At 43.4% G+C, this 57,671-nt stretch carries 36 protein-coding genes and 1 pseudogene (2 of these 37 running past the window's edge); 20 read left to right on the top strand and 17 right to left on the bottom strand.

The annotated features are described in order from the left end of the window. The 3 genes from MLE17_RS08105 to MLE17_RS08095 form a co-directional block, all read right to left on the bottom strand. Positions 1-1,181 carry the 5' portion of a substrate-binding domain-containing protein gene (locus MLE17_RS08105; RefSeq protein WP_243348252.1) on the bottom strand. It extends 1,576 nt beyond the left edge of the window, so the window shows 1,181 of its 2,757 coding nt (coding positions 1-1,181); the start codon lies at positions 1,179-1,181; the stop codon falls past the left edge of the window. 174 nt (positions 1,182-1,355) lie between these two features. Then, entirely contained in the window at positions 1,356-2,243 is an 888-nt protein-coding gene (locus MLE17_RS08100; RefSeq protein ID WP_243348251.1) for a carbohydrate kinase family protein, read from the bottom strand. A gap of 50 nt (positions 2,244-2,293) precedes the next feature. Then, a complete protein-coding gene (locus MLE17_RS08095; RefSeq protein ID WP_317236630.1) occupies positions 2,294-3,664 on the bottom strand; it encodes a sugar porter family MFS transporter in 1,371 nt (456 codons plus the stop codon). 257 nt (positions 3,665-3,921) lie between these two features. Between MLE17_RS08095 and MLE17_RS18945 the strand changes: the two are divergent. Beyond that, a pseudogene (locus MLE17_RS18945) lies at positions 3,922-5,024 on the top strand (ISAs1 family transposase). A 33-nt stretch (positions 5,025-5,057) separates the two neighbouring features. Here MLE17_RS18945 and MLE17_RS08080 read toward each other — a convergent pair. The 6 genes from MLE17_RS08080 to MLE17_RS08055 all read right to left on the bottom strand — a co-directional run bounded on the left by MLE17_RS08080 (position 5,058) and on the right by MLE17_RS08055 (position 18,444). Further along, positions 5,058-6,602 (bottom strand): glycoside hydrolase family 32 protein, encoded by a 1,545-nt coding sequence (locus MLE17_RS08080; protein ID WP_243348247.1) that lies wholly within the window; start codon positions 6,600-6,602, stop codon positions 5,058-5,060. A gap of 77 nt (positions 6,603-6,679) precedes the next feature. Further along, positions 6,680-9,166 (bottom strand): GH32 C-terminal domain-containing protein, encoded by a 2,487-nt coding sequence (locus tag MLE17_RS08075; RefSeq protein ID WP_243348246.1) that lies wholly within the window; start codon positions 9,164-9,166, stop codon positions 6,680-6,682. Positions 9,167-9,263: 97 nt separating this feature from the next. Next, a complete protein-coding gene (locus MLE17_RS08070) occupies positions 9,264-10,661 on the bottom strand; it encodes a DUF4960 domain-containing protein (RefSeq protein ID WP_243348245.1) in 1,398 nt (465 codons plus the stop codon). A gap of 80 nt (positions 10,662-10,741) precedes the next feature. Then, positions 10,742-12,379, bottom strand: coding sequence for a RagB/SusD family nutrient uptake outer membrane protein (locus MLE17_RS08065; protein WP_243348244.1), 1,638 nt, complete (start codon positions 12,377-12,379; stop codon positions 10,742-10,744). Between the two features lie 94 nt (positions 12,380-12,473). After that, positions 12,474-15,455 (bottom strand): SusC/RagA family TonB-linked outer membrane protein, encoded by a 2,982-nt coding sequence (locus MLE17_RS08060; RefSeq protein ID WP_243348243.1) that lies wholly within the window; start codon positions 15,453-15,455, stop codon positions 12,474-12,476. Positions 15,456-16,662: 1,207 nt separating this feature from the next. After that, entirely contained in the window at positions 16,663-18,444 is a 1,782-nt protein-coding gene (locus MLE17_RS08055; protein ID WP_243348242.1) for a glycoside hydrolase family 13 protein, read from the bottom strand. Between the two features lie 347 nt (positions 18,445-18,791). On the opposite strand from MLE17_RS08055, the gene MLE17_RS08050 reads away from it, so the two are divergent. Continuing rightward, on the top strand, positions 18,792-19,589 hold the full coding sequence (locus MLE17_RS08050; protein WP_243348241.1) for an inositol monophosphatase family protein: 798 nt from the start codon (positions 18,792-18,794) through the stop codon (positions 19,587-19,589). Between the two features lie 82 nt (positions 19,590-19,671). Here MLE17_RS08050 and MLE17_RS08045 read toward each other — a convergent pair whose 3' ends face one another. From MLE17_RS08045 to MLE17_RS08035, 3 genes are all read right to left on the bottom strand, one after another. Next, complete coding sequence (locus MLE17_RS08045; RefSeq protein ID WP_243348240.1) at positions 19,672-20,184, bottom strand: FMN-binding protein; 513 nt, start codon at positions 20,182-20,184, stop codon at positions 19,672-19,674. Between the two features lie 221 nt (positions 20,185-20,405). Then, the gene (locus MLE17_RS08040) at positions 20,406-21,380 is read right to left on the bottom strand and encodes a pectinesterase family protein (RefSeq protein ID WP_243348239.1); all 975 of its coding nucleotides are present in this window, start codon (positions 21,378-21,380) and stop codon (positions 20,406-20,408) included. Between the two features lie 117 nt (positions 21,381-21,497). Next, complete coding sequence (locus tag MLE17_RS08035) at positions 21,498-22,463, bottom strand: pectinesterase family protein (protein ID WP_243348238.1); 966 nt, start codon at positions 22,461-22,463, stop codon at positions 21,498-21,500. Positions 22,464-22,714: 251 nt separating this feature from the next. Between MLE17_RS08035 and radC the strand changes: the two genes are divergently transcribed. The 4 genes from radC (at position 22,715) to MLE17_RS08015 (ending at position 26,838) form a co-directional block, all read left to right on the top strand. Beyond that, complete coding sequence (gene radC, locus MLE17_RS08030; RefSeq protein ID WP_243348417.1) at positions 22,715-23,407, top strand: RadC family protein; 693 nt, start codon at positions 22,715-22,717, stop codon at positions 23,405-23,407. A 222-nt stretch (positions 23,408-23,629) separates the two neighbouring features. Next, on the top strand, positions 23,630-23,947 hold the full coding sequence (locus MLE17_RS08025; protein ID WP_243348416.1) for a metal-sulfur cluster assembly factor: 318 nt from the start codon (positions 23,630-23,632) through the stop codon (positions 23,945-23,947). 80 nt (positions 23,948-24,027) lie between these two features. After that, the gene (locus MLE17_RS08020) at positions 24,028-24,771 is read left to right on the top strand and encodes a UDP-2,3-diacylglucosamine diphosphatase (RefSeq protein WP_243348237.1); all 744 of its coding nucleotides are present in this window, start codon (positions 24,028-24,030) and stop codon (positions 24,769-24,771) included. Between the two features lie 216 nt (positions 24,772-24,987). After that, positions 24,988-26,838, top strand: a complete 1,851-nt coding sequence (locus MLE17_RS08015) for a carbon starvation protein A (RefSeq protein ID WP_243348236.1) — start codon at positions 24,988-24,990, stop codon at positions 26,836-26,838. Positions 26,839-27,098: 260 nt separating this feature from the next. Here the strand turns inward: MLE17_RS08015 and MLE17_RS08010 are convergent, their stop codons facing one another. Then, positions 27,099-28,217: a potassium channel family protein gene (locus MLE17_RS08010; protein ID WP_243348235.1), complete on the bottom strand. Its 1,119-nt coding sequence runs from the start codon at positions 28,215-28,217 to the stop codon at positions 27,099-27,101. 230 nt (positions 28,218-28,447) lie between these two features. Here MLE17_RS08010 and MLE17_RS08005 point away from each other — a divergent pair, with 230 nt between their 5' ends. Both MLE17_RS08005 and MLE17_RS08000 read left to right on the top strand, forming a co-directional pair. Beyond that, entirely contained in the window at positions 28,448-29,317 is an 870-nt protein-coding gene (locus MLE17_RS08005) for a hypothetical protein (protein ID WP_243348234.1), read from the top strand. Between the two features lie 156 nt (positions 29,318-29,473). Beyond that, on the top strand, positions 29,474-30,301 hold the full coding sequence (locus tag MLE17_RS08000; RefSeq protein ID WP_243348233.1) for a DUF4846 domain-containing protein: 828 nt from the start codon (positions 29,474-29,476) through the stop codon (positions 30,299-30,301). A 116-nt stretch (positions 30,302-30,417) separates the two neighbouring features. On the opposite strand, the gene MLE17_RS07995 is transcribed toward MLE17_RS08000, so the two are convergent. The 4 genes from MLE17_RS07995 to MLE17_RS07980 all read right to left on the bottom strand — a co-directional run bounded on the left by MLE17_RS07995 (position 30,418) and on the right by MLE17_RS07980 (position 32,889). Continuing rightward, complete coding sequence (locus MLE17_RS07995) at positions 30,418-30,900, bottom strand: superoxide dismutase, Ni (protein WP_243348232.1); 483 nt, start codon at positions 30,898-30,900, stop codon at positions 30,418-30,420. Positions 30,901-31,122: 222 nt separating this feature from the next. Beyond that, positions 31,123-32,259 carry a glutathionylspermidine synthase family protein gene (locus tag MLE17_RS07990; RefSeq protein ID WP_243348231.1) on the bottom strand — a complete coding sequence of 379 codons (1,137 nt, stop codon included), beginning with the start codon at positions 32,257-32,259 and terminating at the stop codon, positions 31,123-31,125. A 9-nt stretch (positions 32,260-32,268) separates the two neighbouring features. Then, positions 32,269-32,565 (bottom strand): hypothetical protein, encoded by a 297-nt coding sequence (locus MLE17_RS07985; protein ID WP_243348230.1) that lies wholly within the window; start codon positions 32,563-32,565, stop codon positions 32,269-32,271. A 6-nt stretch (positions 32,566-32,571) separates the two neighbouring features. After that, a complete protein-coding gene (locus MLE17_RS07980; protein WP_243348229.1) occupies positions 32,572-32,889 on the bottom strand; it encodes a hypothetical protein in 318 nt (105 codons plus the stop codon). Between the two features lie 399 nt (positions 32,890-33,288). On the opposite strand from MLE17_RS07980, the gene gpmI reads away from it, so the two are divergent. From gpmI to MLE17_RS07920, 12 genes are all read left to right on the top strand, one after another. After that, on the top strand, positions 33,289-34,809 hold the full coding sequence (gene gpmI / locus MLE17_RS07975) for a 2,3-bisphosphoglycerate-independent phosphoglycerate mutase (protein ID WP_243348228.1): 1,521 nt from the start codon (positions 33,289-33,291) through the stop codon (positions 34,807-34,809). Positions 34,810-34,892: 83 nt separating this feature from the next. Beyond that, positions 34,893-35,468, top strand: coding sequence for a DUF3109 family protein (locus tag MLE17_RS07970; RefSeq protein ID WP_243348227.1), 576 nt, complete (start codon positions 34,893-34,895; stop codon positions 35,466-35,468). 186 nt (positions 35,469-35,654) lie between these two features. Further along, a complete protein-coding gene (locus MLE17_RS07965; RefSeq protein ID WP_243348226.1) occupies positions 35,655-36,560 on the top strand; it encodes a helix-turn-helix domain-containing protein in 906 nt (301 codons plus the stop codon). A 382-nt stretch (positions 36,561-36,942) separates the two neighbouring features. Further along, a complete protein-coding gene (locus MLE17_RS07960) occupies positions 36,943-39,075 on the top strand; it encodes a hypothetical protein (protein ID WP_243348225.1) in 2,133 nt (710 codons plus the stop codon). A gap of 59 nt (positions 39,076-39,134) precedes the next feature. Further along, positions 39,135-41,306 carry a fasciclin domain-containing protein gene (locus MLE17_RS07955; protein WP_243348224.1) on the top strand — a complete coding sequence of 724 codons (2,172 nt, stop codon included), beginning with the start codon at positions 39,135-39,137 and terminating at the stop codon, positions 41,304-41,306. 14 nt (positions 41,307-41,320) lie between these two features. Then, positions 41,321-44,566: a SusC/RagA family TonB-linked outer membrane protein gene (locus MLE17_RS07950; RefSeq protein WP_243348223.1), complete on the top strand. Its 3,246-nt coding sequence runs from the start codon at positions 41,321-41,323 to the stop codon at positions 44,564-44,566. 12 nt (positions 44,567-44,578) lie between these two features. Further along, complete coding sequence (locus MLE17_RS07945) at positions 44,579-46,069, top strand: RagB/SusD family nutrient uptake outer membrane protein (RefSeq protein WP_243348222.1); 1,491 nt, start codon at positions 44,579-44,581, stop codon at positions 46,067-46,069. A 56-nt stretch (positions 46,070-46,125) separates the two neighbouring features. Next, on the top strand, positions 46,126-47,703 hold the full coding sequence (locus MLE17_RS07940) for a fasciclin domain-containing protein (protein ID WP_243348221.1): 1,578 nt from the start codon (positions 46,126-46,128) through the stop codon (positions 47,701-47,703). Positions 47,704-47,755: 52 nt separating this feature from the next. Further along, positions 47,756-49,372, top strand: a complete 1,617-nt coding sequence (locus tag MLE17_RS07935) for a fasciclin domain-containing protein (protein ID WP_243348220.1) — start codon at positions 47,756-47,758, stop codon at positions 49,370-49,372. Between the two features lie 20 nt (positions 49,373-49,392). Beyond that, a complete protein-coding gene (locus MLE17_RS07930) occupies positions 49,393-52,524 on the top strand; it encodes a SusC/RagA family TonB-linked outer membrane protein (protein ID WP_243348219.1) in 3,132 nt (1,043 codons plus the stop codon). Positions 52,525-52,532: 8 nt separating this feature from the next. After that, entirely contained in the window at positions 52,533-54,248 is a 1,716-nt protein-coding gene (locus tag MLE17_RS07925; protein WP_243348218.1) for a RagB/SusD family nutrient uptake outer membrane protein, read from the top strand. A gap of 122 nt (positions 54,249-54,370) precedes the next feature. Beyond that, positions 54,371-57,671, top strand: the 5' portion of a protein-coding gene (locus MLE17_RS07920) for a DUF4450 domain-containing protein (RefSeq protein ID WP_243348217.1). 419 nt of this gene lie beyond the right edge of the window; only the first 3,301 of its 3,720 coding nucleotides appear in the window; it begins with the start codon at positions 54,371-54,373; its stop codon lies off the right edge, out of view.

Below are 57,671 nucleotides of genomic sequence, written 5' to 3'. Positions count from 1 at the left end.
AGTTGCTCCCGTTGCAGAGCCAGCTCGTCCCGTTGGTTATTGATCTCCGTATTCTTTTGCTGCAACTCAAAATAGATCCGTTTCATGTGCAGATATGCAAAGTACAGCAGTATAGCAAGAAATAAAGCAATACACAGAAGAATAACGGTAATGTACAGCAAGGTACGTTGGTTGTTGTACTTATAGTCCAAAAACTGTAGTTTCAGCAGTTGGTTTTCAATTTTCCCCAGATAATCGTTGATTTGGGTAGATTGCAGTTTCAGAATCTCCGCATTCGTTTTATCAACAACCGCTGTATTCAACAGATATTCTTTCCGGCAAGGTTTATTTTGCAAAATATCCAGAGCTACCTGAATGGCTTTCCCTCCACCGGTAGGATACAGCAGCGAGGCGGTCAGTTTACCATCAATCACAGCCTGAATACCACCATGAGGTCCCTGCAATGCATCCACTCCCACAATGATCAGCTTATGAGGGTCGATTCCCCGTCTGACACAAGCTTCGTAGGCCCCCAAAGCCATTTCGTCATTGTGGGCAAAAATAGCTTGTATGTCCTTTAGGCCGGGATAGGCTTTCACTTTATCAAAGGCGACGCTCCTCAACCAGTTACCACCCAGCTTTGCTTTTACGGAGAGGTTGCTTTCATCCGAAATATTCTCAACAAATCCTTTGTGACGTTCCCGGGCTGGTGATGATCCCTCAAGGCCCCACACTTCAAGAACGTTTATTTTCCGATCAGCCAGGTTTTTCAAAAATAAAGCGGCTGATTTACCTATGGCATGATTATCCGAACCAATAAAAGTCGTATAGTCATCGCTATCGATTTTCCGGTCGATTAAGATTGTAGGGATTCCTTGTTTAAAAGCCTTTTGGGCAATGGGGGTAATCGGTTTTGATTCATTGGGAGAAATAATCAGCAGATCCACCTTTTTATTCAGAAGGCCCTGTATTTGTCGAGCCTGCAGGTCGCTGTTTCCCTGAGCATCTTCAATGATTAGCTTTATATTATCATGAAACGAAGCTTCGATTTTCATCTCATTGATCATCTGTTTTCGCCAATTATCATTGCCTACACATTGGGAAAATCCGATGGTATAAATGCGTTCTTTCTTATTGGTACAGGAAATACTGACCAGTAGTGTAATCCCGATCAGTATAGCATTTGTGATTTGTCTTCTCATAAGACTGGTTTTAGATCAAAGGTTATAAAGACAAAGAAAGAAAAAATCAGGTTTCAGTACAATACAATTGATAATTATAACTGCAAATGCCGGCTGCTCACTCAGGAACAACCGGCTTCATCACAGTTAACCACTAACTATCCATCAGTTAACACACACAATCTTTCAAAACCATCAAACCAAACCTATCAATTCTTCTATGATATTGCTGTATTCGGGGGTAGCTCCATGATTGGTACAAACAAAAGCAGAAATCTTAACCGCCATCTCGTGACATTCGCTCAAAGGTTTCCCTTTCAGCAATCCCATGGTCATGGCAGCCGTAAACGAGTCACCTGCTCCTACCGTATCTTTCACCTCAACGATTGGCGTCTCTTTAAAAGACTTTTCTTCCGGGGTAAAAAGGAAACTGCCTTTCGTACCACAGGTATAGGCCAATAGCTTCAAATCATAGGCTTTTATGATCTGGCGGCAAATGGCTTCATCATCACCTTCCCAGCCAAACATCTTAGCCACGACAATCAGTTCATCATCATTAATTTTCAGTACGTTGGCCAACTGCAGGGAGGCTTCCAGCAACTCTTTACTATAGAAACTCTGGCGCAAATTGATGTCAAAAATCTTCAACGCACTATCCGGAACCAATTTGACAAAACCGGTAATGGCTTTGCGGGAAACCTCGTTACGCTGCGCCAGACTTCCGAAACATACCGCATCTGTTCTTTTAGCCAAAGCTTCATGTTCGGCTGTCAGCGTTATAAAGTCCCATGCAACCGGTTGTAATATCTCATACTCTGGAATTCCATCATGCAAAGTAACATTTACTACTCCTGTAGCATAAGCTACTTTATCCAGTTTCAGATTCAAATCAAAGGTGGATAACTGACTAAGGATTTCATTGCCCAGTTCGTCATCACCGATAGCACTCACCACATAACTTTCCGCGCCCAACTGATTGGCATGGTAAGCAAAGTTTGCCGGCGCTCCACCCAACACTTTACCCTGTGGAAGCAAATCCCACAAAATCTCACCTAATCCTACGACTGTACTTTTTGTTTTCATGTATATTTTATTTTTTGAAGGGTAATCACGAGGATTACCCCGACAACGTTTTATTTTACCAATCCCAATTCTTTTTCAATTTGTTCCAATGATTTGCCTTTTGTTTCAGGGATATAAATCTTGATGAAGACAAAGGCAATCAAACTAAATACACCAAACATTCCGAATGTGATTCCACCCCCCAGATTGTTGAGCACCCAGGGAAAGAACTGCACCACCAATAAGGTACAGGCCCAGCTGATTGCCGTTGAAAATGACATGGCAACTCCACGGTAACGGGTCGGGTACATCTCGGAAGTTACCACCCACATCACAGGTGCCAGCGATGCGGCAAAGAAAGCGATGTAGGTCAGTAATGAAATCAGAATACCGAAACTATTCCCTGAATTAAAGGCAAACGAACCGGTCAGGTAAGCCAATGCCAGCGTCATCCCGGCTGCTCCCCATAGTAATAACGTTTTACGGCCTTTTTTGTCCACCAGGCGAACAGCTACAATGGTAAATACAAAGTTGACAAACCCAACCAGGATAGATTGCAATAAGGCCGTGTCTCCACCAACACCCGTTTGTTGGAAAATCGTTGGAGCATAATTCACCACGGCATTGATACCGGTGATTTGCTGAAGCACAGCCAGCGTTGTACCCAAAAGCATTACATAAGCCAGTTTACCCCGGAAAAGCTCTTTGAAGCGAACCGGCTTATCCGATTCATGTGCTTTGGAAGAGGTTTCGATGTTTGCCATCTGTTCTCCGGCATAAGCTACCCCTCCTACTTTTTCAAGGATTACTTTTGCCTCTTTGTTTCTCCCTACTTTAGCCAACCATCTTGGACTTTCAGGGAAAGCAAATACTAAAAGAATCAGGTAGATAAGGCCAAACACAAACGGAACCAGCAACATATAGCGCCAACCGTTGACTACACTTACCAATCCAAAGTCAATCACATAAGCCAACAAAATACCGATAACAATAGCCATCTGGTTGTTTGAGACCAATGCCCCCCGACGTTCAGCCGGAGCAATCTCCGATATATATGTCGGACAAAGAACCGATGCAGCACCCACGGCAATTCCGCTCACAATGCGGGAAGCTATAAAGAGCAAGAGAGAATCTGCCAATCCGCATCCCAATGATGATACCATAAACAGAACAGCAGTTATCATCATCAATTTTTTACGGCCATACTTGTCGCTTAACGATCCGACAAATAACGAACCGACCAGACAGCCAACCATAATGGAGCTAACAGCCAAACCTAAAGAAATGTCATCCAATACGAAGTATTCCTTTAAGAATGGAATCGCACCCGATATCCCGGCCATATTCAACCCAAACAATAATCCGCCGTTGACCGCGACAAATGTCACCCAATTTAAAAATCCTCTGTTCATTTTCGTATTTAATTTAAGGAGTTGTTTTATTTACAATTTGTTCATTTACAATTTTGTGTTCCAAAAGAGTTCCCTGGGATAAAGTTGTTAAATTCTCGGAAAGCGACCCCTCCCGACCTCCCCAAAATGGGGAGGAGTGGTGCTAACATTACGGAAGTCAGGTAAAAACCTGATTAAATGTGCAAACATTCATGTTTAGAACTGCGTTAAAGCCCCCATTTTGGCAGGGCTGTTAAGTTCTTTGGTTAGTTCTTTGAAATGATTATATTAGCATAAAAATTCAATCGATGCAATTAATAGAAGTGCTATCCACAATAGAAGATTATCGCTCACCATTTGGTCGTCGCCATTCTTTGCAGAATATCATTATTATGAGTATTCTTGGAGTAATGAGTGGCAAATCTGGCTTTAGAGAGCTTGCCAGGTTCATGAAAAACAATGAATCTGAGTTTAGACAACTACTAAAACTGCGACATAAGGTTCCATCTCATGTAACATTAACGGCTGTTTTTAAAGAGATGAATTTCAGTAAATTCAATGAGGCTTTTAATATCTGGGCAAATCAGTACGTAAGGCTGGAAGACCAAGAACTCCTTAGTATAGATGGTAAAGCAATAGCCTCGACAACGACTAACAGTCATAACAGTTATCAGAATTTTGTCAGTCTGATTTCCATCTTTGCTTCCAAACGGGGCTTAGTAGTTGGCTGTCAGAAGATCGAAAATGCAAAGGCAAGTGAGATTCCGACGGTTAAAGAATTGATCGAAAAACTGGATATTGAGAATTGCATATTTACTCTTGACGCTCTTCATTGTCAAAAAAAACAGTAGAGGTAATTATAAAGAGTCGCAATAATTATATTATTCGGGCAAAAGCTAACCAACCGAATTTATATAACCAAATTAAACTCAATACTTCAAATCAGGATACTGCAATTGATGGTTATGATCGGACAGACAAAACCCGAAACAGAACAGAGCATCGGAGAATTTCTATCTTTAGTAATATCAATGGTATATCTAAAGAATGGACTGGGTTGAAGCGAATCATTAAGGCCGAAAGGACAGTCCATTATTCAAATGGAAAAATCCATCAGGCTGTTGGTTACTACATCTCCAGTGTAAAGTCTGATAGCGCAGAGTTTTTTGCCAAAAACGTCCGTTCTCATTGGTGTATCGAAAACCGTTTGCATTGGGTTAAGGATGTCACAATGAATGAAGACAAGAGTTTTCCTGTTGGTGGATTTGCTCCTGAGAATATTTCTATTCTGAGAAACATTTCAATCAATATCTATCGTAATAATGGATTTGATTCAATCAAACATGCGATTGAAAGACATGCTAATAAAGTCAAAGAACTATTTGCTTTAGTCTCATCTAAAGCCGATTAATTAAGAATTTAACAGCCCTGCCAAAATGGGGATTTAGGGGGTTTTCAGTTCCCACATCTTACATTCACTCACTTTGGTTTTTCCCTTATCGGAGAATAGTAAAAGCTTAGAATAAGGCTGTGTCGGGAAAACGATGTTCGTCATCACCACTTTTCCTTGTTGAGCAAATACCTCTACGGAAGCTTCGTCAATTACAATGTTCAGCTCTACTTTCCCATTCTCTACCGGACAAGCTGCCGAAGTAATGGCTGGAAAGTCTTTGGAAAAATCCACTTTTCCCGATTTCATACGGTCCATGTAGAGTTGCTGCTTCACCTTATCATAACCGATTACCACTTCCTCATTCTGACCATTTGTCAGTTTTACACCGAATTGTTTGCCAGACTTCTGATTTACCGCGAAAGTCAGCTTCAATTGAACCGGTGAGACAGTGGTTGAAATCTCTTTCGAGCCATTAACTTGTTTAACTGCAGTTTTTATTTCATTCTTTCTAAATGCATCAAGCTCTTTCACCGGTTGTGACACCAATGAATATCCCTCTTTCGAAGGAACCAGAGACAACTCCCGGGGAAGTGTCATCGCGCTACGCCAGGCGTCTGTCGGCACTTTCTCTGCATATTGCCAGTTGCTCATCCATCCCAGGAAAAGGCGTCTGCCGTCTGCTTTGGGTATATTCGACCAGGTGACACCGGCATAGTTGTCTTTCCCGAAGTCAATCCAGCGGATTTCCGTATTATCCGGTTTGAATTTTTTCCCATCAAAATCGCCCACAAAGTACTGAGTTGCCGAGCCTCCGAAAGGTCCTCCGGGATTGATGCTGACCAACAACACCCATTTGGTTTTATCTGCATTACCTGCTTTCAGCGGGAATATATCGGGACATTCCCATACGCCACCGTGAGCCCCTATGTTTTGTCCGAACTCACTCTCAAAGGTCCAATCCAACAAATTGGGGGAAGAATAGAATCGCACTTTGTCTCCGGCAGCAAAAACCACTACCCATTTCTGCGTCTGCTCGTTCCAGCTCACTTTAGGATCTCTAAAATCACGCATTCCCGGATTTGGGATAACCGGGTTCTTTGCATATTTCGTCCAGGTGCGACCATTATCCAGGCTATAGGCCATTCCCTGATACTGATACACGTTGCTTCCGCTTCGTTCAAGTTTGGGATTGTGGTAAGTGAAGACCGCCACCATCGGAGGATTTTCTTTTGTTCCTAACCCCGAGGTATTGTTTATATCCACCACCGCACTTCCCGAAAAGATGTATCCGAGACTATCCGGATAAAGGGCTATCGGCAGATGCTCCCAGTTCATCATGTCTTTACTTACGGCATGCCCCCAGTGCATTGGCCCCCAGGTAGTTCCATCAGGGTAATATTGATAAAAGAGATGGTATTCCCCGTTATGGTACACCATGCCGTTGGGATCGTTCATCCAGTGGGCTTGCGGGGTAAAGTGAACGTGCGGACGGTAGGCTTCTTGCCCCAAAGCCCTTTGCGTAGCCGTTTCCGCCCCGAAACATACAGTAAACGCAGACAGCGCAAATGCCGCTATACTGAGAATTGTCTTTTTCATTAGGTATTGTGTTTTTTGTTATGAGTTACACGTAAGTATGTAAACTAATTTTGCAAATCCGAATTTATTATTTCTGGTTAAGCGCTAATAATCTTTTTGACTGCCGAAAAGTTGTGACCTGACACTTTTACAAGATAAACCTGTTTTTCAGGTAATCTTATTTCGCCCGAAGTTTCTTCCCCAATATCTTTGACAGCAACAATTCTTCCTAAAAGATCATTCACCGAGATGATGGAATGAGAAGGAATATTTCTGTAAATAAGCGTTTCCCTATTCACATAGATTATAAAATTGTCTTGCGAAACAGTTACCACTGCGTTTGGGTTACTCAGTGTCGGATTCAATTTCCAGGCTTCCACCAATACTGCTTTTGTTGAGCCACCGTCTGAAAAGACTTCAACTTGTTCGGCATTTGTGTCAGTAGGAAAAACTCTCAACGAAAAGGCATATTTCTTATTCACGAATATGTCCATAACAGAATGATCTACGAAAATCTGTAAAGTAAGCGTATCACCCTGTGCCATCTGCTGAGGTAAAGTACTCTCATAAAGTCCATTGAATACACCTGCATCATTTGACAAACGGGCAATCGACTGTGCATCTACAGTGATTTTATTGGTTGATGGAGTGTAATATATAGCTATGCCATTTGAGCCCGATTTCCTAACATTAAATCCAAAACGTGTTGCCGATGAAACAATGAATGTCGATTTAATTTCTAAGGATTTCCCTGCTACGCTTGGCATGGCAATGGTTCCGCTAACCTCTGTATCTGTCAATTGAAATGCAGATGTCATATCACGCATCTTCTCTAATCCGGAATACGGTTTTTGTATGAGAAAATTATCATTACTCAACGACCATTCGCGAGGTAAACTATAGAGATGAGCCCATCCAAGCTGCAAATTATTTTGTGAAGGCAATTTGTCGGGAACAATTCCGATTGCAATCATTTTTCCATCTTTATGCGTCACAGATGGTGATAACAGACCATAACCGTCCCGTCCCATTGTTCCTAATTCGACTTCCTTAGGCACATTCGAAATCGGATTAAAAGTCCCGTCACTATTGATTGTCCCTACCCAGTAAAGCGTCTCCACTCCATTTATACCTCCTAAAACAGTTGACATAAAAATCCACTTCCCATTTCCCATTGGTTCAATAAGAGGCATTTCCCAAAAAGTACCATAATCGGTACTGATGGATTGGTAAAAAATAGTCCCATCATTGCTCCAGCTTTTGGTCAACTGATTGTACTTTTGTAGCGTAGCAGCACCTTTTCCATTCTTCGATGTACCGACAATCATATAGAATTCATTATTCGATTTGAATACATACGGATCGCGGAAGTCATCACTCAATCCGGCGGGCTTATTAGGAACCAAAGGGTTTAGAACATCTTTTGTCCATGCAATCAAATCATTATCAGACGGAATAGCTCTATCAATACTTGCTTTCGCATAATCCACACCTGTATAGAAAATATTAGGTTTGCCATCGGTCAGCACATTATCAGTAAAGACACAACCTGACCACGTTCCTTTTTGGTCGTATGTTTCGGCAGGAGCTATCGCGATTTTTTCTTCTCTCCAGTTTATCAGGTCATCACTGCTAATGTGTCCCCAATGCAAACGCCCCATATATGGTCCATTGGCATTTTTCTGAAAAAAAAGATGGTACTTATTGTTGTAGAAAACCAATCCATGAGGTTCGTTTGTCCAGTTTGTGGCAGGCTGCCCATGAAACGAGGGTCTTTGGATATCATTTGAATGTCGTGACTTCGGAATTGAAAGATCAGCTGTATTTTCGGGAACGTGATAACCAATTTCCGTGGGGGCTAAAACACTCGAATATATTTTCATATTATCAACGATACCGTTAATGGTGTTGGTTCGAAAAATACCGGCTCTGTCGTCTGTAAAAGATTTTCCTATCATAAAAGTGTTTTCGCCCACATTGATTTGGCTGGCTGAGAAAGAGGTTCTGCCAACTAATTCTCCATTGTTGTATAAAAGAATCTGATGGTCAGCAATACTGACTGTCGCTGTTAAATGCCCCCATTGGTATTTGGGCAGTTTAAGGTAATTATCATAACAGGTATATTTCGTGCCGCTTAGGTAAACTTCAAAACCATAACGACCTGTATTATTCAACGTAAAAGCAAAACCGGTTTTAAGATCTTCTCTCATATTGCCGGCTATGTATGTTGCAGTACTGGTCTGCACATCGGTGTTCATCATCGGATAAGTTTCCATAGCACACCACAGTGAAAAAGAAAGTGATTGATTGTTTAATGCCGCAGCATTAATTTCGGCTGTTACAATAGTGGAGTACCCATCAAATCGAACAGCATTACCTTCTGCACCCAAAACAGATTCGGGAGCAAGATTTGAAGAAACGACAAACGTTTTATTGGCAATAATTTCCTGAATTGAATTTCCAGATAGTTCCATTGGGAAAAGAGCTACCGGAGTCGTTGCGTTTGCAGAAACAGTTACCATTGCGGCAATTAACTGCAAAAAAGCAAAAATGCATCCGTATTGAGTAAACTGTATCTTTTTCATTTTGTGTTTATAAGAAGGTTGGTATTTATTCTTTTTGTTTCAGGAAACAACTCTCTTTTTATTTGAGAGTTGTTTCCGAAAACAAGAAATAATCAGGTTACTTTAGAATATCAATCGCATTTTTAGTCAGCTTTTCGATATTCGACTGATATAGATTTACGTTGGTATTCTGATTCCATTCGTATGCAGCAACACCTATACAGATACATTTCCCTTTATATGAAACCGTAGGATGGAAATATACTATACCTGCGCAACAGAAGTCAGTAACATGTCCCCAGGTAGCCATTACAGTTGCATTGTTTTCTGTTTCAAATGCTTTAACTACGTTTGGTCCGGCAGCAGGAATACTATATCCATAAGAGTTCAAATCCCACATCGAGTTATGGTCCTCACGTTGGCCCGGACCTATTAATGGGAAAGTTGGTCCTGAATTCGGGAAGAAATCTGCTGATGAAGTCATGCCAGCAAAAAGAGGATCACTGTTATGATTATAGATACCACCAATGTTTGCATTAATAGTCCAGGTGTCCGTTCCTATACCACCGCCTCCGGCACCGATAATACCCGGTTTCCTACTACAACGTCCCAGATCACTGATGTACTGTGTCGCATGTGTAGTGAGTAATAAATTACCGCCAGTCACATAATAGTTCATGATTTTCGACAAAACAGTACTATTTTCAAAATCCTGAGGAACAGTTCCTGTACCTACTCTGTCAATGGCAATCCATACAACACTATAATCATTCAGATTTACGGATCCGTCTTTTATACTATTCAAAGAAACAACTTCTCCAGTTGAATAATTATTCAAGAACCAATTTGCAGCCGCAACTTCATCGTCATCGCCCTGAGATCTTAAAGAGGCAATATCATTATAAGTAGTTACAAATGCGAACTTCAAACTGTTTACTGTTGCATATTCATAATGTGAAGCTGCTGCCGCAGTTTTAGTTCTGAGGCCAAAGGTGAATTTCTTATCCCCGGCAGTGTTTAAAACCCGATAAGTTGTCGCTGTAGAAGCTAAAGGTACTACGACATCATTATAGGTGAGCTCTAAGCTTGTAGCTGTATTTATTTGAGGCAACGTCCAACTTAAAACAATATCATTGCCATCCCGCATCCCTGAGAAATTAGTTACAGGATTTGGTCCCTGAATAGTGATATGAGTTGTAACTCCTTCAGACACGCGACCATCTACCGTTTTAATCTTTACAGTAATTGCATGTTCAATATTTACTTTCGGATTTACAAAGGTGTACTCCGTTGGATTATTCAGGACTGTGTATTCCTGACCATCGTAGTTCAACACGACACTATAATCGCCCGCCTCTGCTGGCGCAGTCCAGGTCACTTTGATATTATTATTCTGATTGACAGTCTGTACATCTACAGGCAATGCCACAGGCATTGCTTTTTCTTCATATTGAACTTTCTCACAGGCGAATAGAGCGAGGAGAAAAAAGACGAATAGAAAATTAAGCTTTTTCATCGTATATAGTTTTTTAGATTTTCATCTAACCGGAAAACGACAACTAAATCGGTGTACGTTTTCCGGTTAGTTAGATATATTTACTGATATAAACCTCCTGAATTTTCAACCTCATCTTTTGGAACAGGCAGATAAATCTCATCTGATGTAAAATTACCAGTACTTAAATATGGACGTTTGGACTTTTCCTGTGAGATATAAGTATTCATCACTTCTGGAGCTACCCCCCAACGTACAAGATCAAACCAACGGTGTCCTTCCATAGCCAATTCCAATCGGCGTTCCATTCGCAAAGCTTTGCGGGCATAGGCCTGATCCCAGCCAGCAGCTGGATAATCCTCAACTTTGTAGTTTGCTTTTGTCACATCTATATCCCGTGGAGTGTAGAATTTATCAATGCTTCGTTTTGCTTTTTCACGAACCTGATTGATTAACCCGCGAGCTGTTTCAAGATTTCCTCCACTTTCAATTAAAGCTTCAGCTTTCCAAAGCAAAACTTCAGCATAACGGATCAAATTATAGTTTAATGCATTTGCCCCCCATGGAAATCCTTTTACCATATCAGAAGAAGTAGGATCAATCAGGCCTTTTTTACAAGAACCTGCACCATAGGTTTCCAGGTCACGACACCATTTTTCATTTACAATATTACCTCTGAATGGAAATCCGATTCGTTCCATTGTAAAATCAAGTCTTGGATCTACATTTCCTGTGTAACTTGCATTTACATCCACGGAGTTGAAATTATCCAAATATGGAAGGCCATTTGCATCTGTGCGGAATGCGTTTCTCAGGTTCTGGCTACCAATAAAGAAATCATCGCCATTGCCAAACAAATTCCCGTCGGAATAGGTCGTATTCAACAAATTACCCCAGTTGATATGTGCCGCATTATTGTCTGTAGAAAACTGAATAGCAAAAACAGACTCTTTCTTATTGTTATACGCAAGCTTCGACATATCTAAGTAATTATCGTACAAAGCATATTTATTGGAACCTATAACCACATCTGCCCATGTTATTGCTTCAGCATACTTCTTGCGCTCTATGGACAACTTACACAGGTAAGCGGCAGCAGCATACTTATTCAGGCGACCTGCCTGAGTTTGCGTTTCGGCAATATTGTCATACCCGAATTTCAGATCATCATAGATCTTATCGTAAATCTGCTCTCTGGTAAGTTCATCATATCGTGCATTGATCGCATTTGTATTCTCATCTATGTAAGGAATACGATCGAAAATACGAATCAAGTCAAAATAGAAGTGGCCACGTATCAGTCTGAGTTCCCCTAAAAGCTCCGCCTTATTTTCAGGATTGATAGAGTTAATGGTTCTAATCGTCTGGTTAACACGCGCTATTCCATAGAAATTATTTCTCCACTTATTCAGGCCAACTGGATTATCATTGGTTATATTAGATAATTCCAGCTGAGTAAGATAAGCCTCCATTGTAACGCCACCTCCACCTTTATAAGCATCATCGGAACGAACATCGAATACCCAGTTTGAAACCGGACCGGAAAATGATTCGTTATTGCCGAAAAAATGCCCTTCTAATCCGGCATACGCCGATGACATTAACCCTTCAATACTATTGGCATCCATTTGAGCAGTGGAGAATTGACCATAAGGTTCTTTGTCCAACATATCAGAACACGATGAGAATAACATCGCCCCGACAAACAAAGGATAGATGAATTTATGAATTGTTTTCATTTGTAATAAATTTAATTCGCAATAAATCAAAAGGATACACCTTCCAATATCGCTGATTATATTAAATATTCTTCAAAAGACTCGTTAGTTAGAATTAGAACTTCAGATTAACTCCTACAATGAATGTGCGGGGTATCGGATAAGGTGCTGAATCAATTCCAGAGCTAGGCAAAGATGGCTCAAGTCCTGAATAATTTGAAATAGTAAATACATTATCCACTTGACCATATAACTGAACTGATGCCAATCCTAGTTTACTAACCATTGCTTTCGATTTCAAATCATAAGCCAACCTAAGATTTCTCATTTTCAAATAAGATCCATCCTCTATGAAATAACTAGACATTCTGGTTTCATTATTATTATCCAACATAGTGAGTGCCGGAATTGAGGCATTAGCATTTTGTGGTGTCCATGCGTTGAGAATAGCTGTACCTCTATTGGTGTATTTATCACCATAAGTCATAAATTCCAACTGACGTTTGGTAGTGTTATAAATATCGAATCCCAAATCGCTATTAAAGAAGCAGCTTAATGTAAAGTTTTTGTACATGAAGTTCAGATTCAATCCCAGAGAAAGATCTGGATTAGGATCACCAATAACTGTTTGATCATTTGCATCAATCACTCCATTATGATCTAAATCTCTGTAAATCATACGACCGACACCTTTACCTTGTTGGGTGGCATGATTCAATACTTCATCCTGAGTTTTGAAAATACCATCAGCAACATAGCCATAGAAGACACCAAGAGGTTTTCCAACAATATTTCTCTTATCACCTCCGGTTTGGGTTACTAATGAATTCAATCGCACCAATTCGTTTTTGTATTTTGATACATTGAAAGTCCCATTCCACGAAAAATCACCGTATTTCTTACTGTTATATTCAGCCACGAACTCAAAACCACGGTTTTTCATATCACCGGTATTCATCCACATAGCTGCATTTTCACCCATTACAGACAATACTGGTGGTATGGTAAGCATATCCTTTGTATTCTTAGTGTAATAATCGAAGCTGATTGTCAGAGCATTATTCAAGAATGCTGCATCAAGTCCGACGTTGGTTTGGGTGGTTGTCTCCCATTTCAGGTTCGGATTGCCTGAAGTCAGAATTTTGATACCGGCTACACTATTTGTCCCAGTTCCATTCAAATCGTATGCAGCATTGCCTGTGTCGTATCCATAAGAACTGTAAGTTGCATAATTACCGATTTCAGAGTTTCCGGTTTGTCCCCAACCGGCACGAAGTTTCAGGTAACTCAAGCCATCCATTTTGGGAAAGAATGACTCCTCTGTCATACGCCAGGCCCCTGAAAATGCAGGAAAAATACCTGAGTTATTGGATTTATTCAATCGAGAGCTGGCATCACGGCGTAATGTTCCAGACAATAAATATTTATTGGCAAAATTGTAATCAGCTTTTCCAAACAATGAGAATAATGCCCATTCAGCCTTACTTCCACCATTGTTTTTATCACTACTTCCGGCATCTAACACCATATAATTAGCGTCTTCAAACGTAAAGTTGCGACGAAAAGCGCTCAGGTTTGAGTACATATACGAGATTGCTTCTGTTCCTGCTAATACATTCAAATCATGTTTGCCAGATTTGAGACTATAATTTGCAGTATTTGTCCAGGTGTAAGTATCTCCTTGTCCATAAGCAACTGAAAGGCTATTCACATCCGAAGATTCCATTTTACGGGAAAGTGTATTATTCAAATACTGAATATGCTCAACACCCAGATTTGATTTAAGTGTCAGGTTTTTCACCGGCTGCACTTCTAAATAAGCATTTCCAATAATTCTCCAACTGTCATTTTGATTATCACGACTGTTATAAAGTGCTTTTACCGGGTTACCGATATCAGAGCTTGCTAATTGCATCGAGCTGGTAAAATTGCCATCAATATCCCTCACAGGTATTGCTGGATTGGCACGCATTGCAGTATAAGGAATACCGCGGTCATCCTGAGTAGAAGCCCCCAGGTCTTTCCAATTGGCAACCATCAGGTTTTCTCCCACTTTCACATTTTTAGAAAGGATGTAGTTTGAGTTAAGACGGGCTGAATATCTTTTGAAGAATGTGTAATCCAGTAATCCTTTTTGATCAGTATAGTTCAGAGAAAACATCATATTACCTTTATCCGAACCGTTTGAGATGACAGCCGAATATTTATTGAACATCGCCGGACGATATACTTCATTTTGCCAGTTTGTATTACTGAAAGGCACTTTTTTATTGGCATCTAAAAATGCAACCGGTACCGGAGAGGCACCATTGCCATAAAATAAATTGCTTGGTGCTGTTCCGTCATTTTTATTTGCCTGCCAGAACACCTGACCCCACTGAGTGGAATTGAGTACATCAAATTGTTTAGCAACGGTTTGCACACCGGCATTTATATCAAGTTCTACTGAAATTTTCTTTCCTTTGCCTGATTTTGTAGTAACAATGATTACACCATTGGCTGCACGTGCTCCATAGATAGATGCTGATGATGCATCTTTCAAAACCTGGATGGACTCAATATCATTTGAGTTTATAGAATTCAGATTCTCAGTAGTTGGGACTCCGTCAATAATATACAATGGATTAGTATTGTTTACAGTACCCATACCCCGAATACGAATTGATGTGTTTCCTCCACCAGGTGCTCCATCGGTATTGATTTGAACACCGGCTACACGACCTTGTAAAGCCTGAGCCGCATTGGCAAATGGTGCATCTTTTACTTCATCAACTTTTACAACCGAAACAGCACCGGTCAAATCAGCTTTCTTCTGTGAGGTATAACCGGTTACAACTACTTGTTCAAGCAACTTAGTATCCGGTGCAAGCAATACATTTATAATTGACTTACCTGCAATTTTTACTTCCGTAGGTTTCATTCCTACCATTGAAAAAACCAAAGTTGCATCCTTGTCCTTGACCGAAATAGAATACTTTCCGTCAACATTGGTAATTGAACCATTGGTAGTTCCCTTTACCATTACCGTTACACCGATTAGCTTTTCACCGTCTTCAGACGAAGTTACTACACCGGTAACCGTTTTTGTTTGTGCCATTATCGCAACACTAAAGCTGCAAAAAAGGGCTAACAAACTCAACTTTCGCAATACACTGCGTTGAAATTTGTTTTTGACATTCATGATTTTGTAGATTTAAAATTTAGACTCTCAATTTTAGTTGCTTTCATTTTTGATTCTTTGATTTCAATTTCATGGTAACATTCATTTTAATAGAGATAGAATAGAATTAAGTAAGCATTTCTCATTTCGCATCAAATTATAGAGCATAGCTCCTGTTGGTTAGTATAATCTTTTTGTACCCGCTCCAGAAAGTCAGTAATGGGCTTGATGGAATAACTCTTTATATTTGAATTCTCCGAGTTACGGTTCAATTCGATGATTTGAATTCTGATTGCGATCCTTTCAGTCAGTGATTGGGATTTTTGCAATCTGGCTATGAGTTTATCAATCGTTTTCATAATTGTAATGGTATTAGGTTGTACTTTTCAGTTTATGTTTTTCTTCTTGGTATTATCCTGTTATCGTTTCTACAGAACAAAGCTACTATTGAACTGAATTTTGATAGATAACAGATGTTTCACAAGCATGTAATTATGTTACAACCCCTATGATTTAACAGTCAAATGAACAGAAAGGGAATATGGGAGTATTGAAAGAAGGGAATCTCATCATTAATAACAAATCTGATCGTATTTAAGACTCATTGCTTCCAGATTTCAACTCCACGAAAGGATCCTGGATTAGATGAGTCTGGAATAACAAACTTCCTTATATGCATTAATGATTAAACCCTTGGAAGGGAATGCCTCAATGAACATAGCCAATAAGAATCAATACTCGTTTCACCTTGAATAGTTATTTGATTAATAAATCGGGGGAATTCGATGAAACAAAAGTATATGCAATGTCTTTTTCGATATATAACAGATGTTTCATATGCGTGTAATAGGGTTACATCCGTGAATAAAAAACAACAATCAGCTTTAAATCAAGGGATTCATTGCAAAAACACGATATTATAAACTTAAAGAACAGTAACCGAAATGACAGGTGCATTTCTCGATTAGAATAATAAAATCCTTGTTTTTGCCTATAACAGATGTTTCAGGAAGCATCAATAATGTTACATACCAGAGTTATCACCAATAAAAAACACCCCAAAAGCTCTGTTAAACTTTTGGGGTGCAGTACAGAGAAATCAGGGTTCTCTCTGTTTTGACTTTATATGTTACTATAATATGATTTATTTCATCCGCACAACCACCGCCTGATAAGGCGCCAGTTTTACCTGTTTGCCATTTGTTTCGATGTTTGGGTAATTATTGATCAACACAGAAGCCGGATTCAGTTTTTTGCCCAAAGCAAAATCTGCTTTTTTAGCAGAGAAATTCAAAAGGATCAGAAACTGTTCATTATCCAGCGTACGAGTGTAAGCATATATCTGAGGATTCTCAGGGATTAATAGTTTGTAAGCACCATAGACCAGTACCGGATTATCCTTCCTCAGCCGGACCATTTTCCTGAAATAATTCAAAACCGAATTTGCATCCTTTTCCTCTGCCGCAACATTCACCGTATGATAATTCGTATTTACCTTAATCCAGGGAGTACCCGATGTGAAACCGGCATTCTGAGAAGCATCCCATTGGAAAGGAGTACGGCTATTGTCCCGTGCCGATATTTTCTGAGCATCAAGAAACTCTTTCAGATCGCCCCCGTTATTCTTAATCTGTTGGTACATACTGATGGATTCGATATCGCGGTAATCCTCAATCTGATCAAATTTGATATTATTCATTCCCAGTTCATCCCCGAAGTAATAATAAGGAGTGGCACGCATCGTCATCAGGAAGGTGGTCAGCATTTTGGAAGATAACTCCCGGTATTGGGGCGAATCATTCCCCCAACGGGTAACCATACGTGGTTGATCATGATTTCCCAGATAAATAGTCCCCCACCCTTTGTGGGAAAATACGCTGTCCCATTTGGAGTAGATCTTTTTGAATTCCGTCAGCTTATATCCGTTGGGATCCATCACTTTGAATTTGTCCGGTAAATACCCCAGGCTAACCCCTTCGAAATGATAGAGCATATTCAGCTCATTGCGCTCTTCATCCACAAAGTCATGAGCCGTTTTGACCGTAACACCGGCACCCTCGGCTACCGTCATGCAATTGTATTTACTCAACACCTCCCGGTTCATCTCTTTCAGGTAATCGTGAAGCCCGGGGCCGGAACCCATATATTGGCTCCAGTCGCCGTTGTATTTTTCCTGCAACTCTTTTTGTGTAATAACCGGAAAGGCAGTATCCTTCGCTATAAAAGGAATAACGTCCATGCGGAAACCATCCACACCTTTGTCAAACCAGAATTTCATCATATCGAAAATCTCTTTCCTCAGTTTGGGATTTTCCCAGTTCAGATCTGGCTGTTTATAGCTGAAATAGTGCAGGTAATAAGCATTGGTCAATGAATCGTAACGCCATCCGCTACCATCTACCTCAAAGGCACCGGGACGAAATGCAGGTTTGCCTTTCTCTGCCGGCCACCAGTGATAATAATCCCGGTACGGATTGGTACGCGAACTCCGGCTTTGCTTAAACCACTCGTGTTCGTCACTGCTGTGATTGACCACCAGATCCAGTACAAGTTTGATTCCCCGCTCATGCATCCCCCGTAGCAACTGATCGAAATCAGCCATTGTTCCGAACTCACGCATAATATCCCGGTAGTTGCTGATGTCGTAACCGTTATCGGCATTCGGTGAGGCAAAAACCGGATTCAACCAAACGACATCAATCCCCAGGCTTTTGATATAATCCAGCTTTTCTACGATTCCCCGTAAATCGCCAACTCCGTCCCCGTTACTGTCTTTAAAACTGCGGGGATAAACCTGGTAAACGACTGCCTCTTTCCACCATTTGCGGTCGGGGGGTGATGAGGGATTTGGTTTATTGGCTGAGAAAGCCTGCTCTCCGGATAAAGTCAGGATGGACAGCAAAATCAAAAGGAGTGAGTTCTTCATGTGTAATTGTGTAAAATGGTATGATACATAGAAAACACTGCAAGAACGAATATTCCTCTGTACTGTGAAATTTTATTCTGACGAGATTTAAGATTGGAGGGATAAAATAAAGATGGCATAGACCGCAAGCCTCACCTCCGACAAAGATCTTCATACTTTATCAACAACTGAGATAATTATCTTTGCATTCGCAATTCAAAAACGGATTTTCTGTGATACAATGTCGAAAGGAGTGATGCTAATAGTCTCTCAATTGGATATAAACGACAGAAGAGCTATCTTTGATTAAACGTTTTACAAACTAGAAATTCAAAGAAAACAAAGCAAATAAACTCAAGAAATACACAATGACCAATTTAAAAGAAATAACCCTGGAAGTCTGCAAGATAGCGAGACAGGCCGGAGAATATCAGAAAAAGGAAAGATTAGACTTTTCGTTTGACAGCGTAGAGCAAAAGAACAGTCACGATTATGTCTCCTATGTGGATAAGAGTTCGGAAAAGCTCATCGTAGCAGCGCTGAAGGATTTAGTGCCTGAAGCAGGATTTGTAACCGAAGAGGAGACCGTCACCTACAACGATGAAGAGTATTGCTGGGTCATTGACCCGCTAGACGGTACGACCAACTATATCCATGACAATGCACCTTATTGCGTATCAATTGCTCTGCGCAGAAGAGATGAGGTGATGATCGGTGTGGTCTATGAGGTTTGCCGGGACGAATGCTTCTATGCCTGGAAAGAGGGGGGCGCCTATCTCGATGGTAAACCCATCTCTGTGGCCAAAACGAACCAAATCGACCATGCCATGATTTGCATTGAGCTCCCCTACGACTTTAATAAATACAGCGCGACCGCCCTTCATCTGATCAGCCACTTTTACGGTTACGCCGGTGCGATCCGGATGAACGGTTCGGCGGCTACGGCACTCTGCTATGTCGCGGCAGGACGCTTTGACGGTTGGCTCGAGATGTATATCGGGAAATGGGATTTTATGGCGGGTGTACTAATTATTACGGAAGCGGGAGGTACTGTGACCGATTTCCACGGCAGTGCGCATTATCTGGACGGAAACAACATTGTGGCATCCAATGGAACGATTCATGAGGAACTGCTGCGGGCTATCGGGGAGAAGATGCCAGAGTAAGACTCTGTTTACAAAATGATAAGCTAGCTTAAAAGACGATACAGTCATCCCGTAATTTGAAGTGGGATGACTGTATGTAGTTTTACTTCGGCAACACCTTAACGGCATTTTTCAACAGGAAATCGACATTCTTCGCCACGGCGGTCGCGGTAAAAGTAGCGCCGGTATGTGCATCCACCTGTACTTTTGAAGCCTCTTTCAGTTTCTTGCCCACCCACAGATTGAAAAATCCCAGATTCTCAAGCTTTGTTACAAATCGTGGAGTTTCCCAATTGGAAAGAATGGCTGTTTTCTTAATCATCCATTTCTTATCGGTGATTACCATGACAGGCGTTACATCATTATACCCCTTTATATCCTGACAAAAAGAGCTGCTGGTCATCGCAAATCCCAATGTCTTGTCTTTGGCATCCACAATTTTAAACCAGAAGTCGTTTACCTTATCCACCTTTGCAGCATCGGGATAAATACTCTGCACAATGTCTTTGTTTGACACCTGGTGCAACACCGGATTTTTATCTTTCCCCCTGTGGGGTGCTTCCTGTGCCACCGCAACCTGAACGATGAACAACAAGGCTAATACTTTCTTATACATAAAATGGATTTTGTAACAGACCATTTTGATTGGAGAAAGGAGGTTGGGTTTAATTCGCTTAGTTATTTTAAGAAATACGTTCTTTCTTCAAAAGGAAACAAAAAACCGATTCACGCCCCAACCTGGCAAATGAATCGGTTTCCTCTTTTACTTGCTTAATCAAATCCAGCAAGCGGCATGAAGCCGCTGCCCGGTGTGCGTTGCATGCATTCAGCAGGTTATTACTTCGTCCACTCCCCTACCTTCGGTTCCACTGGTAAAATGGGGGCCAGTATATTCTCCATTGTATATTTTGATGCCTCTTTTTTTGAGAGCTGGTGAGTCCAGGGCAAACGTTGTGCTGCATTTGTACCGGGACCTTTGCTTTCAAATTCGGCAAAGTAAGCGGTCTTATCGCGGTTTGTTTTGTCCCAGTTAACCCAACCTGCCGGAGCGATGTGGGAGCCGAGTTCGCAACGGATATAGACCACTTTGGCATAATCGCGCCAGGGACGTCCCAGAAAAGCTTTCTTCACGCCCTCTTTGGCGATGATTTTACAGTCACGGAAAACAAATCCGAACGGTTTGCCTTGCGTGGTGCTGGCAGCCGTCACATAAGAGTCCGATTTATTGCAGAGCGTACAACGGTCAAACAATGCAGTAGCTGCACCGAAGATAAAATCGGTAGTCCCCTCGATGTAGCAGTCCGCATAATACTGGCGGCTGTATTGTCCCGCCGCATAAAGTGTATCCTGATTACCGAGGATGCGGCAATTGCGGAAGACGCAACGGTCTCCTTCAACGTGCAGGGCAACGGCTTGTCCAACCGGACCGGAAGAATTCTCAATAGTCAGGTTCTCGGCATGAAAATCATCAGCCTCCACCATCAGCGTGAAGGTATAGAAGGTGCTGTTGCGACCGCGTTTGATTTTATCGAAATGATCATCGTAAGTAATGATGGTTTTTTCGGCGCTTTCTCCAATCAGGGAGAGGTGATTGTTGCAATCGGCCACTCTCACTTTCTCTTTATAGGTACCGTTTTTGATGAAAATGGTGATTGGCTTGTCGGGAAAGGCTTTGGCGGCATCAATAGCGTCCTGCACTTTGGTAAAATTACCACTACCGTCCTGTGCGACTACGAAATCGTATTTTTGTTCTGCTTTGGCTGTAAATAAGAGGGTTAATAGCAGACTGAGGAATAATGTTATTCTCTTCATTTTGGGGGTATTTTTTATTTGGCACACGGATGACACGGATGCTATGCAACACGGATTTTCACAGATTATCCTTTTCCGTGATCATCCTTCAAATCCGCGTCATCCGTGTGCATATAATTACTGATTTTCGGGATTCCAGTCACCAAACATGTTCGCTTTAGTAAATTTCTCCGCCTCTTTGTAGGTTAATTGTTTTGACCAGGATACACGATTCTTTAAATTGGCTCCTTCTCCGGTATTTTTGTACTCGGCGAAGAAGGTAGTCTGTTCATTTTCCACTTTCCCCCAGTTATCCCAGCCCTTCGGATTAATCACTTTACCGATGAAACATTCGCGGAAGAGTACCTGCGCATAAGGTCGCCACGGTCTGCCCAGACAGAAGGAGCCATCGGGCGCATCGCCTTCGATGGAGCAATTCTGGAAAACGAATCCATAAGCATATCCCTGTGGTGTGGAAGCGGCAGTGACGTAACCGGAGGTTTTACAGATGATACTGCACTCTTCAAAGAAACAGGAGGAAAAGCCGAAGATGAAATCGACTGTTCCCTCTATGTAGCAGTTTTTGTAATACTGACGGCTCTTCTCTCCGTGCGGGTAAAGGGTATCCTGAAAACCGAGGAAGCGGCAGTTGCGGAAAGTCACCTTATCGCCATCAATGCGAACTGCTACAGCCTGTCCGACCGGACCGGAAGAGTTCTCGAATGTGATGTTCTCCGCACTGAATCCGTCGCCATAGACAAAGAACGATGACGAACCGGAAGTCCCGATGTTTTCACCAAAACGGTTTTTCTTCGAAGCATAGTCGTCGTAAGTGATTTTGGTGGTCAATGCACAATCCCCAATAAAGGAGACATTGGTTTTATTGGCCGGCAAGGTGAGTTTTTCCTTGTAAGTACCCGGTTTGATGTGGATACGGGTGCGGTTAGTGCGCATATCAGGCACAGCATTGATGGCTGCCTGAATGGTGGTAAAGTCGCCGCTTCCATCCTGAGCAACAACGAAATCATATTTTTCTTCGGCATGGGCTGCAACAAGAATACTCATCCATGCGAACAGAATCACAAGTAAACGGTGTCGTTTCATCGTGTTTAGTTTTGTGGTTAATCGGTTTAATACTGAATATATAATGCAAAACAATCACTTTTTCCTTTTATATTCATCCAAATATTGACATTTATGGTGGAAATTCTGACAAACAGGGCTTTTACCACATTTTGGGAAAGAATGCACACACTCTTTTCTCCATTTTCCTCATTACGACGACCGGATATTAAAACATTTCCCTATTTTTGTTAACCAGATATTTCCATCCGTCTTTAACCATTAACCGGACAATGATTATGGAAAAGCTTTCGATTAAAGAGTGGGCGCTCGAAGACCGTCCCCGCGAAAAGATGATGCAAAAAGGAATCGGTGCACTGACTGATGCCGAGTTACTGGCCATCCTGATAGGATCCGGAAATCAAAATGAAACGGCCGTTGCCCTTTGCCGGAAGATTCTGGCCGATGCGGATAACAACCTCAACCATTTGGGAAAATACACGCTCGATAATCTCACGCAATTTAAAGGTATAGGAGAAGCCAAAGCGATTACGATCATGGCCGCGATGGAGTTGGGGAAGCGACGGAAGTTGTCTGAAGTAATCCAACGCGATCAGATAACCGGCAGCCAGTCTGTTTATGACATATTCCATCCGATGTTATGTGATATCCCGCATGAGGAATTCTGGGTATTACTGTTGAATCAGGCTAATCGTGTCATTAATAAGGTCAAGATCAGTCAGGGCGGTGTGGCAGCCACTTCGGTAGATGTCAAACTGATTCTGAAATCAGCATTACTCGCTCTTTCACCCGCTATAATACTCTGCCACAATCATCCATCGGGTAATCGACAGCCCAGTGGAGCCGATGATAACCTTACACGTAAGATTGTAACCGCTTCCCGCGAAATGGATATCCGCGTACTGGATCATTTGATCGTTTGCGACGGGCATTATTACAGTTATGCGGATGAAGGGAAGATCTGAATTTGCAGATTTGAGAATGAGAGGATTGTTTTACCACAGAGATAACGGAGAAAGGCACGGAGAACCACAGAGATATGATAATTCCTCTCTGTGGTTCTCTGTGTAAAACTCTGTATCACTCTGTGGTAAAGGAAAAAATCACTATTTTTGTCAACCAATTAAAGCGTTGTTATGTTGATAGTTCACGAACAACGTAAAACCACTAACGTAGAATCAATCAATATGGAAAATAAATTTCTGCTAATGGAAGAGAGGATCATCAAAATGCTCAAGACGGTCTTCGATCCTGAAATCCCTGTCAATGTCTATGACCTCGGTCTGATTTATAAAGTCGATATCGACGATGAAAAGAATGTACGCATCGAAATGACGCTTACCGCCCCCAACTGTCCGGCTGCCGACTTCATCGTAGAAGATGTGCGCATGAAAGTGGAAAGTGTGGAAGATGTGAAAAGCGTGGATGTCGAAATTGTTTTTGAACCGGAATGGAGCAAAGACATGATGAGTGATGAGGCTAAACTGGACCTCGGATTTTTATAATAGTCTGAACGCGAAGACGCAAAGACGCTAAGTATTTATGCTTCGTGTCTTTGCGTTTTTGCGTTTTATATTTCCCCTAAATGAAAAAAATATACTTTGCTTCTGACACCCACTTCGGCTCCCGCACGTTTGATGATCCTTTAGAGAATGAACGACGGTTTGTACGCTGGCTCGACAGCATCAAACACGATGCATCAGCAGTCTATCTGGTGGGTGACATGATCGATTTCTGGTACGAATTCAAATATGTGGTTCCGAAGGGTTTTACCCGCTTCCTGGGCAAACTCGGAGAGCTGACCGACTCAGGCATTGAGGTGCATTGGTTTATCGGAAACCATGACATCTGGATTTTTGACTATATCGGAAAAGAAACCGGTGCAATTATCCATCGCGAACCCCTCTCCTGTAATCTCCTCGGGAAGTCGTTTTACATTGCACACGGTGACGGACTGGGTGATAATTCCCTTGGCTTTAAATTTATCCGCGGCATATTCCACAATAAGATCCTGCAAAAGATGTTTACCTGGATACACCCGCGCTGGACGATACCTTTCGGCCTCAACTGGTCAAAACACAGCCGCAAAACGGGTGACGATTACGCCGGATACCAGGGTGAGGAGAAAGAGCATCTGGTGTTGTATGCCAAAGAATTTCTCCAGACGAATCAGGCTGATTTCCTCGTCTTCGGACACCGCCACATCATGCTCGACCTGATGCTGGCTCAACGTAGCCGCATCATTATCCTGGGCGACTGGATCAAATATTTCTCCTTCGCGGTTTTTGACGGGGAATATATGTGGCTGGATCAGTTTGAAACCGAATAGATGGAACACGGATGAATATATAGCACATAGATGACACAGATTTAAACTGATCTACACAGATAAGAAAATAATCAGTGTAAATCTGTGTTGCTTGCATCTGCGTCATCTGTGTGCTTTTCTTATCTTCCTTTTTGTGTAACCTGTAATTATTAAATCTAAAGAGACGCGATGGATCATTAGACGCGATGGACCACGTCTCTTCTATGTTATTATGCCATGAATGCAATGCCTTTGATTCTCGGTGCGATATTGATCTTTATTATTGCCTACCGATTCTATTTCAGCTTCGTTGCCGCAAAGGTGGCAACCATCAACGATGAAAGATTAACTCCTGCCCACTCGCATTTTGACGGACACAACTTTGTCCCGACCAGTAAATGGGTGCTTTTCGGGCATCACTTCGCCGCGATAGCGGGTGCAGGGCCTTTAGTCGGTCCCGTATTGGCTGCGCAATTCGGTTACTTCCCCGGTTTTCTGTGGATGCTCGTCGGCTCCATCTTTGCAGGGGCTATCCACGACTATATTATCCTTTTTGCCTCCATCCGGTACGACGGGCAATCGCTCGCAGTGATCGCAAGACGTGAAATCAACAAAGTGAGCGGCGGTACTGCCTCATTGGCCATCTTTTTGATACTGGTGATAGCCATGGCCGGACTGGGATTGGTCGTGGTGAACGCATTGGCAGAGAGTTCGTGGGGTACATTTACCATTGCCTCAACCATTCCCATCGCTTTGTTCATGGGGATCTGGATGTTTAAATTCCGGAAAGGGAAAACAGCCGAAGCTACGGTGATGGGGGTGATTCTATTGACCCTTGCCGTGGTTTACGGACGGTATATCCCCGATTCACCCCTCGCTTCGTGGTTTTCATTTGACCATAAGACATTGACTATTCTTATTGCGATATACGGATTTGCGGCTTCGGTACTTCCGGTGTGGCTGTTACTCTCGCCGCGCGACTACCTGAGTTCCATTATGAAGATTGCGGTAATTGCGATGCTGGCTATCGGCGTTGTAATTGTAGCTCCGACCATGCATATGCCTGCTTTCACGGAATTTATACACGGTGGCGGCCCCATTATTCCGGGTACGCTGTTTCCATACCTCTTTATCACGATTGCCTGCGGGGCTATCTCGGGTTTTCACGCGCTGGTGAGTTCGGGTACGACGCCGAAGATGCTGATGAAGGAGTCTCACATCAAAAGTATTGCCGTTGGCTCCATGCTGGTGGAAGGTACCGTGAGTATTCTGGCTCTGATTGCAGCCTCCAGCCTGTTGCCTTATGACTATTTCGCGATAAACATTCCTGCCGAGAAGTTTGCAGCTTTTTTACCCAAGTTACAGGCGATGGGATTCACCGATTCGAACCTGAATCAGCTTTCGGCGGAAGTGGGAGAAAAGATTGCCGGACGTACCGGTGGTGCGGTCTCATTGGGAGTCGGTATGGCTCAGATTTTCTCGTCTATCCCGGGACTAAACGGGTTGATGTCCTATTGGTACCACTTCGCCATCATGTTTGAAGCGCTTTTCATCCTCACTACGATTGATGCGGGCACACGTATCGGTCGTTTCGTGATACAGGAGATGCTAGGCAAGGTTTATAAGCCGTTTCAGCAAAGCAATTGGCTGCCGGGCAACCTGATTGCGAGTGCTATTATGGTTTTTAGCTGGGGCTACTTCATTTATACGGGCAGTGTGGCGACTATATGGCCAATGTTTGGTACGGCTAACCAGTTGCTGGCTTCGATAGCGCTGGCGGTGGGTACTTCTTTTATCATCAACCGCGGATTGCTCCGATATGCCTGGATTACAATGGTGCCGTTCATCTTTGTGGGCTTCACGACTCTTTATGCCGGGGTAACAAATATCTTTAATATCTATATTCCCCAGATTTCGGACGATGCCAAGTGGGTGCAGGGCTCGATCAACCTGGCGTTGACGTTGTTGATTATGGCTTGCGCGTTTACAGTGTTCTTTTATGCAGTGAAGCAGTGGATTGGAGCGTATCGGGAAAGAAAAGAGACCCCTTCCGCCCTACCCGATGGGGAGGAGATAGAGATGGTGTAGGATTTGAGTCCGATATTTATGCTTTGCGGGAAAGTGCTGATAAGTATTTTCCCGGATTATATGTGTTTATAGGATGTATTTATAACGCGTCAAGCGGCCTGAAGCCGCTGATCGCTGGCGCTCCACACCGGGCAGCGGTTTTATACCGCTTACCGGATTGTCTATTCTCGGTAAAAACATGAATTACTTGCTTACAAACAAATAACCCGACTTATTCAAAATAGGAATTGAGTCGGGTTATTTGTTTTATGTTATGCCTCTCACGCTTTCGCAAGTGAAGACAACAGATGTATCTGTTCATCCTTACCAAAGACCAGTAAGCGGTCACCCAGGTGAATGACGTCGTTGGCTTTGGGGTTTACCTGAAGATTTTCCGAAGATGTATAGGAGCCAATCACGACGAGGTTGGTGCGGGAAGGGATGTTGGCCTCGCGATAGGTCTTACCGATCAGGTCACTTCCTTCATGTATCTCTACCAGCTTAAATTTATATCCACGCATCTCTTCTTTATTATCGGCAAACTCCACAAAACTGAAGAAATCTGTCGTAGTGGTGGCGATAGAGACAATGCGCTCCGATGCAAGTTCAATCTGTGAGATGATAAAGTCAGCACCCGCCTTTTTAAATTTCGGGGTGGAACTGGCATCCTCCACACGGGTAATTACTTTGATGATGGGGTTTAAATCCTTGGCGCTGAGCGTTACGAAAAGGTTTTCCGCATCGGTATTCAGTACAGAGATCAGGATTTTTGCCCGCTCGATGCCGGCATGTACCAATATTTCATCGTTGGTGGCATCGCCATCGATATGCAGGAGGTTTTCGTGAAAAACTTCTTTTAGTTTTTCATTCCGTTCTGCGTTGCTTTCGATCAAAACGACTTTCTGGCCTTTATGCAAAAGGTCATCCATTACTTTTTTTCCCGTTTTACCGTAACCGCAAATGATGTAATGATCTTTGAGATTTGCCAGTGCCTTGTCCATTCTCTTTAGCTTTAAAACATTTAATAATTCTCCTTCCATGAAAAAAGCAGACAACCGCCCCAAGGCGTATAAGCCCACTGTAAAACCCGATACGATCAGTAATATGGTAAATATCCGCCCCTGATCGGACAACGGATGCACTTCGCCATAGCCGATGGTGGCAAATGTGATCACCATCATATACAGAGAATCGAGCGGGGAATAACCTTCGATGATGATGTAGCCGAAGAAACCGATAATCACAATACCCACCAGAGCTGCTATCGGGACAAAAAAACGACGGCGGATCATAGCGTTCGCATTGATCTCGCCTGACATCCTGTGACGCTTATAGATCGGAATAATGTGATTTTCAACAATATTCCATAAGCGTTGATACCAGTCTTTCTTGTTTTTCATGTATTCTACCTGATTTTCTATTCTGTGTGATTCTTCAAAATTATAAATAAATTAGATTCCTATCGTATCCCGTTTGGATAAATATCAAACTTAGGGAATACAATTGAGTTTGTTTTGGTTTCACTAAACATAATTGCAAAGAAGAGTCGCTCATTATTTTGAGTTTATCTTCCTCACATATAATTAACACAAATATCATTTTATATTCATTTTACCACTACCTTAGCTGTGTGAAAATTAATACAATCAATTCAAAATACCCGGAAATCACAAAAGACAGGGAGCGAAAGCCGAAAAGCCCACGAGTAGACAATTACAACCAATTCAATATAAAACATTTACTAAAATTCTTTGTGTTATTATTTGTATTAAGCGTAACGATTGTTAGTTGTGAAAAGAATGAACCTTCTGCAAGTTCAAATACAAACAGTAGTTTATCCAATAATCTTTTGAGCGGAAAGATTGATTCCTTTATCAGTGGAAGTGTAGATAGTGTATTAGCTTATCTAAAACTGGGCAATAAAGACACAACGCATTTCGGATACGAAACTATTGCTTCAGATGGAAGTTTTTCAATAAAAACGACGATAACACCAGCATCATCTGGCCTTGTTCGGTTCTATGATATGTTTGATGAAGATTTTACCGGCTCTATTAGTGATACAAACACCTATGTAAGTAAATACTCAATGGAATTTTATGCGTCTAGAAACGGAGTAACTTGCGGAGAAATCCTAAAAACAAACTACAATTCATTTGAAAAAGAGGATTCGACTGGTGCTTCTATGTCTGTATTTGTTTATTCTGATCGGGAATTAAAAGTATCAGGAAAAGAGATCCACTCATACAATGAAGGCAAAGCATATAGCGAGACTTATACTGCTAATTATGATTTTATCCTAAAAAAAGGATGGAATGAATTAGTTATGAAAAGAGTTTATTATAATCAATCTGCAACCGGTAGTGTTAAAACTGAAACAAGCCTTACCAGCAACATCACCAGTGATTTAAAATGGAGATTCTTCCCAGATAATCTAAGGAGCGCCAGCATTGAATCATATGCGCACAATATGAATCCGCTTTTTGGATTTATAAAGTAATAAGCCGCAGATTCTGAAATAGATTATCTCTTATCACTATATACTTGACAGGTTTTGAAAACCTGTCAGGTATAATAAATAGCCAGCAGAAAATCAATCTAATGATGGAAATCTCCATTTGAAAGACAATTATCTATTATATAACCAGCTAACTTAATGAAGTATCCCTTCAGACTCCTATATTTTTCATTATTGACTCTCATTTGCTGTGCTCAATCTACAAAACAAAAGGAGAATTCGAGAATCAATAAAGACGGATGCCAGTTGAACACCCGGTTCCAGTTACCCAAAGGATTTGCGCGAGTACCGGTAAAAGATAACTCCTTTGCTGATTATCTTCGTCATTTACCTTTAAAACCTTTCGGAGCAAAAGTTTGCTATTACAACGGGGCGATCAAAGAGAACGAGGTATATGATGCGGTCGTTGATATGAATATCGGTCATCAGGATTTACAACAATGTGCTGATGCAGTCATTCGCTTAAGAGGTGAGTATCTATTTCAACAAAAGCGTTTCGATGAGATATCGTTTACATTGACAAATGGTTTTGAGGTTGATTATCCCCATTGGATGAAAGGCTATCGTGTAAAAGTAACCGGAAATAAGACCTCCTGGCAAAAAACGGCTCAACCGTCAAATACCTATAAAGAGTTCCGCAAATACCTTGACTTCGTGTTCATGTATGCAGGAACATTATCTTTATCAAAAAGCCTCCACAGTAAAAGCATTAGGGAAATAAAGATTGGGGATGTGTTTATCAAAGGAGGTTCTCCCGGTCATGCGGTAATTGTGGTAGATATGGCAGAAAATAAGACAGGAGAGAAGATATTTATGCTGGCACAGAGTTATATGCCTGCACAAGAGACCCAAATATTGAAGAACCCGGACAATGCCCAACTAAGTCCGTGGTATAGTGCCGACATTTCCGGTGATTTGGAAACCCCGGAATGGATATTTAAAACCAATCAGCTAAAGACGTGGTAGATTTCACCATTATCAAAAAAGCCGCAACGCGTAAAGTTACTTACCCGTTGCGGCTTTTTTGTCCTAACAATTATAGTTGTTACTATTTCAAAAAGGACGTTATTCTAATTAGACCCTCATTTATGGTCATGGTCATAATTCTCGCCCAGATATAACTTGGCAAAATCCTCCGTGACCGCTTTCATCTTCTCCACAAAACCAAGATCAGTGGTCTGTTTGGCTTTCATAGCATACACGCAGAGTTGGTGTAACAACCGGAGCATTTCGGCATTCTTCTTTTGCAGTGTGGGATCATCGGTCAAAGCTATACGCTGAGTCATGAAATACTGCGTCGCCACTTCCTGTATCTTATTCGCATGCTCATCCTTATTATTTACCCAACGGACAATTTGGTTGTAATTCAGCGGAGTGGCTTTTGATAGCTCCACGATTTGGTTCATGCTCTTTTCGATGGTGGAAATGTCCTCCCTAATCATGTCAATACGCATTTTATCATTGTAAATACCGCAGGGAATTTCGCAATGTGCCATCACCCGAATGGGATTCAACACCAACAAAAACATTGATAATGAAAACAGTGCAATGAGTCTTTTCTTCATAGTGTTATTTTTTTGAGGTTCTCTTTCAGAACAAATCCCTATTTTGAAAAGTTCAGACATGTGCTTCTAAAAGCAGGCAAGGCGAATATCCGAATATTTGAATTGATGAAAGAAGCCGGAGGCAGGTTATATCGGGGAAGAAGAAAGTATAAAAAAGCAATGATGACTATGTACAGGTATGACCTCATACATAATCATCATTTTAGGTATAGGAAAAGATGTTTAAGATATAATATGCGGCACAAAACGGCTCAGATTATCGGTAATCAGGGATTTACTTTCCCGGATACCTACCCCGGCGGGCTCGCAACCGATTACCCAGGAACCAACCACCGTATAATTGTATTCAAACTCCGGCAACGGATTGTATTGCTGGAATATATATCCCTCTTCACCATAATTACCATAAGTCTGCGCCAGTACCTGCTGCATCTTCACGATGGTAACGTTCTCTCCCTCTCTGGAATAGATCGGCTTCTTTACGAAATCGTATTTGAACGGTGTTGATTCGAAGTATGCCGGTAAGAGATTGGGATGATCGGGAAACAATTTCCACAGGATCGGTAAAATAGCCTTGCTCGAAAGCAATATTTTCCAGGCCGGTTCTATCCAGATTGTTTTGGTCGCCGATGTAAGGATGTGTTTTCCAAATTCCTCGTTGATCAACCATTCCCACGGGTAGAGTTTAAAAAGATTAGGAATAGGGCGACATTCCATATCAACAAAACTTTGTGTTTCCGAGTCCCAACCGATATCCTCCAGGTAAATAAACTCCGTTTCCAGTCCCGCCTGAATGGCGCAATCCCGCAGATACTCCACGGTAGTGAGGTCTTCTTCATTATCCTTCAGACAACAGAAATATAACGGGCCTTTGTGAAGATAATCCTTGAGGTATTTCCAGTACGCTATGAGTTTTTCGTGAATGGAATTGAACTGATCGGCTCCGCGCTGTATATCTTCGAGCCAAAACCACTGCACTACTGATGCTTCAAACAACGAAGTGGGCGTATCCGCATTAAACTCCAGCATTTTCGGAGGATTTACGCCATCGTAAGCGAAATCAAAGCGTCCGTATATGGATGGCAGATCATCGTTCCACGACTGCTCGATTAGCGGAATGTACTGTTCGGGAATATGAAACAAAGAGTAGAGCTTGTGATCAATCACGTGCTGCACGGCATCCAGACAACGATCGAAGAGCTCCTGCGTAGCCTGTTCCAACACCTCTACCTGCGACATATTAAAGGAATAGTAGGCGGTTTCGTCCCAATAGACATCCCCCATGGAGTGAAATCCAAAACCAATCTCCTCCACACGTTTTTTCCAGTCGTCGCGGGTCTTACATTTTATTCGTCTCATATCATCGTATTAACTTCCTACCCTGAAACCGGAATATCCGAATCCACCACGGGATACACTTCCGCTGGTTGCTTTCCCTGAAATACTTCCGGATTCGTATCCGGCATGACTATATCCGCTTCCACCAAAATAACCATAAGGATAGAAATGAACATAATGTCCGGTATGCCCACGTTGTGAAGCGGTGTATTGACTGGTACTATCTCCACGCACAAATAAGCGCTTTGCAGGCTCTGCTTTCTGGTGATTACAGGATGAAGTAATGCCTGCCACCAATACTAATTCTATTATTGAGCTTTTTTTCATCTCTTCTTATTTAACAGTGACAAAAAACTCGTATTCTTTTGGAATAAACTCTGCTCTTTGATTCCCGTCATCATCCGTCATATATTGCAGCGAGTCTGATAATGAAGGGACAGTATCCACACGGGTTATAGTCTTGATAATGCGATTGTCCTTATAGACATTTTCGCTGGTAATCAACAAAGTATTTTGATCATCAAGCTTTTTGGTACTTAATTTCACCTCTACAGAGTGAGTTTTGTCTAAATCTTTTACTTCACCTCCTCCTTCATCGCAAGATGCCAGCAGTAGAAGCCCGGAGCAAAACATTAACATCAGATGTTTCATGATTTTGTTTTCTTATTTTCAATTGTGGTTAGAAATAAAATGCGGTATAAAGAATCTCCTATCTCTTTTTTTCCATGGACGTACAGCAAATACACCTCATTGATTGGTTACATTTTTCACATTTCAATCAATGCCCGGCAAATATATATGAATATTTGCAATCAACTATTATAGAAAAGGAATAATCCATTTATTGCAAATCTCTTGGAAATAAAAAAACAGACAGATGAGTACGCAGGCACCTCCCCTCCACCTTCTTTCTCTTCTCTTATAATCAATTAAGCAATAAATTTCTTACCTTTGCGAGCAATTTGAAGGGAAGATTGTTTTTAAATATTCTACCGGTAAAGAATTGATTCAAGTAATAGAATAACAAACAAATAAACATCAACTTTAATCATGGCAAAAAAAGCGCTCTTACTGATCCTCGATGGTTGGGGAATCGGCAATCACTCGAAAGCAGACGTAATCTATAACACCCCTACCCCTTACTGGGATTATCTCGTTTCTACTTACCCTAACTCTCAGTTGCAAGCTTCAGGCGAAAACGTCGGTTTGCCTGACGGACAGATGGGTAACTCTGAAGTAGGTCACTTAAATATCGGTGCAGGTCGCATCGTTTATCAGGATTTGGTGAAAATCAATATCGCTTGCCGCGACAACTCTATCCTGAAAAATCCGGAAATCGTTAAAGCATTTACATACGCTAAAGAGAGCGGCAAACAGGTTCACTTCATGGGTCTTGTATCTGACGGTGGCGTACACTCTTCTTTGGATCACCTTTTCAAGTTGTTGGAAATCTCTAAAGAGTACGGCATCGAAAAATCTTTCGTTCACGCTTTCATGGATGGTCGCGACACAGACCCACGCAGCGGTAAAGGCTTTATCGAAGCGCTCGAAAACCAGATGGCTAAAACCACAGGCCAAATCGCAACGATGATCGGTCGTTATTATGCGATGGACCGTGACAAACGTTGGGAGCGCGTGAAAGAATCATACGATGCAATGGTTAACGGTGTGGGTACTCCTACTACCGATATGGTTGCTTCGGTTCAGGCTTCTTACGATGCAGGTATCACCGACGAGTTTATCAAAGCTGTAGTGAAAGTGGATGCTAACGGAAACCCTGTGGCTAAAATCAGCGAAGGTGACGTAATCATTTTCTTCAACTACCGCAACGACCGCGCGAAAGAGCTGACTATCGTACTGACTCAGCAGGATATGCCTGAGCACGGCATGAAAACCATTCCTTTGCACTACTGTACCATGACTCCGTACGATGCAAAATTCCAGGGAATGCACATCCTTTTCGACAAAGACAATGTACAAAATACGTTGGGAGAATATGTTTCTTCATTGGGCATGAAACAACTCCGCATCGCTGAGACTGAAAAGTACGCTCACGTTACTTTCTTCTTCTCTGGCGGTCGCGAAGCTGAATTCGAAGGCGAAGAGCGCATCCTGGTATCTTCACCAAAGGTTGCGACTTACGACCTGAAACCTGAGATGAGCGCTTACGAGGTAAAAGAAAACTTAGTAAAAGCTATCGGCGAGCAAAAATATGATTTCATCGCTTGTAACTACGCTAACGGTGACATGGTAGGCCACACCGGCATCTACGAAGCGATCGAAAAAGCAATTGTAGCGGTTGACAACTGTGTAAAAGATACAGTTGAAGCTGCCAAAGCAAACGGTTACGAAGTAATTATCATCGCTGACCACGGTAATGCTGACAACGCGGTGAACAATGACGGTTCGGCTAACACGGCTCACTCTTTGAATCCGGTTCCTTTCGTTTACGTAACAGAAAATACTGCTGCGAAAGTAGAAAACGGTATCCTGGCTGACGTTGCACCTTCTATCTGCAAAATATTAGGTGTTGATGTTCCTGCTGAAATGACAGGCAAAAGCCTGATCTAACAATTTGAATTAATATTTCGAATTCACATATTGTAGAGACGCAAAATCTTGCGTCTCTACGTTTGTTTAAACACCCTACATCCATGCTTCAGATAGATGATACCATCATCAGCTTCGATCTGATCGAACGCGAATTTATTTGTGACCTCAACACCTGCCTCGGCGCCTGCTGCATCGAGGGTGATTCGGGTGCACCCCTCATTTACGAAGAACGGGACAAAATCGAAGAGCTTTTACCAGTGATTTGGGATGACCTGTTGCCCGAAGCGAAGAAAGTAATCGAAGAGACCGGCGTCTCCTACATCGACGAAGAGGGCGACCTGGTGACCAATCTGATTCATGGTAAAGATTGCGTCTTTACCTATTACGAAGGAAACGGCATTTGCAAATGCGTCCTCGAGAAAGCATTTCGTGAAGGCAAATCCGACTTTTACAAACCGATCTCCTGTCACCTTTACCCAGTCCGACTGAAAGAGTATGACGGTTTTACCGCCGTGAATGTACACCGCTGGAAAATATGCAAGTGCGCCGAAGTTTTGGGACGTCGTGAAGGTGTAAAGCTTTACCAATTCCTCAAAGAGCCGCTGGTTCGTCGTTTCGGAGAAGAGTGGTATGAGCAGCTGGACATCGCGGCAAAAGCATTGCCTGATGCGGAATAATATTGAAAAGCGAAATCGGTCCGGTTTCGCTTTTTTGTTCCTGAACAAATGGTCTTTGGCATGGATTTCCATTCATTTCCAGTCATTTCATCCACAAAGTCAGCGATTATCAACCCATTGCGATATTCATTTGTGATAAAATAGCTATTTTTGGACTTCTAATACTACTAACAAACATAGCATCTTATGATTTCAAACAGTGAAAGCATCGACATCAAGTATCTGATTGCCAATGATTGTGACCATCAATGGGGTCTGACAGTAAACAGCGTCGGTTTTCAGGAAATCAAACCCGGCTCAGAGTATCCTCTCAAAGAACATCCCTCCGGTTATTATTTCAATTATAATAAAGGACGAATTCTCCGCGAATATCAGCTTGTTTATATCACCCGGGGGCATGGTGTCTTCAAATGCGATGATACCCCGGAAACTCAAATCGGACAGGGCTCCCTGTTTCTGCTTTATCCCGGTAAATGGCACACTTATCATCCGGACATCAAGTCGGGCTGGAACGAATATTACATAGGCTTTTCAGGCTCTATCATTGACAACCTTGTTGTTTCCGGTTTTCTAGACCCGGCAACTCCGATTTTAAACATCGGACTGAGCGAAGAAATCGTGCGCCTTTACAAGGAAGCCATTGAGGTCGCCAAGGCAGACAAAAGCGGCGCTCAGCAACTGTTAGCCGGAATAGTGATGCACATCACCGGTATCGCTCTTTCCATCTTTAAAAACAAAGTATTCGAAACAGACGAAATCGACCAGAAGATTGAGCGGGCCAAAATCATTATGCGCGAAAGTATCATGCAAGACATTGACCTGGAACAGCTCGCCTCGAAACTCAACCTGAGTTATTCGTGGTTTAGAAAGGTATTTAAAGATTATACCGGTTTTGCTCCCGCCAAATACTTCCAGGAGCTAAAGATGCAAAAAGCCAAAGAACTGTTGACACATACCGGAAAGCCGGTAAAAGAGATTTCGATCATGCTCAACTACGAATCTACGGAACATTTCTCCACCTTATTCAAGAAGAAAACCGGCTTTACGCCGCTTGAATACCGCCACCATGGACGGGAGAATTCAACCAAATAACCAGAGGGCCTAAAGCCCTCTTTTTTTGTCCTTAAATGATACCATATCTTTAATTTTATCAATTCGCCCACGCTCATCCCGAAACAGCCTGTGTAAAAATCACTTTTACCCCCTAAAACAACTGCCATTTTTAACCTATCCTGCTCTATCCCGAGTTAAAACAACTTATCACACTATCCTACAATAGATTACAGCACATAACACCCAAATCCCGAATTATCCCGAAAAATCAAATCACTAATCATTAAAATCATTTTGACAACCCGCATAACAACGAGGCTTCTTACTTTTGTTTTTACATATTTTTCAGCTTTTACCACCTACTATTTTCACTAAAAAAGCTGGAAAAAACCGCTTTACACATTAACCTTATAATTAAACCATGAGACAGAAAAGAAATCTATTTCTTGCTCTGTTGTTTTTTGCATTTATATACCTTCAAGCAAAAAACACACCCATTAATCGGGAAGCATTAGTCACCCGAAACAATGTATTGGTCAATACATTGGACTCGCTGAATTCGCTAAGTGTAGGAAACGGCAATTTTGCATTCACAACCGACATTACCGGATTACAGACTTTCCCTGAAAAGTATCTTGATGGTGTTCCATTAGGCACCCAATCCCAATGGGGATGGCATAGCTTTGCCAATCCCAACAACTACCGTTTTGAAGAGACTCTGAAAGCGTATGACTTCAGAGGGCGTCAGGAGTTATACTCTACCCAGTTTAATGAAAAGGGACGCCAGCAGGAAGCCTCCGATTGGTTTCGTGTAAATGCTCACCGCATTCATCTGGGACTGGTCGGGCTGGAAATGACCACCAATAATGGCAAAAAAGTGGTGGCAAATGACCTCAGAAACACGCAACAACAACTTAACCTCTGGACTGGGGAGATCAATAGCCGTTTCACCGTGGATAATCAGCCAGTGGCGGTAAAAACAGTTTGCGACCCGGAAGCAGATATGATTGCCGGTGAAATTAATTCTTCGCTTATACCAGCGGGACATTTGCAGATCAACTTTAAATTCCCATATCCGTCAGGCAAACACGTCGATGATGCCTGCAACTGGAACTCTCCGGAAAAACACCAGACCTCTGTCGTGGAGAAAGGCGCCCAATACGTCATCCTGAAACGTGTGATCGACGCTACCGAATATTACGTAACGATCCAATGGACAGGCGCTGCCGACTTCTCGGAAAAAGCTGCCCACTACTTTATTTTATCACCGAAAGGTAATTCGGTTTCGTTTACGTGTGCGTACACTCAAAAACAGCAACCCGTTGATCACTCCACTTTTTCAACAACAGAGAAGCGTTCGGCTGACTACTGGAAAGGTTTTTGGCAAAGAGGTGGCGCGATTGATTTTTCTCAATGTAAAGACCCAAGAGCTAAAGAGCTGGAACGCCGTGTAGTGCTTTCCCAATACCTGATGGCCATTCAATGCTCCGGAAACGTTCCACCACAGGAGACGGGACTGACCTATAACAGTTGGTTTGGCAAATTTCACCTTGAAATGCACTGGTGGCATGCAGTACACTTTGCTTTATGGGGGCGTCCCGACCTGATGGAGCGCAGCCTCGACTGGTACTTCAAGGCTTACCCGATTGCGAAGCAGATTGCCGAAAGACAAGGCTTTAAAGGAGTACGCTGGATGAAGATGACCGATCCATCGGGAGTGGAATCGCCTTCGAAAGTCGGTTCTTTCCTGATTTGGCAGCAGCCTCACTTTATTTATATGGCCGAAATGGCTTACCGCAACCATCCTTCGCAGGAGGTTATCAACAAGTATAAAGATTTGGTTTTCGCTACGGCAGAGTTTATGGCATCGTTTGCCACTTACGACATGATGGAGGGAAGGTATGTGCTGAAAGGTGCTATTCCCGCTCAGGAAACTTTGCGCGCCAGCGAAACCGTCAATTCGCCATTCGAACTCTCATACTGGCATTTTGCCATGGGAGTGGCGCAGGAGTGGAGAAAACGTGCCGGACTTCCCAAGAACCTGCAATGGGAAGAGCTGATTGATAAACTTTCACCATTGGCAGCACAAGATGGCCTCTATCTGGCCGCAGAAACCGCGACTGACACTTATAAAGATATCCGTTTTACCTCCGACCACATGGCGGTACTCGGCGCATTAGGCATTTTACCTAAATGTAATCTGGTCAGAACGGATTATATGAAAAATACCTTCAACTGGATTTGGGACAACTGGAACTGGGGCAAAACCTGGGGTTGGGATTTTGCCATGACTGCGATGTCAGCCGCTCGTCTGGGCATGCCGGATAAAGCTGTTGGCGCTTTATTGATGGACAAAAGAACTAATACCTATCTGCTTAACGGACATAATTATCAGGATCAACGCCTACGCATTTACCTTCCCGGAAATGGTGGCCTACTGAGTGCTGTAGCCATGATGTGCGCCGGTTGGGACGGCTGCAAAGAAAAGAATCCCGGGTTCCCCAAAGACGGCAAATGGAACGTCAAATGGGAAGGACTGCAACCTATGCCATAAACAATACAGGCAAAAACGCTATATACTAAACACACAATCGTTAATCAATAATCACAATCATGAAAAAATGGATTCCACTTTTTGTTGGTTTATTCAGCTTTCTCACCTCGTGTGTGAACGAGTTGGATAAATATTATGAAACTCCCGACTGGCTGAAAGGAAACTCCTGGGAAGTGCTGGAAAAGAACGGCAACTTCAAGCTTTTTCTTTCGGCGGTAGAGCGAACATCGTACAAAGACCTGGTTCAGGGCAAAGGTATCATCACTGTTATGGCTCCGACCGATTCGGCTTTTCAGGCCTACCTGACCGCGAATAATTACAATTCTGTAAATGACATTCCGCTGTCTCAGTTAGATAAACTGATCGGAAATCACTTACTGTTCTACTCTTTCAACAAAGAGGCTTTTGAAGATTACAAGCCCAATGGAGTGGAATCGGAAAACCAGTACAAAGGAATGTATTACAAGTTCCGGACCAAAAGCCGCGACTCCATCTCGGTGGAATACGATGCAACTTTGGGACAATATCACAAAGTGATTCATTTTGATCGTTTCCTTCCGGTTTTTTCAAATAACATATTCGTCGGAAAAGGGATTGATGCCAAATCAAACTACGAATTCTTTTATCCGAATTCCACCTGGACCGGAAGCACCGGTTTCAACGTTTCGAATGCGTCTGTCAAAGATTATGCCCTTGTTTCGGACAATGGTTATGTATATACACTGAATAAGGTGCTCGATCCGCTCGAAACCATTTATACCAATCTGAAGAATGACGCCGGTTACTCACAGTTCACCAAAGCTTATGACCGCTTTGCCCAGTATCAATACGATGCGACCGCCACGACGGATTACGGTAAAGGGGATTCCCTTTTTGTAAAAAGCTATGGAGCCACGCTTCCTGCAATAGCTTCCGAATGGCCTATTTCATCTTATCTCTCGCTGTCTATTCTTTCTTATGGTGCGCATAATGTTTTTGCACCAGACAACAGTGCAATGCAGGCGTTCTTTAACAAATACTGGGCTCCTTACTATTCCGATATTACGAAAGTAAACTTCGAGCCGATGTTGGCATTCCTGCAAAACCACGTATGGAGCGGCACCATTCTCTTTCCTCAGCAAATTGAATCGGGGCTGTACAAATCAACTTACGGCACTCCGATCAAGTTCGACCGAAGCGCCGCTCAAAAGAAAAGCATCTGCGTAAACGGCTCTATCTACGGACTGAATCAGGTAGTCGTTCCACCGATGTTCCAGAAGGTAACCGCTCCGATGTATTGTGATCCAAAATATAACCTGATATTGGATATGATGAAAAATGCATCATACATCCCGACTTTGATTTCGAATTCCAACTCCTTTGACATCTTCTATCCTTCGAATGATATGTTGCTGTCATACACCAACCTGGACGGAAAGGCAATGTACTACATCAATACAAATCCGCTGAAATACGGAGCGCAGGAGATTCAGATTGACGGGGATAACGGCCCAACCACCATGAGTGTCAACCAAAAGAAAACACTGGCCGGTTCGCATATTGCTACTGAAAAGATTTCAACACGTACCAATGAAGCGGTTTACCGCACTCTGCAACCATACAATTACATTTACACAAAAGGAAATAAGGCATATTCATCATCTCTTTATAACATAGGTTCGGATGCCAAGGTGCCTACATTTACAAAAATCGAAGGCGAATGGGATAATGGTAACGCTTATGCTTTGAATGGAGAGACAGCCTCTGCTCTTGTTCCGGAATCGAACCAGTTTAAATCGCTTTCAACCACTACTTCTCCCGCAGATTTAAAAACATTTATAGCTTACATGACTGCCGCCGGATTTACTTCAGCGACGCCTCCGTATAACTTCCTGCAGGGAGAGCGTTTTATCGCTTTGGTTCCACCCGCAGCCAGTCTGCTTGCTGCTTATAATGCATTACCAAGCAAAACAACAGAAAAAGTGGCGGCCCTATTCAAACCCTACTTTATCAACGTAAGTGCCAGCAACCTGCTGGATTACCCTTTCCCGGGAGCCAACGTACAGGGTCAACTGGTCACATTCGGAAAAAAATCGGACGGGACCACCGCAACTTTCACTCTGGTTGACCGCGGAAGTGAGTTGGTCATCATTGATGCCAAAGGAAATGAAGCGAAAGTCTTAAACTATTTCCCTTATATCTACGCAGACGGAGCTGTCTATATGATTGATAAAACATTGGCAGTCGAATAAATAAAACTACGGATATGAAGATATTTCAAAAAATAGCAATATCACTGATTGCCCTGCTGGCAGTGCAATCTATAGCAGCACAAAGAATACTGACCGGTACTGTCCGTGACTCAAAAACCAACGAAGCACTGACCGGTGCCAACGTATATATCATGAATGCTGAGAATCGTTCACTGGGAGGTTGCATCGCGGATTTGAACGGTGAGTACAGACTAAAGATTCCTGAAAAAGGAAACCTTACCATCAGATATTCGTTTGTTGGTTACAATTCAAAATCAATCAAATATACTGACCAGAAAACGGTTAATATCGTTCTAGAAGATGCCACTACGCTTAACGCAGTTGAAGTATCAGCCCGAAAGATTGAGAAAAACGCATTGGGACAAACTACCCGCGAACGCGTATCGGCTGTACAAAAAATCAACCTGGATAACCTGGAGACTGCCAATGTAACCAACGTCACCGAAGCCCTTCAGGGAGCCCTGCCCAACGTGGATATCCTGACAGGTGCCGACCCTGGTGCCGGAACTTCCATCCGCATCCGCGGTACGTCATCATTAAGCGCATCTGCTGAACCGCTTTTCGTATTAGACGGTGTACCTATGCCGGTTGACGTTTCGTCTGATTTCAACTTTTCCACAGCCAACTCGGACGATTACAGCCAGTTGCTCAACATTTCCCCAAGCGACATCCAAAGTATCGAGGTACTGAAAGATGCTGCTGCAACAGCTATCTACGGTTCGAAAGCCGCTAACGGAGCACTTTTGATCACCACGAAAAAAGGCAGCAAGGGTAGAATGGCTTTTTCCTATTCATCTAAATATGAGACAACCCATGAACGCAACTCTATCCCGATGCTGAATGCCAAACAGTATGTTTCGATGATGCAGGATGCGCTCTGGAATTCCATTAATGATGCAGGCCAGGGAACAAGTGAAGCATCGACCTACATGAACCTACTTTACAATACCAAGGAAATCGGTTATGACCCCACCTGGGCTTACTTCAAAGAGTACAACCAGGATATAAACTGGCTGGACCAAATCACGCAAAACGGTTTGTCGTGGGATAACAACGTTTCGCTTTCCGGTGGAGGTGATAAGGCCGATTACCGTTTATCATTAGGCCATCTGATGAATGACGGAACCACCGTGGGTACAAAATACCAGCGCTTCAGCGGTAAATTCAACATGCGCTATAAATTTTCCGACAAACTGGATATCGGTGTCGACTACAGCTTTACCCGGGGTAAAAGAGATGCCTCCTACTTTAGTAACCTTCGTAGCCAGGCGTTCACTAAAATGCCAAACATGAGCCCCTACATCATCGGCGCTGACGGGTTACCTACGAAAGAATACTTTACACCATACAGCTATCTTCAGGGTTCATATTCAACCAACGGAATTTTTAACCCGGTCGCCGTGGCTAACGAGGCTAAAAACCAAACCACATCGGTAACAAGTCTGATGATTTTCAACCTGCATTACAAATTCTTCAACGGCCTGGATTATTTCGGCATCATGGGTTTTCAGTCCAATATGAATACGACTGAGAAATATTTGCCACAATCTGTAACCGGCCAGTCTTATATCAGTCCGTATGTCGGTGTCAGCTCAGAAGGTGGCTCTGACGTAATGTATCTGACTACTGAAAACCGGTTACTTTTCAACAAGACATTTGCCGAGAAACACAAAGTGCTGTTGAGTGCCAAATGGAATACCGAAAGCCAAAGTACATCATCATTCTCAGGCAGCACTACCGGAAGCTCAAGTTCGGGGATTACCGACCTTATATCGGGAAGTAACTCGAAAAACCTGGGCCCGGGTTCAGGACACGTACTCTACAGAAGTATGGGGGGACTGCTGAATGCCCAATACACATTGATGGACCGCTATGTCGTGAACGGTGGTGTGGGTATCGAAGCCAGCTCAAGTTTGCCTGTGAACAGCCGCTGGGGAGCATTCCCAAATGTCGGTGTGGCGTGGATTTTCAATGACGAAGAGTTCATGAGAAAATACAAATTTATCACCATGGGTAAATTGCGTGTCAACTGGGGACAGAGTAGCAACTCTCCATCCGGTTCTGCTCCTTACGTAGGTTCATTGAGCGCTATCGCCAATGGGTATGGTGAAATGGCTGCTATCCAGCCGGTGAAAATCCAACTGGATAACATCACATTTGAAACCATATCGCAATCAAACCTGGGTGTTGATGTGGGATTGTTTGACAATCGTCTGAATCTGACCTTAGACCTGTACGACAAACTTACCACCAATATGTTGCAAAGTGATGTTGATGTGCCGACTTCAACCGGTTATACTACCGTGAAATACTACAACTCCGGTAAAATGGACAATAAAGGTTGGGAGTTTTCTGCCGATATGCAGGTGCTGAAAACTAAAAACTGGAAGCTGAATTTCAACTTCAACATTTCCCGTAACAAAAACGAAATTGTAGAATTACCCGAAAACAAACAAGCGCTGAACTATACCTTTGATAACAAAACCTACGCCTACAAACTGACAGAAGGAGAGCCTCTCGGTTCATTCTACGGGTACAAGTATCAGGGTGTTTATCAAAACGTAACCGAGACTTACGCCAAAGATTCCAAAGGCAATACCATCAATGACATCAACGGTAAGCCGGTGGTGATGAAAAATGGTACCGTAAAAGTTTACCCGGGTGATGCCAAATATGCCGATATGAACAACGATGGGGTAATCAACAAATACGACATCGTGTACATAGGCAACTCTAACCCACTGGTTATCGGCGGTTTCGGGCTTAATCTTTTATATAAAAACGTTGGATTGGTTGCCTCCTTCCACGGTCGTGCCGGACAAAAAGTGATCAACCAGGTGCGTATGAATAACGAATACATGTACGGAACCGACAACCAAAGTACCGCAGTACTTCGCCGCTGGCGTCACGAAGGGGACAACACCGAAATTCCCCGTGCATTGTATGGACGCGGCTACAACGATCTGGGTTCAGACCGTTTCCTTGAAGATGCTTCATTCCTCCGTCTGAAAACCCTGACGCTGAAATATGACCTTCCGAAAAAAATCTCGGATAGAATGCACGTCAGAAGACTTCAGATCTATGCTACCGGTTATGACTTGCTGACATTCACTAACTACAAAGGCCAGGACCCTGAAATCAGCCTGAAATTCGTAAACGGACTGTATCCAATGTACATTGACAATGCCTCAACCCCAAAACCAATGCGTTTTGCTTTTGGCTTGAATCTTAATCTCTAATACGTTACAAATATGAAATTCAATCATTATATCGTCTCGCTATTGATGCTTGCATTTACGGCAACTTCATGCCAGGACTACCTGACCGTTCTCCCCGAGAACAACCAGAGCACCTCGCAATACTGGAAAACGAAAGAAGATGTGGAGGCCGTACTGGGTGCCGGATATGTGAAACTCCGCGCGGCTCAGGAATATCTGATGCTCTGGGGAGAAGCCCGAGGTAACGGTGTTTACTTCAGCACAACCGGTACTACCGGCCAGCTCGCTGCTCAGAAGCTCCGCCAGTTTGATATCCTGGCCACCAACGATTTGGCTAAATGGGACAAACTCTACGCCATAATCGGTATGGCAAACTCTGTAATTAAATACGGGCCGACTGTGAAAGATGCATCATTTAATGTAAACGTGATGCACTCCTACCTTTCTGAAGCCTATTTCCAGCGTGCCCTGGCCTATTTCTACCTGGTGCGTATCTGGAAAGACGTTCCGTTCGTAAACCAACCCTATGTAGACGATTCTGCACCTTACGATATGGCAAAAGCATCGGGCGATGAAATTCTCAAAAGCTGTCTCGTTGACCTGAATAATGCGCTGGAATCGGCTAAAATCAAATTTCCAGAGACGAATGTGGACAATCCCTTGAACACCAAAGGGCGTGCCACCAAATGGGCGATTTACTCATTGATGGCCGATATCAACCTCTGGCTGGGTAATTATGACGACTGCATCTCAAACTGCGAATCGGTAGTCAACTCCGGACAGGTAGGTTTGATCAGCGGAGCAAACTGGTTTAGCAATTTCTTCCCGGGCAATAGTAACGAAAGCATTTTTGAGATTCAATACAGCTATACGCTCAACCAGACCAACTCATTCATTTCATGGTTCTCAACCAACAAGTATTATTTCATTTCGCCATACCAGCAAGCTCTGTATGAAGCCGAACCCACCGATTTGCGTGGTCTGAATGCCTCTTATACAAGCAGCGATAGCAAAATCTGGAAATACATCGGAATCAAAACATATACAAGTACTTCAGACTCCAGAAACTCCAGCACACAAACTGACCAAAACTGGATTATCTACCGACTGGCAGACATTTACCTAATGGAAGCCGAAGCTTACGCGATGAAAGGCGGCGTTGACAACATGACTAAAAGTACCGCTTTGGTGAATACCATCCGCAACCGTGCAGGCCTGGGTTCCTCACCCGGCGCTTCTGAAAAACTGGATATGATGAAGATTATTCTGGCAGAACGTCAACGCGAATTCTTTTGCGAAGGTAAAAACTGGTTTGACCTTGTCCGGATTGGTAGCCGTGAAGAAGTTGGCTTTAAGGACTTCTTCATCGAACAGGTACTACAGGTCGCATCGGCCAGCAACAGCGCCATGATACGGTCTATGTTACAAGATCAAAATTCATGGTATCTGCCTATCCATTCCGATGAATTGCAAATCAATAAGCTACTGGTTCAGAATCCCTATTACGCAAATTTAGGTAACTAATTTTCAGGGAAAACACCGATTCCGGAAGTAGTCAAAACATTAATAATTAATGACGCATGAAAAAGATATTATTTCTATTAGTCATCTCAATCGCAGCCTTTTGCTCTTGCACCGATCCTTACGCTGCCGATTCGACATACATCAAAGACACCAGCGCATTGCCAGCGGCTTCTTACCTGGAGCAAACCGACTCGTTGAATGCATCTCTATGGGTAGAATTGCTGAAATACGCCGATTTATACAACACCATGAACCTGGCGGCAAACTACACCTGCTTCGTACCCAACAACGATGCGATGAAGGCCTATCTAAGCAAAAAGGGGGTTACCAAAGTAACCGACCTGAGTCTGTCCGATGCCAAAACCCTGGTGAAATACCACACGATAAAAGGTGCTGCCTATAGCGCGGTAAGCTTCGAGGAAGGAGTTATTTCCGACACCACGGCGACCGGAGACTACCTCTCGACTTCATTCGCTGAAAACGGTGGTGCCGTAAGGATTAACCTTGAGGCAACCATAACCAAAACGGTTAAGACCAATAACGCATATGTACATATCCTGAATTCGGCACTTACTCCGGTTACTGAAACCATTTGGGATAAATTGCAATCCAGCGATTTCACCATTTTCAGACAAGCAGTTGAAGCAACGGGATACAAAGACAAACTGAATACGATTTCAGAAGTTATTAACAGCGTGGCTTACAAATACCACTACACGTTGTTTGCGGTACCCGACAGCGTATATAAAGCAAAAAATATCACCAGCTTAGCCTCACTCCGGGATTCACTCAAAGCCGGAAGCGATTACACGGCCTCAACCAATGCACTGAATCTTTACGTTGCTTATCACTTATTTAACCAACAGGTTTCATACTCATCACTGGCATACTTTGCTCTGACCGATACCAAGCGTTCTAAGAACTATTCGACCGTAGCTGCGGACCAGTTGCTTAATGTCTCTGAGGTGAACAAAGTGCTTTATGTAAACTATAATTCGACAACCAAAACCGGGGTGAAATTTCTGGCAGTAAACCGCAACTGCAAAAACGGTGTCGTACACGTTATGAGCGGCCTGATGCCGGTTGTCATTCCAAAGGCTACTACCTTACAATGGGAGCTGACTGATTTCTCACTCATGTCCTCTCTTCTTCCGAAATACAGGGTTTCAGGTCTGACTACCGACTACTCTTATCAGCTTACGTCCGATTTGTTTACCTGCTACAAATGGCTTTCGGTACCTGACACCAAACCGGGATTGACCTATGTCATCACCAATAAAAACAACGCGGTTCCTTACAAGGCCCTGAACTACGATTATCTGCGTCTCAACCTGGGAACCTACGGATGGGTGGAAATGACGACTCCGACTATCGTGGCCGGAACCTACAAAGTGACCATCGAACATTACAATCCGTTGGCGGCACAGGCTCAGGGGAAAATCTGGTTTATCGTGGACGGCACTTACTTCGGTAGCCAGATAGCAACACAAGGTGCGTCAAAAACGGCTAACCAGTTCCTGAAAACAGTAGTCGGTACAATTACTTTCACGACTTCGACTAAACATAAAGTGAAAATACTGGCAGCAGACAACTATTCGTCTGACCTTGATTGTCTGACATTTACTCCGCAATGATAAATGCCGGGTAAAATTTCCAGACAATAATCAAAACGTAAAATCAGCAAAAATGAAGAAGATATATTATTTAATCGCCACGATAGCCATTCTGCTCAGCTCCTGTAACACGAAGTGGGACGATTACTTTTCAGGCTCTTCCTCTACGGAAGAAAATATGAATATGACCATCGCTGAATATCTGAATACCCACTCCGAGTACTCAAAATTCAACGATATACTCACCCAAACCGGATTAAAAACGGAGTTGACCAAAGATCAGCAAATGACCGTATGGGTAGCCAATAACAGCTCAATGGACGCTTCCGGCATTCAGCCGACAGATACGCTGCGGATGCAATACCACATCAACCATTTGCCATTTCTGCAAACCGATTTAAAGAACGGACTCCGCATCCGTTCTTTAAATGGCATTTACTTTCAGATTACGGAAAGAAATGACAGCCTTTTTGCAAATGCATCACAGGTGGTTAAGTCAATCCGACTGAAAGATGGTGTTATTCATGAGATTTCTTCCCTGATGAAATCACGCGTCAATATCTACGAATACATGAAAAACCTGGGCAACGATTACTCAATGATTCGTGACTCTATTTTCAAATACAATGTAGAGAAATTTGACAAGGCAAACTCTACGCCTATCGGTGTGGATAAAACCGGAAATACCGTTTACGACTCGGTTTTTTATGTGTACAACCCGCTTTTTGCTACGGTGCAATTCAACTCTGAATTTGAGCAGTTTACCGTATTCCTCCCAAGTAATGAGGTCATCAACAACTGTTTCCAGACGCTACAAAGCACTTATATCAATATGGGCAAAACAGTGGCGAAGAGCGACTCAACTCTTGCCTGGAGCTGGATTAAGCAGGCTATGTTCTACAAAGGTGAACTCAAAGATTTCAGTTCTACAGATATCAACTCGGCCTTTGGTAAAATCTGGCGAACCACAGTCCAGAAAATAGATGTCGCAAATCCGGAACCTATGAGTAACGGTCTTGTTTACAAAATCACCAAACTTAAGATTCCAAACAATGTCATCATCTCACGTATCAAGTCGTTGGTAGAATACTGGCGTTACCAGGATGCCGATAAACTCTATCCGAGTACCGAAGACCTTTACACATTCAAAGGCCTGTCAGCCGTACCGTCAGTATTTACGGCTGATGCGACACCGAAACCCGCTATCTTGCCAAACTATATTGTTTTGCAGGTTCCCGGAAATGCGGATTCAAACGACGAGTTTTCAGTAGAATTCCCTCCGCTGGAAAAATATTTCAATGTCGAAAAAGGAGATTACAGCGTCCGCGTGATGCAGGTTCCGACCGGGGAATACAACCTCTACATGGGCTTCCGCAGTTCCGCTCACCCATATGTGAATATCTTATTCAACGGCAAACAGGTGGGTACAGAGTTGCAGGCCAGCTTATCGACGCCGTGGAACTACGACCGTGTAACCGAAACAGAAAAAGACCTGAATCCGACAAACGGTACAGCGAAATGGGACGGTTTGGGCGGTTTGGTTGGCGTAGTCAACGTAACGAAAGAGGATGGAACCAGCGGAATGGCATCATTCAAGATCAAGGTTAAATACTCCCGGAACGAAGCTTCAGGTAAAAAGACCCTGATGATTTACCATTGGGCTTTGAAGCCAACCGCGAACAATTATTAATCCTCAAAAAACGACATAACATGAATAAGATCAAAATATCATCACTCTGCATAGCATTGGTTTTGGGCATAATGACTGCATTTGCCCAAAAAGGCCAATGGAAAATCGAGGGTAAAGTATATGAACCGTATCGCAACACCCCGATAGAAGGGGCAGTCGTTAGTATTACCGGACAGAAAGAGTCTGTAAAAACAGACAAAGAAGGTAATTTCCAGGCAGAAGTACCCTCTGCACAGGGCGTAATCAGCGTATGGTTTCCGGGGTATTACACCAATGTGCAACCGATTGACGGACGTAAAAAAATCAATCTCATTTTGATTCCGGAAGAAAAATCGGGTTATTCCGAAACCATGTTACTCCCCTTCAAAGGAGCAACCAATATCCGCGAAAAACAGACGAACCTGTTTTCTATTCAGAAAAAAGATATCAATCTGAATCAAAATGAAGTAGAACAGGTGCTGTCCGGAATTCCCGGCTTACAGGTGATCGGTAAAAGTGGCATGCCGGGCGAAGGCAGCTTTTTCGGTATCCGTGGTACGAATACGTTATCAGCCAACTCTTCGCCTCTGATTGTCATTAACGGCATTCCCTATATGCCCGACATGAACGAATCGGGCGTAATCGGTGGATTTTCCAAAAGTATTCTGAACTCGCTTAATCCGCGCGACATCCAGAATATCACAGTACTGAAAGGCGCTGACGCTACTCTTTTCGGCTCATTGGGTTCGAACGGGGTAATCATGATTGAGACGGATAAAGCGGTTGACCTGGATACCAAAGTGGAATTCAGTTCACAATTCGGCATTGACATGAATCAATCTACACTTCCTGTGATGGGGGTAAAAGATTACAAAAACTACATCGGTAACGTGGCGCTGACCAAGTACAGTGACATGGCTAATGTCCTGAACCTGTTCCCCTATTTGGTTGATGATGACTCTTATTATTACAAGTTTCTTTACAACAACAATACCAACTGGCAAAAGCTGATTTATTCCCCTGGCGTTACCACCGACAATGTATTGAAAATCAAAGGTGGAGATGCTATCGCGAAATATGATGTTTCGATTGGCTACAAAAACAAGGACGGTCAGATGGACGGTACCCGTTTTTCGAAATACTATGCACGCCTGAATTCTGACGTGAACCTGAGTCGCAGGCTGACTTTCAACTCATCCATCATGATGTCATACATGGATTACAAACTTCAGGAGCAGGGCATGCTGGAAAATACAAATCCGATTTTGGCAGCAATGAAGAAAGGACCTCTTTTCTCTCCATTCGAAAAAGATGCCAATAACAACCTGTTGCCAGATTACGCATCTATCCGTGATGCAGACGGAAACCTGATTACAAACAATATGGTGAGCAATCCGGTGGCATTGGTCAATAAAGTGGATGCCAATAACCAGGATTACGATGTACAGGTTAATGCCGGTATGAACTACAAGATGACTGACAACCTCAGCATCAACGGTATGATGGGATTGTACTACTTCTTTACCCGTCAGAATATGTTTGTTCCGGGCGTGACTGAAACCAGTATCATGCCACTCAACAATCAATTGGCCAATAACACAGTGCGTTCGGCTCAGGGAACAACCTTCAACACCTATTTCAACCTGAATGCCAATTACAACAAGACATTCAACCATATCCATCTGGTGAAAGCCTCTGTCGGAGCGCAGGTAGCGATGAACAAAAACTCCTACGATGCCGGTTCGGGTTACAACACGGCCAACGACTTTTACAAAACGCTGGGTTATGTAACTTCCAGCAGCCGCAACTACTACGGATACGAGAATGCGTGGAACTGGATGAACTACAATGCCAACGCTCAGTACATTTACAACCATCAGTTGGCGTTGGGAGCGACCCTGTCAATGGATGCTTCATCTTCTACCGGTACCGACGCAACTCTCTTCCAGGCCTATCCGGCAGTCAATGCTACCTGGATGGCGAAGAACTCAATTCTGAAAGATTGCGACAAAATCAACAAACTGAATATCCGCGGTGAATTCTCTACGACCGGAAACAGCCGTTTTTCATCTTCATTGAGTAAATACTATTACATCAACAAGGTGTATCGCGAACTTTCCGGATTGACCCGCTCGGGTATTCCCAATACCAAAATCGTTCCTGAGCTGAACCGGACATTCGACCTGGGAACTGACATTTCGCTGTTTAACCACCGTCTGGACCTGACTGCTGATGTTTATTACACCAAAAACAGCAAGATTATCATGCCGGTTTCTATTTCCGCCGCTTACGGAACTGATTATCTATATGCAAATGCAGCCAGCGCTGAAAACAAGGGTATCGAAGTCGGAGCACAGTTTGCTGTCATCCAGACCAAAGACCTGAAATGGTATATCGGAGGAACCGTTGCTGCAAACCAAAATAAAGTTACTTCATTAGGTGGTCAAAACAGCATGGTATCGTCCATGTCTGATGGTTCAGCTGTCATTTCTGAAATCGGCCAGCCTTTGTACAGCTTTTACGGATTGCAGGTGGATAAATCAAATCCGGTATTTGCAACCCAGGCTCAGGCTACTGAAGCAAACCTGAAAACAGCTGCCGGAAATGCCTACGAAGCAGGTGATGTTCATTTCGTTGACCAGAATCACGACAATGTAATTGATGACCGTGACCGCGTAAATCTGGGCAATGCAAATCCGAATCTGTTCGGAACGTTCTACACCAAAGCTCAGTATAAAGGGTTTGAACTGTCAGCCAACTTCGGTTACAGCGTAGGCAACAAAATGTACAATGCCGTTCGTCGCAGCATGGAGTCTATGAGCGACTTCTCCAACCAACTGACCTCGGTAAATAACCGCTGGATGAGCGAAGGTCAGGTGACCGATATGCCACGCGCTACTTACGGAGACCCGCTGGGCAACAACCAGTTTTCAAGTCGTTGGATTGAAGACGCGTCATACCTGAAACTGAAAGAGCTGACACTGAGCTACAACTTTAAATTCCTGAATGGAACCACTGTTTACATTTCGGGTGAAAACCTCTTTACGGTTACCAACTACCTGGGACTTGACCCGGAAACCATGTATTCTTACGATACATCATTACGTGGTTTTGATTATGGTAAAATGCCTTTGGCACGCTCCTTCAAATTAGGTTTCAACATCAAATTATAATTGTCAATATGAGAAAGTCAATATATTCAGTTTTAGCAATTGCCATTGCACTGACATTCAGCAGTTGTTCGGATTTCTTCAATCCGGACACTTCCGAAATCCTGCTCGAAAAAGATTATGTGGGAGACTACACCGAGCTCTATTCCGGCTACATGGGATTAGCCGCTACCGTACAGGATGTGGCCGACCAAGCCTCCTTTCTGGAAGGGCTTCGCGGGGATTTCCTGGAACCAACTCCTAACGCCCCACGTGAAATCTGGGACGTTTATAACCATCAGGATACCAAGGGAAACACCTTTGCCAGTCCGAAAGGGTATTACAACGTGATTATGAATGCCAACGACTATCTGGCTCACATTTTCGCCTATCGTAAAAAAGACTCAACCTCCATTTCTACCTCAACCTTCAAAGGTCTGGTAGGTGGTGCGCTTCGCTACAAAGCCTGGGCTTATCTGCAACTGGCCAAAATCTATGGAGAGGCTGTCTATTTTGACGAGCCGATCACAGCGTATGGCGACATCAACAAGTATCCTTTGCTCAAATTTGATGATGTAATTACCAAGTGCGTAAACCTTATCGAGACCGGTATGAACGGCATCGACGGAAAGGGAGACGTAACCTGGTCCACAGAGCTATTCCCGGGACAAGGTCAATCCCCGACTTCACTTTCCTGGGACAAAATCTGCCCTCCCAAAGAGTGTATTTTGGCAGAACTGTACCTCTATAAGAATGATTTCCAAAAGGCTAAAGAGAACTGCATTGCTCTGATAAAACGTGGAGGTGAAAACGAAGCTTCTTATCAGATTAATCTGAGTGAAGGTTCAGGGGACTGGAAAAACTTTGGTAGTTCTTATGTTCGTAAAGAGCAAATTTGTGTACAGTTCTATGACTATTCGTTACACCAAACCAATAGCTATGTGGACTATTATTCAAATACCTATCCCAATAAATATTACCTGCGCCCGACTACGGTTGGAATGAATCGATTCAGTACTCAATTAATTGCCGGAATTCCGAATGATAAATACCGCGGATCAGGAGTAACATTTACTCAGTCAAACGGTGATTGGGTCCTTTATAAATTTCTGCGTGGCAATTTAACCGCAGATAAAATCTACACCAACGATGTTCAGATTTGTCTTTACCGGGCAGCTGAAATTCATTTATTCCTTGTAGAAGCATTGGTGGGAATGGGGCATTTCACAGAAGCACTTGCATTTCTAAATAAAGGAGTCAGTTCGTACTATAATTCAACCACTGGTAAATTCAATGCGCCGTTTACCGAATACCCAACCTGTCTATACCGCACCTCTTCAACCAGCGACCAGGCAAATAGTGGTATCCGTGGCCGTGTTGGTCTTGATGCTGTCGGAACATTTGCGCTCTCTTCAGCATCTGCATTGGACACACTCGTTAACATGCGCCGCCTTGACTCACTCATCGTCGAAGAGTCGAGTCTGGAATTTGCAGGTGAAGGAAAAGCCTACTTTGCAATGAATCGTATGGCCCGCCGCTGGAGTGCAAATGCCGACCGGACCTGGGCTTCTCAGTGGACTGCAAAAGTTGGCAATCCGAATCCGAATAACCTTTGGGGAAAAGATGTACAGAGTGTTTGGGCCACTAAAGTGGGAGCCAAATACACCAATGGCAACGGTGCGACTATTAAGTCTTCACTCGAAGCGAGTCTCGATAACTGGTTTATCAAATACAAAGTCACTGAATAATTTATTCAATTGTTAAAAGAGGATGCCCGGAAAGGCCAAACCTAACAGGTTTTAGAAACCTGTTAGGTTTACAAAAGTCACTTTTCAGGCCTCCTCTTTGTTATATTCAAAAACAGAGATTCATGATTTTCCCAAAATTCAGGAGTTTACTACTTCTTGGTCTTCTTCCTCTAACCGTCACTGCACAGACACAAAAAGATGTGGTTTTTGACCCGGAGCTGAATCAATTCATCACCAAAACCATTGAACCGCAGCAGCGCACCCTCCGTTACCGTCCCGAAGGACAGGATTTCGTCATTGTCAACGGTCACCGAAAATACAACAGGGCTCTTTACGGGACCAATACCGGGTTTCGTGTGGAAACGGGAGATGTGCCTGAATTCGGCCTCTATATGCCCAATATGGGTGGTCATTTCCACTTTGGATTGATGGCCGGGGAAAAGCAAATCTGGCTGAGTCAGGCCAAACGCATCGAAAGCCGTTACCGTGCCGGAAGCCGCATTTACACCATTACCGACCCAATGCTGGGAAATGGAAAAATCATCATCACCGCTTTGGCTTTGGGTAATGCAGAAGGAATGATTCTCAAAACCGAATTCATCAATGCACCGAAGAACGCCGAACTGGTCTGGGTATATGGAGGAGCTTCCAACAAACGTTTTTCCCGAGAAGGAGATTTGGGCGTTGACCCCGAAGATGCCTTCGACCTGAAACCGGAGAATTGTCCGAATAATCTTTATGATGTAAATAAAAATCGCTTCAATCTTTGGTATGGAACCGCTAAAGAGTTGGTGGAAGCCGCCCGCAAAGGCGAAAACACATCGAACGCAGACGCAAAAAAACGCCCGCGTCAGATGTGCGGTATTTTTCCGACCGGCTCAGAACTGAAGATTGGAGATGCATCTCATTTGGAAAATCCCACTTCCTTATGGAAGGCTGCGGCTTCGGAAGCCCATCCGGTCATTGCGGGCAAAAAAGCGGTTAAAGGAAATCAGACACTCTATTTTACGATATACAATCCGGCTTCCAATGCCGATATTGAGGCAAATGATTTAGCCGCCCTCTTCAATCAGGCAGAAACAGCCCGCAAGAAAATTGCCAACCGGATTAAAACCCTGACTCCAGACCCATTTTTCAATACCCTTGGCGGTGTGCTGGCTACAGCAGGAGATGCTATCTGGGAACCCGAGTCGTACCTGCACGGGGCGGTAGGATGGAGAATGCGCCTGAATGGCTGGCGCGGTCCGTACACCGGTGATGTTCTTGGTTGGCACGATCGTGCACGCGGTCACTTCGACGGTTATGCAGCATCACAGGTGACCAACGTCCCTCAAATCTATAATCATCCTCAACAGGACACTGCGCTCAACCTGGCTCGCTCAATAAAGAAATGGGGCACGCCGATGTACAGCAACGGCTACATTTGCCGCAATCCGAATCAGAACAACGTGATGCACCATTACGACATGAATCTGTGTTATATTGACGAGTTGCTCTGGCACTTCAACTGGACGGGAGATATGGCTTATGTTGAAAAAATGTGGCCCGTTCTCGAACGTCATCTCGATTGGGAAAAGCGCAACTTTGACCCGGACAACGACGGGCTGTACGATGCCTACTGCTGCATCTGGGCAAGCGATGCCCTGCAATACAGCGGCGGAGGTGTAACTCACTCGTCGGCCTATAATTACCGCGCCAATAAAATGGCGGCAGAGATTGCCCGCAAGTTGGGCAAAGACGGTTCGAAATACGAACAGGAGGCTCAAAAAACCCTCAACGCTCTTAACAACAGACTCTGGTTGAAAAACGAGGGACATTGGGCGGAATTCATTGACCTGATGGGGAATAAGTTGGTACACCCGTCCGCGGGATTGTGGACGGTTTATCATGCCATTGATTCCAACACGGGGAATCCGTTCCAGAATTACCAGGCAATCCGGTATGTGGAAAATGAAATTCCGCACATACCTGTGGAAGCCAAAGGCATCCGCAATGACGGGTATGCCACCGTCTCCACCTCCAACTGGATGCCGTATGCCTGGTCAATCAATAACGTGGCCTTTGCCGAAGTCTATCACACCGCCCTCTCCTACTGGCAAAGCGGTCGGAACGACCAGGCCTTTAAGCTGATGAAAAGCGCCATCCTCGACGGCATGTATCTGGGCAACAGTCCCGGCAATGTGGGCCAAATCAGCCACTACGACGCTGCCCGCGGTGAATGCTATCGCGATTTTGGCGACCCTGTGGGTATGGCTTCACGTGCAATTATTCAGGGACTTTACGGCATTTTACCCGATGCGATGAACGACCGAATCGTCATTCGTCCCGGCTTCCCTACCCGCTGGTTGTCCACCTCCGTCAGTACACCTGACGTCGATTTTGCATTTTCCCGTAAAAACAAAACGGATGAATACCGCATCAATCTTCGTTTCCCTAAGCCTCTGGCGCTGACATTGAACCTGCGGGCTCCTTTCAGTCAGGTAGCGAAGGTTTTGGTAAATGGAAAACAGACAACGTGGAAAGCTGACTCTTCAGCAGTCGGCGCACCGGTCATTCAGGTGGATTGTGCCAAAGCGAATCGCTATCTGGTGCAAATCGAATGGACCGGTAATGCCATTACTCCTCAACCCATAGAAGAATCCATCGCTCTCGGGGAAACATTTACCCTTGAAAATAAGAATATCCAGTCCGTTTACGACCCGCAGGAGGTGTTGAAAGGTCTGCATAAAACGGCTGCCGGTTGGCAGGGAATCGTTGGGGGAACAACAGGTCACCGCACCCTATTTGCCCAAATGAAAGAGGGAGAGCTGAGCTGGTGGATGCCTGTTGATTTGTGGGTAAAGCAACCGGTTGAAATCCTCGTCTCCAATCCGGACTCAACAACATTGGCGGTGAAGTTGAAAAACAACACAGGTAAAAAATATTTCGGTACCTTGACGGTTAATCCCGGCTCAACGAACTACAATACCGCTGTACAGATTCTTCCGGGAGCTACTTCTGGTGTTATTTCCATTCCTTTGGAAAATACCATAAAAGGCAGCAACAAACTGACCCTTTCCAACGGATTCAATACCGCCAGCGAAACCACAATACAATGCTGGAATATTTCCAATTTGCCCAAATCCCAAATGGAGACGGTGGACTTATCCGCTGTGCTGAATGATTCGGTAACCCACATTTTCAAAAATGAATACCTGTCGCCCCGCTCCCCATACACCACGCTCCAGATTCCGAAACAAGGTATCGGAGAATGGACGCACCCGAATGCGACGGCACATATCGATGACAGTGGTCTGCGCAAGCTGGCGGTGAATAACCTGTTTACCACACCGGAAGGACTGAGCTTTGCCACTCCATCAGCAAAAGGGACAAAGAATATTGCATTCACCTCGCTTTGGGACAATTATCCGAAACAACTTTCTG

The sequence above is a fragment of the Parabacteroides sp. FAFU027 genome (assembly GCF_022808675.1).
Lineage (GTDB): Bacteria > Bacteroidota > Bacteroidia > Bacteroidales > UBA7332 > CAXXIC01.
Note: the sequence above shows the minus strand (reverse complement) of the source record. Positions and strands in the feature narration are given on the sequence as shown.

Bases quoted from the DNA above. Each gene is read 5' to 3' on its own strand.
- MLE17_RS08100 (WP_243348251.1), bottom strand. From the start codon at position 2,243: ATGAAAACAAAAAGTACAGTCGTAGGATTAGGTGAGATTTTGTGGGAT.
- MLE17_RS08080 (WP_243348247.1), bottom strand. From the start codon at position 6,602: ATGAAAAAGACAATTCTCAGTATAGCGGCATTTGCGCTGTCTGCGTTT.
- MLE17_RS08075 (WP_243348246.1), bottom strand. From the start codon at position 9,166: ATGAAAAAGATACAGTTTACTCAATACGGATGCATTTTTGCTTTTTTG.
- MLE17_RS08070 (WP_243348245.1), bottom strand. From the start codon at position 10,661: ATGAAAAAGCTTAATTTTCTATTCGTCTTTTTTCTCCTCGCTCTATTC.
- MLE17_RS08065 (WP_243348244.1), bottom strand. From the start codon at position 12,379: ATGAAAACAATTCATAAATTCATCTATCCTTTGTTTGTCGGGGCGATG.
- MLE17_RS08060 (WP_243348243.1), bottom strand. From the start codon at position 15,455: ATGGCACAAACAAAAACGGTTACCGGTGTAGTAACTTCGTCTGAAGAC.
- MLE17_RS08055 (WP_243348242.1), bottom strand. From the start codon at position 18,444: ATGAAGAACTCACTCCTTTTGATTTTGCTGTCCATCCTGACTTTATCC.
- MLE17_RS08050 (WP_243348241.1), top strand. From the start codon at position 18,792: ATGACCAATTTAAAAGAAATAACCCTGGAAGTCTGCAAGATAGCGAGA.
- MLE17_RS08045 (WP_243348240.1), bottom strand. From the start codon at position 20,184: ATGTATAAGAAAGTATTAGCCTTGTTGTTCATCGTTCAGGTTGCGGTG.
- MLE17_RS08040 (WP_243348239.1), bottom strand. From the start codon at position 21,380: ATGAAGAGAATAACATTATTCCTCAGTCTGCTATTAACCCTCTTATTT.
- MLE17_RS08035 (WP_243348238.1), bottom strand. From the start codon at position 22,463: ATGAAACGACACCGTTTACTTGTGATTCTGTTCGCATGGATGAGTATT.
- radC (WP_243348417.1), top strand. From the start codon at position 22,715: ATGATTATGGAAAAGCTTTCGATTAAAGAGTGGGCGCTCGAAGACCGT.
- MLE17_RS08025 (WP_243348416.1), top strand. From the start codon at position 23,630: ATGGAAAATAAATTTCTGCTAATGGAAGAGAGGATCATCAAAATGCTC.
- MLE17_RS08020 (WP_243348237.1), top strand. From the start codon at position 24,028: ATGAAAAAAATATACTTTGCTTCTGACACCCACTTCGGCTCCCGCACG.
- MLE17_RS08015 (WP_243348236.1), top strand. From the start codon at position 24,988: ATGAATGCAATGCCTTTGATTCTCGGTGCGATATTGATCTTTATTATT.
- MLE17_RS08010 (WP_243348235.1), bottom strand. From the start codon at position 28,217: ATGAAAAACAAGAAAGACTGGTATCAACGCTTATGGAATATTGTTGAA.
- MLE17_RS08000 (WP_243348233.1), top strand. From the start codon at position 29,474: ATGAAGTATCCCTTCAGACTCCTATATTTTTCATTATTGACTCTCATT.
- MLE17_RS07995 (WP_243348232.1), bottom strand. From the start codon at position 30,900: ATGAAGAAAAGACTCATTGCACTGTTTTCATTATCAATGTTTTTGTTG.
- MLE17_RS07990 (WP_243348231.1), bottom strand. From the start codon at position 32,259: ATGAGACGAATAAAATGTAAGACCCGCGACGACTGGAAAAAACGTGTG.
- MLE17_RS07985 (WP_243348230.1), bottom strand. From the start codon at position 32,565: ATGAAAAAAAGCTCAATAATAGAATTAGTATTGGTGGCAGGCATTACT.
- MLE17_RS07980 (WP_243348229.1), bottom strand. From the start codon at position 32,889: ATGAAACATCTGATGTTAATGTTTTGCTCCGGGCTTCTACTGCTGGCA.
- gpmI (WP_243348228.1), top strand. From the start codon at position 33,289: ATGGCAAAAAAAGCGCTCTTACTGATCCTCGATGGTTGGGGAATCGGC.
- MLE17_RS07970 (WP_243348227.1), top strand. From the start codon at position 34,893: ATGCTTCAGATAGATGATACCATCATCAGCTTCGATCTGATCGAACGC.
- MLE17_RS07965 (WP_243348226.1), top strand. From the start codon at position 35,655: ATGATTTCAAACAGTGAAAGCATCGACATCAAGTATCTGATTGCCAAT.
- MLE17_RS07960 (WP_243348225.1), top strand. From the start codon at position 36,943: ATGAGACAGAAAAGAAATCTATTTCTTGCTCTGTTGTTTTTTGCATTT.
- MLE17_RS07955 (WP_243348224.1), top strand. From the start codon at position 39,135: ATGAAAAAATGGATTCCACTTTTTGTTGGTTTATTCAGCTTTCTCACC.
- MLE17_RS07950 (WP_243348223.1), top strand. From the start codon at position 41,321: ATGAAGATATTTCAAAAAATAGCAATATCACTGATTGCCCTGCTGGCA.
- MLE17_RS07945 (WP_243348222.1), top strand. From the start codon at position 44,579: ATGAAATTCAATCATTATATCGTCTCGCTATTGATGCTTGCATTTACG.
- MLE17_RS07940 (WP_243348221.1), top strand. From the start codon at position 46,126: ATGAAAAAGATATTATTTCTATTAGTCATCTCAATCGCAGCCTTTTGC.
- MLE17_RS07935 (WP_243348220.1), top strand. From the start codon at position 47,756: ATGAAGAAGATATATTATTTAATCGCCACGATAGCCATTCTGCTCAGC.
- MLE17_RS07930 (WP_243348219.1), top strand. From the start codon at position 49,393: ATGAATAAGATCAAAATATCATCACTCTGCATAGCATTGGTTTTGGGC.
- MLE17_RS07925 (WP_243348218.1), top strand. From the start codon at position 52,533: ATGAGAAAGTCAATATATTCAGTTTTAGCAATTGCCATTGCACTGACA.